This window comes from Bacillus songklensis (assembly GCF_042649685.1).
GTDB classification, from domain to species: Bacteria; Bacillota; Bacilli; order Bacillales; family Bacillaceae_H; genus Bacillus_BA; species Bacillus_BA songklensis.
Genome location: NZ_JBHRZT010000020.1, coordinates 148,033 through 205,703 on the forward strand (window position 1 = coordinate 148,033; position 57,671 = coordinate 205,703).

Below are 57,671 nucleotides of genomic sequence, written 5' to 3' on the forward strand. Positions count from 1 at the left end.
TTTTTTATCGTAAATGAATTAGTTAGCGTAATGGTTTTTTACGACGTCTGCACAGCGAGGGCATAATGTCGGGTGGTCTTTGTCTTGACCAACTGTCGGAGTCACTACCCAGCAGCGTTCACATGTTTCACCCTCAGCTTTTTCAACGACAATCGCCGTACGTCCAAATTTTTGTGCGTCTTCTGGTGCTTCTGCTGCATTTCCTGCAATTTCAAGGTCTGAAACGATAAACAATTGTTTCACGTTTTCTTGAATAGAGTCAAGCAGCGCTTTTGTTTCTGCATTTGGATATAGAACAAGTTTCGCCGTTAACGATTTACCGATTACTTTTTCGTTACGGGCTGTTTCAAGAGCTTTTAATACATCATCACGAAGCTCCATGAATGCATCCCATTTTTTCTCAAGCTGTTCTGCATTCTCCAGTTCCCGAGCTTCCGGCATATCGACCAGCTGAACACTCTCTTCTTTTACATTCGGAATGTGGCTCCATACCTCATCTGCTGTATGCGATAAAATGGGCGACACAAGTTTTGTTAACGAAACGAGCGTTTCGTAAAGAACAGTTTGGATGCTTCGGCGTTCTTCATTGTTTGCTGATTCGATATAAAGCACGTCTTTCGCAAAATCTAAATAAAACGCACTTAAATCGATGGTACAGAAGTTATTTACCGCATGATAAATCGCTGCAAAATCATACGTATCATATGACTTTCTCACCTTAGCGATCAATTTATTTAATTTGACAAGCATATACCGATCGACGTCACGAAGCTCGGTGTAAGCAACTGCATCTGTTTCAGGATTGAAGTCAGACAAGTTGCCGAGCAAGAAACGAAACGTATTGCGGATTTTACGGTATACTTCCGCTACTTGTTTTAAAATGTTATCAGATACACGTACATCGGCTTGATAGTCAACTGAAGCTACCCATAAGCGCAAAATGTCGGCACCGAGTTGATCCATGACTTTTGCAGGAACGACAACGTTTCCTAACGATTTACTCATTTTGCGGCCTTCTCCATCTAAAGCGAAACCGTGACTTAACACCCCTTTATACGGAGCTTTACCCGTTACTGCGACGCTTGTTGATAAAGAAGAGTTGAACCAGCCGCGGTATTGGTCAGATCCTTCCAGGTAAAGGTCAGCAGGACGCTGCAGGTCGTCACGCTCTTCTAGAACGGCTTGATGTGAAGAACCGGAATCGAACCAAACATCCATGATATCTGTTTCTTTTGTAAAGAGGCCGTTTGGACTTGAAGGGTGTGTAAATCCTTCAGGCAATAATTCTTTTGCTTCACGTTCGAACCATACATTTGAACCATGTTCTCTAAATAAGTTCGATACGTGTTCAATCGTTTCATCCGTAATGATCGCTTCACCGTCTTCGCCATAAAATACAGGAATTGGTACACCCCATGCACGCTGACGGGAAATACACCAATCACCGCGGTCACGAACCATGTTATAAAGCCGTGTTTCACCCCATGCAGGCACCCACTCTGTTTCTTGTACCGCTTTTAATAAATCATCGCGGAAGTCTTTGATAGAGGCAAACCATTGAGCTGTTGCACGGAAAATAGTTGGCTTCTTCGTACGCCAGTCATGTGGATAAGAGTGTGTAATGAATGTAAGTTTTAATAGGGCACCCGCTTCTTCCAGCTTTTGTGTGATCGGCTTATTCGCTTCATCATAAAATAGACCAGCAAACTCTCCCGCTTCCTTGGTCATGTATCCTTTTTCATCAACCGGACATAATACGTCCAATCCGTATTTTTGACCGACGATAAAGTCGTCTTCCCCATGACCTGGTGCTGTATGAACACAGCCTGTACCGGCATCTGTTGTGACATGCTCTCCAAGCATGACAAGTGAATCACGGTCGTATAAAGGGTGTTTGGCTACTACACGATCTAATTCAGCACCTTTTACCGTACGAATGACTTCATATGTTTCCCACTCTACCGCTTTTGCAACTGACTCTAATAATTCAGAGGCAATTACATATTTTCCGTTATTTGCAGCAACCACACTGTATTCAAGGTCTGGATGTACGGAAATACCAAGGTTGGCAGGCATTGTCCAAGGTGTTGTTGTCCAGATGACGATTTGTTCATCACTGTTTAATACGCCTTTTCCGTCTTTTACAGGAAATGCCACATAAATAGAAGGAGACTTCTTATCATAATATTCAATCTCTGCTTCTGCTAATGCTGATTCACTTGAAGGTGACCAATAAACAGGCTTTAACCCTTTATAAATATAGCCTTTCTTAGCCATTTCACCGAATACTTTAATTTGTTGTGCTTCATATTCCGGCTTTAATGTAACATAAGGATTATCCCAGTCACCGCGCACGCCAAGACGCTTAAATTGCTCACGCTGGCGATCAATTTGTTCCCATGCGTACTCTTCACAGAGCTTACGGAATTCCGCCACGCTCATTTCCTTGCGATTGACCTTTTTATTTTTTGTTAATGCCGTTTCGATTGGCAATCCGTGTGTATCCCAACCCGGCACATACGGTGAACAAAATCCTGCCATTGATTTATAGCGAACAATAAAATCCTTTAAAATTTTATTAAGGGCATGCCCCATATGGATATCACCATTTGCATACGGAGGGCCGTCATGCAGAATAAAGAAAGGACGTCCTTTTGTCCGTTCTTGTACTTTTTGATAGATGTTCATTTCTTCCCATTTTTGCTGCATATCCGGCTCACGTTTCGGCAAGTTTCCACGCATTGGAAAATCCGTTTTCGGCATAAGTAACGTATCTTTGTATTCCATCTTTAAACCTCCTGCATCTATAGAAAAAATAAAAAGAGACCTTCTTCATCCCCAAAAGGGACGAGAAGGTCTCCCGCGGTACCACCCTTATAGACTGTACCTGTATGTATCAAAATAAGGTAAAGTCCTCTTTACATTCTTAACGCGAATGAAACGCCGTTGTCTACTCCTAGTTCGACAAGGAACTCCAGGGTGATATTCATTCCTTCGTCTTATCTCGAGCTCCCACCATCCTCGATTCGCTTATGATAAAACACCTGAAGAAATTACTGTCCCTTTCCTCGTTACGATGATCAATATTGAAAGAAATCGTGATAAAATTATATGACATTTTTTATAAAGAAGTCAAGAAAGCTTTCTTAATCTTCAATTCTCGGATCTAGTGCAGATACCTCGTATTCCATTAAATGATCCCAATCGTCATTATCAAGCATTTCAAGCTGCGCTTCAATAAGCATTTTGAATCTCGTGCGGAAAACTTTCGATTGCTTTTTGAGCTCTTCAATGTCAATGGCGATTTTTCGAGATTTCGATAATGCTTCATTGATGATGCGATCCGCATTTTTTTCCGCTTCTTTAATAATCAGCTTCGCTTCCTTTTGTGCGTTTCGCTTTACTTCTTCTCCAGCTTCTTGCGCAATCAAAATCGACTTGTTCAATGTTTCCTCAATGCTTGTAAAATGCCCGATTTTTTCTGTTAATTCTTGAACTCTGTTTTCTAATTCTTTCTTTTCACGGATGACCTGCTCGTAGTCTTTAATGACTTGATCAAGAAACTCGTTTACTTCATCTTCATCATATCCGCGAAATCCTTTATTGAATTCCTTATTATGAATATCTAAAGGGGTTAAAGGCATTTCAGCCACCTCCAAGTTGTCTCATTCTCCCATTCTGAACTTTAATTTTCGACGTTTTTTTCTTTTTTCCTGCTTTTTACGTAGTTTATTTTTGAATTCCGACGACAATTCGCCATTTTTCTTTTTTTGTTTTTCCTTCAATCATTAAAATCCGGCTTCTTCCATGTCCCCGCAGTGAAAGAATATCGCCTTCCTTACATTCGAAAGACGGCTGGTCTACCACTTTCCAATTCACTTTTGCATTTCCTTGCTCAATAAAGGGCTGCACTTTTTGCCTTGATAAGCGGTAAATATTGGAAAGAACAACGTCCAATCGTAACGATGAAACAGTTAAAGACTGTTCGACCCATTCTTCTTTTGATTGGATCAAATCTTGCTCTGTAATGGATTTTAATGTCACTTTCGCTTTTCCAACTGATTGCATATTCATTTCCACATAAGGGGCAATTTCCGAAGCAAGGATAAGCTGGATTCGGCCTTCATTGATTAAAATATCCCCGTATTTGGATCGGCGCAGCCCAAGGGACATTAAGGTTCCCAATATTTGAGGATGTTCCACCGTCACAAATTTTGATGGGTACACAAGATCATAAAAAGTAAGCTGAAAATCTTCGGCGGAAGGTTCATAATAGTCCGGATATAAGAGCGCTCTCTTTCTTTCCGCCCCATCCGCTCCTCCAGAAAACTGCACCTTTACTTCTCCATCATGTCCTACAATACTTTCTACAATTTGCTGTTCACGCGGATCGAGAAAGTCGGTCAGCTTCGGAGCATATTGTGTCAATACATCTTCTTTCCACTCAAGGACAGCATCAATAAAATCATGCTCTTCCCTGCGAAAATGCTGGTAAATCGTCATAAACTCTCTCCGTTGTACGTAATTAAGAAAAGCGGAAGCGGCTCGTTTAGGGACGAAACAAGCCGGAAGCTTCTTCACCAGAAGCGCTCTTTGCTTCTGAGGAAGAAGGTGAAGCGACGCGAGTCCCTAGCCGCTGCCGCTAGACATTTAACAAAAGTAGAGCAAGCCAAATTACAGCTAAAAACGCTCACGTCCTGTGAGCAACGCTGTAACCCTCGCCATCCATGGCTCTCCTCCATAGGCCATTGGAACTTCTTCCTGCGGAGTCGCTCTTTGACTCCGCAGGAAGAAGTGAAATGACCGTAGGATGTAGCTTGCGCAGCTGGACAATTTTAACAATCAACGCATACTTTCTTAATAGCTAAAAAAGGAACCGGCTCAGATTCCTTTAGGCTAAATGAGATTTAGCATGTTGAATAATGCATACACACCTGTTGAAGCGAAGCGCAGCACAAAAATAGCCACGATAGGCGAAAAATCGATCATTGCAACAGGAGGAATGATTTTTCGGAAAGGCTCTAAATAAGGTTCACAAATATTGGCAAGGATTTGTCCAAATCTCGATTCTCTTACATTCGGAACCCATGACATTAAAATATAAATAATGAGGGCCCATGAATAAATTTCAATAAGTTTAACTAAAAAAGCCGCTACTACTGCCATATAAGGTTACCACCTCTTTACTATCTGTTCACTTTCAGGAATCATATCTGAAATATTTCCTGCCACATCCACTGTATCTGGTGTACACAAGAAAATGTTTGGACCAATTTTTTGAATGTCTCCACCCAATGCATACACAGTCCCACTTAAGAAATCAACGATTCGAACGGCCTGGTCGTGAGATACCCGATGCAAATTGACCACAACTGCTTTTTTCGATTTCAGGTGATCGGTAATTTCCTGTGCTTCAGCATACATTCTCGGTTCACATAACACCATTTTCGCTGATTTTTGAACACTTTGCAAACTAATCACATTTTGCCCCTTTGATGGTTTAAATTGTTTAACTGGTTCGATTTCTTCTTCAATCTCTGGTTGTTCTTCTTCTACGTACTCATGGTCATCCTCGAGGGCAAAGAAATTTTTGAATTTATTTTTCAAACCCATAATAAGATGCCTCCTTAAAATTCTTTTCCAACAAGAGTTGTCCCTAATCGAATAAAAGTTGCGCCTTCTTCAACCGCAATCTCGTAATCATTTGACATGCCCATGGATAATTCCGTGCAAGGTGCATACGCAAGATTTAAAGCTTGTACATCCTGTTGAAGCTGTTTAAGGCTTCTGAAGCAATTCCGAATAAGCTCTCGATCTTCCGTGAACGGTGCCATTGTCATTAAGCCTACTACTTCGATATTTGTATACGGCTCAAGAGATCGGATGAAAGAAACCGCTTCTTCGGTGTGTAAGCCATGCTTGGAGTCCTCTTCTGACACATTTACTTGAACGAAACATTTTACTTTTTGATGGGCACGAATATGTATTTCTTTTGCCAATGAAAGGCGATCCAACGAATGGATGTAGTCGACTTTATCAATAATGTTTTTTACTTTTCGAGATTGGAGTGTTCCAATAAAGTGCCACTGTACATCGTTGCCTAGTATCTCATATTTTGCCAATAACCCTTCATCCCGGTTTTCTCCTATATGAATGACGCCTGCTTCTACTGCTTCTTTTGCCCGTTCGATCGACACATATTTTGTTACCGCTACAATGTGAATATCTTGAGGATTGCGATCTGTTCGTAAGCAGGCTTCTGTGATCTGCTTTTTAATTTGTTCTAGGTTGTCTTGAACTGTCACTTTGTGCTCAATCCTCCTTATAACCAATAAAACTTAACATTCGTCCCGTTTTTCCTTGATCTCGGCGATGCGAGAAAAATACATCTTTCTCACAGCTTGTACATAAGGTTGACATGAGGATGTTTTCTCTGGAAACTCCTGCTTTTAGGAGAAGCTGCTTATTCACTTCTTTCAAATCCAGTGCGTACTGTCCTTCACTTACAAGACTATAAAAGCTGGTTTCTTGATCATCTAATACATTTTTAACTAAATCGATCACTTTGTCATCAACGATATAACAGCAAGCCTCGATGGCCGGACCTATTGCTGCATAAATATCATGAAGAGGAATCCCTTCCTCTTGCATCCACTTTTCAATCATTTTCCCTCCAATATTTTCAACCGTTCCCCTCCAGCCGGCGTGAGCCAAACCAATCATGTTATACTTGGGAGCAAAAAAATACAGCGGAACACAATCAGCAAAGCATAAAGTAAGCAATATATTCGTTTGATTCGTATAGATGCCGTCCGTTTGCGGAATTCCCTCTTTATAATCGTAAACCCCTTTTTCGGAATCTGCCTTTGTTACTTTGGCAATGCGGCTTTGATGCACCTGCTCAGCACATACCCATTTGGAAAGGGGCATCTCAAGCTGCTTGGCTACGACTTCTCGGTTTGCAACAACAGTTGATGGCACATCTTGAACATGTAAGCCCAAATTAAGCGTTTGATAGCCTTCGATGCTGAATCCTCCATTTTTTGTCGTAAAGCCTACGACAAGTTTGTCGCTTTCCTTCATCCAAGGTTGTAAAAAAAGTAGGGATTCGACATTTTCACATTGAAACGGCTCCAAATTCCTCAAATTGCGCACTTCCCTTTTTTATTCTCGGTTACTTGCATTTATTGTACCATAGATTTATAAAAACTGTTTGCAAAAAATGAATTATTCGTTCTCATATTCGAACGTTTCTTTATATCTGACCAAAATGACATCTGTTCCAATTTTAACGATATTTCGCCAAGGAATGACAATATCATCATCTTTTCCGAAAAAACCGAGCATTTTGCCTGTATGTTGAATCACAACCGCCTCGATTTTTCCTGTATTCAAATTAATATCAATATCGGCAACATTTCCTAATTTTTTGCCATCTGCCACATTTACGACATCTTTCGTCTGAAAATCTGAAATCTTAATCATTATCTTATCTCCTCTCCATTCTTCCTCCCTACTATATATATTTTTCTTTTACCTGCTTCATGAAAGGTTTGCTCTTTTATTATTGCCCTTTTTTTAGCGCATACGAAAATATAAATCGGGCGTTGAAATTGTCTGGCTTCGCTTTTCTGCTGAGGTGAATACTCTTCTCACCTCAGTAAAAAATCTCTTCCCCTTTTGGGGAAGAGATTTTTTAACTTTGGATATTTTTATTCATCTGTTTAATCGCTGCCTTCTCAAGCCTTGATACTTGCGCTTGGGAAATCCCGATTTCTTCTGCCACTTCCATTTGTGTCTTCCCTTGGAAAAAGCGCTTACGTAAAATGAGTTTTTCACGTTCATTTAAACGTCTCATTCCTTCTTTCAACGCGATTTCCTCAATCCAATTTGAATCGCGATTGCGCTCATCGCTCAATTGGTCCATTACATAAATCGGGTCGCCTCCGTCATTATATATCGGTTCAAATAGTGAAACGGGATCCTGGATGGCATCTAACGCAAATACAATTTCTTCATGTGGAACCTCTAAGACTTTTGAAATTTCTTCAGCCGTTGGTTCTTTTGATGTTTCACTCATTAATTTCTCACGCACTTGTAACGCTTTGTAAGCTATATCACGAAGAGAACGAGATACACGGATTGGATTATTATCACGTAAATATCGTCTAATCTCTCCAATAATCATGGGTACTGCATAAGTAGAGAACTTTACGTTTTGACTTAAATCAAAATTATCAATAGATTTCATTAGTCCGATACAACCAACTTGAAATAGATCATCCACAAATTCTCCTCGGTTGTTAAAGCGTTGAATTACACTTAAGACAAGTCGTAGATTCCCGTTGACAAGCTTTTCTCTTGCTGTGGAATCCCCACTTTGCATTTGTCTAAATAATAGACGCATTTCATCATTCTTTAGTACAGGAAGTTTTGAAGTATCTACGCCACAAATTTCTACTTTGTTTCTTGTCAATTCTTTCCCTCCTAACAGGAGATGATGTTCAGAGTTCAGTATCTCCCTGGGAGGAAAAAATATGCACTTCAACAATTCTGACTATTAGCGGTCTCAAAGAAATCCCATAAGTTAATTGCCATTAACCGAATTTAACATTAAACCTTTCTTTACTGAAAAGCGACGTCCGCTTATTAGCTCTCCTTTCATCCTTGGGGAATATTTAAGAACATTCCCCAAGGATGAAAAATTCCGAAGTGGGAAGAACCCACTTCGGAATTTTATACCATTTTATTGAATTCTTTTCTCAAACGCTTGATAATGCGTTTTTCAAGCCGAGAAATATAAGATTGGGAAATCCCCAGCATATCGGCTACATCTTTTTGGGTTTTCTCTTCGCCTCCTTGCAAACCGAAACGAAGCTCCATGATTTGTTTTTCCCGATCATTGAGCTGGTGTAGTGCCTTCAGCAATAACTTTCGGTCTACATTGGCTTCTAAATCTTTCGTGATGATATCGTCTTCTGTTCCCAATACATCTGATAACAACAGTTCGTTTCCATCCCAATCAATATTTAGCGGTTCATCAAACGAGACTTCAGAACGTATTTTATTATTGCGGCGTAAATACATTAAAATTTCATTTTCGATACAGCGGGATGCGTAAGTGGCCAGTTTGATTTTCTTTTCAGGATTAAACGTATTAACGGCTTTAATGAGCCCGATTGTCCCAATACTAATCAAGTCTTCAATATTGATACCTGTGTTCTCAAATTTGCGGGCAATATAAACCACTAGCCGCAAGTTTCTTTCAATCAATAATGAACGGGCAGCCTGATCGCCTGTCGGCAGTCTTTGCAGCAGTACTTCTTCTTCTTCTTTTGTCAAAGGAGGCGGCAGCGCTTCACTTCCACCGATGTAATGTACTTCATCTATCTTAAGACCCAACTTCATCAACAGTTTATACCATAACAATTTCAAGCGAATTACATATGTAGACATTACATATCTCCCTTCTATTTATCAATTTTACGAGTATGATAATATTAAGAACTTCTCAGCTAAGACCTCTCGCACCATGTAAGCGGTGTCACATCCTTACGTGCTCTGAAAGATTGCCTTTGTACATTTGTGTATTTTCTAAGCCTTAGCCGGCATAAGTTGTGCATCGAAGGGTTTTCATGAAGCGGGCGAGATAGTACCGATTGCCAGTAATTTTGGGTGTACAATACATTGATAAGCATTCTCCGGAGATAAGTTGGTATGACTAATTCCAATTAATACTTTATGAACATTAATGAGTTCATTACAATGTTGGATCGTAACGGAATCCGGCTTGATAGCAAGCATGAACTGATTGGATTGCCCGACCGTTCGAAACGGAATAATCCTTAACCTGGATTGCCATTCTTCTGACAAATGTTCATAAAACATCATGTCGTCCACATTTTTAGTCGCTTCAATCAGCTCCGCAGGTACCATTTCCTTGATTGCTTCTGAATACACAATCATGACAGGTGTTTGACTAAGCGGATCGTACAGCTGATTTCCACTATCAATGAGTCCTTTTACAGGAAGCTCTTGTTGCTGGATAATAATAGAGACAGGAACAAGCTGGTCAAAGGTGATATTTTTCATCTTTAAATCTTCAATTCTCGTTTTAGAAAAATAAAATAAGATCGGAAAAGCAATGATAATAAACAACCAGCTAACCGGATCTCCGTATTGATAACCGATGGTTTGGGACGTACTTTCAAAGAGTAAATACTGCCCGTCAAACATAAAATGGAGCCCTGTTAGCCCTCCGCCTACTACGAAGGTTGCAAAATAAAAGGTAAGGATGTTTTCCAGGAAGAAACGGAATCTCTTCAACCCAAAAGTAACCCATACCATCGCAACAGAAAAAAGCAACTTGGTAACAGGATGCAGCATAACCGTTGACCATGGTGTAAACATGAGAAGAACAATAAGCGAACCAATTAACCCTCCAAGCAGCAATCTCCACCATTTCACATTTCTCTTTAGCAATACACTGCATAATAGTAAAAGCATTGTATCCAATCCAGCATTCAAAAGCCAAATAAGATCTAAGTAAATGGACAAGCTCTAAGTCCACTCCAATCCTAAAAGAAATACTTTGTTAAAACCTAGTATATAGTACATCCTATTTTAAAGTCTGTCAGTTCATGCTGATAAACGAGAAGAAGTTTTGCAAAATTTATTCGAGTTTTGTCATTTTCCGCTTTTCTTTTTCATCGCTCATAGTAAAAACGACAAAAAAAGCTGCCTATGATAAGGCAGCTTTTTCAAACATTAGAATCTTCTATTTCGATTACGCAAGAACGTTGGAATATCTAACGCTTCCTCTGGTTGTTGCGATGGCCGGCCATAATCTTGAGCTGGTTCTTCACGCTTTATCTGCTCGCGCTTAGGCTGTGGCTGTGACTGTGGTTGCGGCTTTGACATCCCCGTCATAGACGGGCGGCCAGACGGTTTTAATGATGGAACATCCTGATCGTTGAAGCCTGTGGCAATAACCGTTACCACAATTTCATCTTTTAAGTTTTCGTTGATGACGGAACCGAAAATCATGTTAACTTCCTGATCCGAAGCAGAGGCGACAATATCCGCCGCTTCTTGTACTTCATATAAGCTTAAGTTTGTCCCGCCTGTGATGTTCATTAACACACCTTGAGCTCCATCAATCGAAGTTTCAAGTAACGGACTTGAAATGGCCTTTTTCGCCGCCTCAGCAGCCCGGTTTTCACCTGTTGCAATCCCAATTCCCATTAAGGCAGATCCTTTGTTAGACATGATGGTTTTCACATCTGCAAAGTCAAGGTTGATTAAACCTGGTACCGCAATTAAATCAGAAATACCTTGCACACCTTGGCGAAGAACGTTATCCGCTTCACGGAACGCTTCAAGCATTGGTGTGTTTTTATCTACGATTTCCAATAAGCGATCGTTTGGAATGACAATTAATGTGTCAACCGCTTCTTTCATGGATGCAATCCCGCCTGCTGCTTGTGTTGCACGTTTTCGACCTTCAAATGTGAAAGGGCGTGTCACTACACCAACTGTTAATGCACCAAGCTCACGGGCAATTTGGGCGATAACTGGAGCAGCCCCTGTTCCTGTACCGCCGCCCATGCCAGCCGTAACGAATACCATGTCTGCGCCTTTTAACGCTTCTTGAATTTGCTCTTTGCTTTCTTCTGCAGCTTTTTTACCTACTTCCGGATTTGCACCTGCTCCTAAACCTCTTGTCAATTTAGCACCGATTTGCATTTTAATCTCGGCTTTTGATAAATTAAGAGCTTGTGCATCTGTATTGACAGCGATAAATTCTACGCCTTGAACTCCGTGCTCGATCATGCGATTAACGGCGTTGTTTCCGCCACCGCCGACACCGATAACTTTAATCGTCGCTAATTGGTCTACACTTGTATCAAACTCCAACATTATGGTTCCTCCTAATTCATCGAAATTACCTTGTTTGTTTCACACTATTCAAAGAAATATCCGAAGAACTTCTTCATCTTATTCGAAAAATTTTCATCTTTTTTCTTTTGCTTTGGTTTGGCAGGTTGTTGAGGAATCGGTTCTTTCTCAACAACTACTTCTTCTACAGGCTGGTGAACCGGAGCACTTATGTTTCGTCCCTGGATCTTTGCGTTCTTATAAGCAAATTTAATCAGACCTACACCGGTTGTATATTGAGGCTCTCTGACACCAATATAATCTGGAATTGCAATTCTTACGTTATTTTTCAATATGTGTTGTGCTAGGTCCAGCACTCCTGTCATTGTGACTACACCGCCGGTTAACACATAACCGCCAGGCAGCTCTTTCATGCCTGATCGTTGTGTTTCCTGTGCAACCAGCTCTAAAATCTCTTGCAATCTAGCTTCAATAATTTCTGAGACTTCCAACTGGTTGAACTGCTGATGTTGATCACTGCCGATAATCGGCACACTGAACACTTCTTCTTCAGATGCATAATCATAGAAGGCATGTCCATGTTGGATTTTCACCTTCTCCGCATCATCTGTCGATGTGCGCAATACAATCGATAAATCTTTTGTAATATGATCCCCGCCAACCGGCAGTACAACTGTACTTTGCAAACTGCCTTGGTCAAATATGGCCACTGTTGTAGAACCGCCGCCAATATCGACTAATGCAACGCCCAGGTTTTTTTCATCCTTTGACAAGGCAATGGAGCCTGCTGCAAGAGGCTGCAAACAAATGTCTGTAATCTCTAAGCCAGCACGCTCTACACAGCGTAATAAATTATGTAGAATTGTCCGTGAACCTGTAATTAGAGTACCTTCCATTTCCAAGCGAACACCAAGCATGCCTCTTGGATCGGTAATACCTTCAAGACCATCTACGATAAATTGGGTTGGGATCACATCAATCACTTCACGATCCGGTGGAATCGACATAACTTGTGCCGCATCAATAACACGCATAACATCTTCGTTTTTAATTTCACGATTCTCACTTGATACTGCCACTACGCCATGGCATTTTTGCAATTGAACGTGATTGCCGCTAACTCCAACTACTACGCGTTGAATTTCAATACCGACCATTCTCTCGGCTTGCTCTACCGCTTTCTTAATCGATTGAACGGTTTCATCTATGTCAACAATCGAGCCTTTCTTCAAACCTTGTGACTTTACATTTCCAACTCCAATTATATTCAATGAGTCATTATTCATCTCACCAATGATTACTTTTACACTGGATGTACCGATGTCAAGACTTACATATATTTCATTGCTGTTCATTCTTTGGCACCTCCTTTGACATCAATCAAATACTTTTGAATAGAAGAACAACAATCATTTTCTTTATTACATGAAAATATTCAACAAATACAGCGGTTTCCCCTTTTGTAAAATCAATTTTTTTCGTTTTTTTCTTTTGCTTCTGACCATTTTGTCAATAAAATTCTTCTAATTACTGCAATATTTTGAAATAAGCGAACACCAAAAGCAAAAACGGCTGCTAAATATAAGTCTACACCAATCTGTACACCGAGAAAAGCTAAACTTGCAGCTAAAATGATATTAAAGAAAAAACCGGAGATAAATACCTTTTCATCGTATATATTTTGTAAATGAGCCCTAATTCCGCCAAAAAGCGTGTCAAGAGCAGCAAGAACCGCAATCGATAAATAGTTCGTATATTCATCTGGTATGCGAATTTCCGAAAGCAAGCCAAGCGCGATGCCGAGTATTAAACCTAACAAAGGAAGCCACATACCGTCTGGTTCTCCTTTCTATTTCGAATTTACAGGGGAAATGTTCTTCAAGCGAATCGCATCGTTATAAGCCGGTACTGTCACTTGATCTAAAGGCTGGGAAATCGTTAACTTCAAGTTCTCCACTGCAAACTCATCAGGTGCATTCGAAACTTGCATACGGTTATATAGCTTCTCAGCATCTTTTGCGATGACTTTTATCTTAAATGGAACTTGTGTCAACCAATAATCATTCACTTTCGTACGACCGTTTATATCCCTTATAACAGAAGTGGCGACAATGCGCTGGTCTGCGATTGCAATGTCTTGCGCTTCATAAGAGTTAAGTTCGTTTATGAGACGCTTCAGTAATTCCGGGGAAACATTTTTCACTTCTTGTCCAATGAGAGATTCATCAAAGAGGGGCTCTACGGTCAACACAATGCCGGGCCCTTCCATTTCCGTCAATCCTGCTTCTTTTTTTAATTCGAACAGCGTTTCTTGAAGAGCCACTTTTTTGCTGTTGTTTTGTTCTACTTCATAATTTCGCAGCTGCTCTTCATATGTCCGAATTTCTTTTAAAATGACTGCTTGTGATTGCTGCTCCTTTTTCAAATCTTCTCGAAGCTCCCACATATCCCTTGTGTCACGGACAACAGGCTGTTTCGTCGTTTGAAACTGAACAGCAATCATAAAACCGATGACTACCGTTATAAATGCGAATTGAAGTTTTTTTTTGCTCGTCAATCGTAAACCCCTTCCTTCTTATAAACCCTGCAGGACTTAAAGGAAAGAATCGCTATGCATTTTGTTCTGAGTGAATGATTGGGTCTAAAACGATTTCATCCTTTTTAGCCATTTTAACAACAATATTATCTTCTATCAGCTGGTCTCTTACCCCACCGGCAATATTCAACGCAGGATACAATACGTCGGGATTACCGATAGCCGTAATCACAAAAGGTGCGGGAAACTGATTGCCGTCGACCGTAATAACAGGTCCATTACACGAGATGTACGAATCCTTTGATAATCTCTGTCCATTAATCGCCACAGCGGAGGCTCCGGATATCAATAACTCATTGACCACTTTAAACACATGGCTTTCATGAACAATGTAATTATTCGCATTCTCTTCTGTCGGAACATAAGAAGCATCAGCCAATGTGACTTCTACTCCTTTTCCTTTTACAGCAATTTTCCCTGTATACATACGCAGTTTTTCAACGTCTTCAACAAGGTTAAACAAGATTTGCTCTTCATTCGCAAACTTTTCCTCAATCTTCCGGACTTTCTTTTGTTTTTCAAATAGTTCTTTTTGGAGGTCCCGATTTAACTGTTCCTGTTCAATGAGCATTCGTCGGTATTGATATTCGTTCGTCCATTGACGATTTGAAATATGATTGGCTGAGTGCCATTTTGTAAACTGATACGAATAGGAAATCATAAAGCCCAGGACAAGAAAAACGAGGGATAAAATAACATATTTACCTCTCTTCCTCATTTTTCTCATCTCCCTTTTTTACTCCCTCGTATGCTTCAAAATAATATCCTACCTCTAGATGAATAACTCCTTGTTGATCCGGCCCCAGCTGATTTGCAATCCCCGGATAAGCCATCATTTTTTTTGAGAAATTTCGGATGGTTGCACTGACCTCTCTTCCATCATTCATATAAAGACTAATATGAAGTGGATCTCCCTCTTCCGGTGTATGGTGAATCTCAGAGATAGCAGATACAATGCTTTTCGGGAGATGGTTCAACTCTTCTATCATTTCTTGAATTTCATCGGGCTTGTCCCAGTTAATAAGAAGCGGTGCATCAGAAGATAATGGCTTTCCTTCTACTGCTTTGAGCACTTTCCCCTTTTCATTGATTGGTAAGTATTTCCCTTTTTTCACGACATAAGCGATTCGCTTGTATTCCCTAATGTGGATTTCTACTGTGTTAGGAAACTTCGTTTCTAAGATGGCCTCTTTTACTTCAGGATGACGCTCTAAGCGATGTTCCACTTCTTCCTTGTCAAGCTTCCAATAACTTTCTTTAGTTGAAAGCTTACTTAGGGAAATCAGCTCTTTTTCGGGTACATGACGATTTCCCATTACTCTAACATGAGCAATGTTGCTGAGGGAAGATTGGGTGTAAATAATGCATAAAATAAGGATGAAAAATAGTGAAATATAAAAGATAAGCCTTCTGTTTATTTTTTGTTTTCTCTGCTCTTTCAGCTTCGGCACGCGGTCTTCTAATGAAATTACTTTTCCTTTTTCCATAAATCCTTTCACCCTTGTCAGTTAGACGAACAAACGGCATCCCTTGTGCCGTTTGTTCGTCAGCGACCATATATTAGATATGACCATTATATCATAGAAGCAACCTGGTAAAAACAGTCAAGAAGCATCATATGAATGCCTCCAGCTGCTTATTTTGCTGTTAGATGATATTCTAGCGGCCAACAATCTCTACTTCAGTTTGCATTTTTACACCGAACTTTTCATTGATTGTTGCTTTTACGTGCTCAATCAGATTCAACACATCTTCTGCGGTCGCATTGCCGGTGTTGACAATAAAGTTGGCGTGTTGGTCGCTGATTTTGGCCCCGCCGACCGAATATCCCTTCAATCCTGCCTTTTCGATAAGATTACCCGCATAATTAGGAAGCGGATTTCGGAAAATACTTCCTGCACATGGGTAGTTCCAAGGCTGTGTTTCTCGGCGGTAATCTTTGTTTTTCTGCATGGCTGCCACAATTTCGTCTCTGGATCCTGCTTTAAGCTTTAACACCGCTGCCACACAAATTCCCGGGCGTTTTGTTTGTAAAATGGAATGGCGGTATGAAAACTCCAGCTCCTCATTTGTCAACCATTCTATTGTGCCGTCTTCAAATAAAATAAGCGCCTTTTCTAAAATGGAGGACATATCAGATCCATGAGCCCCTGCATTCATATAAACAGCTCCGCCGACAGAGCCTGGAATGCCTCCCGCAAATTCCAAGCCGGATAATCCTTGCTTGCTGATTACTGTGGCAAGTTTAATCAAAGAATACCCTCCGCCTGCTGTAACTGTTTCACCTTCTACTTCTAAGTGATCAAGACCGCTGCCCAGCTTTACAACGACTCCTTGAATTCCCTTATCCGATACAAGCAAGTTGGAACCGCGGCCGATTGCACGCCATTTCACGCTATGCTTCGTAATAAGTTGCATCGTTTTCTTTAAATTGTCAAAGCTGCTTGGCTCAACCAGTAAATCAGCCGGTCCGCCAATTTTCATCGTTGTATGGTTCGCAAGCGGTTCATCTTTTAAAACTTTACCGACACCCGCCTCTAACAATTCCTTTTCTAATACTTCCATGACATCCTCCTACATTCTTGTACGTTATTCATGATGTTGTTTCTTTATCATATGAGCCGAAGCCCAGCTTAGGTGCTTACTTCATTTCACTAAATCAATCATTACTTTGTATAAGCGATTCGCCGCATCCGATATTCCAAGTCGTTTCGATGCTTGCTTCATCTCCTGCAGTAACTTGGAATCTGTCAAGATGTTATCAATGTTATGTAGTAGTTGTTCTCCGCTTAATTGCTGTTCCAAACAAAGGACAGCGGCACCTTTGTCACTAAGTGCCCTGGCGTTTTTCTCCTGATGATTATTCGTTACATAAGGGCTCGGAATTAAAATGCTCGGGAGACCAAGTGCTGTAATTTCTGCAAGAGTCGTTGCTCCAGCCCTAGCCACAATTAAGTCAACACCTGCGAGCACTTCCGGCATATTGTGGACGAAAGGTTTGATGATGACATTACTCGGGTTGCCAACCTTTCGGACCTCATCCAACACTTTATCATAATGTACATCCCCTGTGATATACAAAATCTCATAATCTTTGCTGCCAACTTTGTCCAGTATCTGCAAAAAGGCATCATTAATAGGCCTTGCCCCGCGGCTTCCTCCTACAATAAGAACGGCTTTTTTCCCCTGAGTCAGTCCGACCGATTCTTTTCCTTTGCCACCGTCTTGGTGAAGAACTTCCGATGCACGGGGATTACCTGTTAACACCACTTTTTCTTCTGGAAAATAAGCAGCGGCCTGTTCGAAACAGATAGCGACTTTGTCTACATATTTACTTAAAAACTTATTCGTTAAACCCGGTACGCTATTTTGTTCATGAATAATGGTCGGTACTCCCGATTTGTGGGCTGCATATACAACCGGGCCACATACATATCCTCCCGTACCGATCACCACATCCGGCTTGAATTCCCGTATGTATTGTTTACTCATCTGAACGGCTTTTAAAAATCGCATAATGGTTTTCACATTATCAAATGATATCTTTCGTTTAAATCCCGAAATTTCGACCGACTTAAACGGGACTCCAGCTCTCTTTACAATCGTGCTTTCCAGCCCCTTTTCAGTACCGACATATAAAAATTCTACATCCCGGTGATACTTCTTAATTTCGTTAATAAGCGCGAGTGCCGGATAAATATGTCCTCCCGTACCGCCGCCACTTACTAAAACTCTCATCATAAATCCACCTCGTTCAATTCAACTTCTCACATCATATCACAAATCCATGTTCATTTAACTATCTTAAAGTTACATTTTGTTTACATTTAAAGAGGATGTCCCGAAAGTCTAAAAGCAGACTTTCGGGACATCCTCCTGAAAAGGGCCTTTTGTATTGATTTATACAGATCATGAAATTTTAATAGAAAGGCCTTTCCAGACAATTTTATTTGATTACTTATTTAAACGGCCGAACCAGCTTCTGATCACCCTTCTTATTATACATATATCACTGTCTAATAGCGAGCATATCTGCTAACATTTAATAAAACTCCCACCCCTGCTAACATGAGTGTTAAGGAAGACCCGCCATAACTTAAAAACGGAAGGGTGATCCCCGTAACAGGCATAAGACCCGTTACAACCCCAATATTAATCGTCACTTGAATGGCAATCATGGAAATAATTCCAATGGCCAAGAAACTTCCGTATAAATCAGGAGCACCGAGGGCAATCCGAACCCCTCTCCATAGCAATAAAGCGAATAATAAAAGAACAAGCGAACCTCCGATAAAACCAAGTTCTTCCGCTAAAATAGCGAAAATAAAATCCGTCTGCGGCTCTGGCAAATAAAAGAACTTTTGCCGGCTTTGCCCAAGCCCAAGCCCCAATAATCCTCCCGGTCCTATCGCATACAGGGATTGAATAATTTGAAACCCGCTGCCTAATGGATCTTCCCACGGATTTAAAAAAGAGGTAATCCGTTTAATCCGATAAGGAGCCGATAAAACAAGTGCCACAAATCCTCCTGCCCCCAATAATCCCAGCCACATAAAATGGCTGACACGGGCACCTGACACAAAAATCATGACAACGCACGTTCCTACCATTACCGTACCCGTCCCTAAATCCGGCTGCATCATAATAATCCCGAACGCCAAAAAAACAAGTGATAATGACGGCATTAAACCTTGTTTAAATGAGGTAATCTTTTTTTGGTTCTCAGACAAATACTTGGCAAGAAAGGCAATCATAGCGAACTTCATAAACTCCGAAGGTTGAATGGAAAAAGCCCCCACACCGATCCAGCTTTGCGACCCGTTACGAACAAGTCCTACACCTGGAATTAAAACGAGAACAAGCAATACAAAGCAAACAATTAAAATAACTTTTGCCCACGTTCTCCATGTCCAATAATCAATATTCATAATAACAAACATAGCGATAACCCCAAGCCCTGCAAATAGCATTTGTCTTTTTGCGAAGAAAAAAGAATCATCAAACTTATATGTAGCCCATACCGCACTTGCACTGTAAACCATCACAAGGCCTATTGCCAGCAAGGAAAGTGTGAGAAATACAAGGATAAAATCGGGAGCAGACCTTTTCGTCGACAATGTGACCCACCTCTAGCTTCCATAAATTAGGGCGTTTGAAAAAAGAGTTAGAAAAAGAATGCAACACATGATGAAAAGAAAATGTGCAAACTCTTTATCTAACCCTTTTTCCATCTCAAACAGACAAGCCCTTACTTAAGCTTATGCACCGATTGAATAAACATGTCACCACGTTCTTCAAAAGTTTTAAATTGGTCCCAGCTCGCACAAGCCGGTGATAATAGAATGATATCACCATTTTCAGATAACTCATACGCTGCAGGAACTGCCTGTTCAACATTATCGACACGTTTAATGAATTGTATTCCAGCCTCACTCGCTACCCGCTCAATTTTCTCTGCAGTTTGTCCGAAGGTAATAATCGCTTTTACCCCTTCAAGAGACGGCTTTAAATCATCAAACTCATTGCCGCGATCCAATCCGCCCGCAAGTAAAATGATTGGCTGAGAAAAGGCGGAAAGCGCCACCTTTGTAGCGAGAATGTTTGTTGCTTTGGAGTCATTGTAAAATTTCCGTCCATTTATTTCACCAACAAACTGGACGCGATGCTTCACACCAGTAAAGGTAGTTAAAACCTTGTGAATGGCTTCATTTGAGCCGCCATATAATTTCACCATCGCTACAGCCGCTAAAATATTTTCTAAATTATGCTGTCCTGGAAGGACAATATCACTCACTTTCATTACTTGCTCGTCATTAAAACAAACGTAGCCGTCCCTTACATAAGCACCCGTTTTTAGCTGTTTAGTCGCTGAAAAAGGAACAATTTTGCCTTTGTATTGCTCTGCAATCCCCATTACAAATGCATCATCCGCATTAACGACCGCATAATCGCCTTCTGACTGGTTTTTAAAGATATTGGCCTTTGCTTTCGCATATTCTTCTTTTGTCCCATGGTAATCTAAATGCGCTTCAAACAGATTCAGCAATGCTGCAATTTTAGGCTGAAACGTGTCAATTCCCATTAATTGAAAGGAAGAAAGCTCTGTGACGATCACTTCATCCGCTTTTGCCGATTGGGCGACTTCACAAGCGACGGTTCCGATATTCCCTGCAATAAGGGGTTTCTTATTGCTTTCTTCTAACATCTTAAACACAAGAGTCGTCGTTGTCGTCTTGCCGTTACTTCCTGTAATGCCGATAAACGGCGCTTCACTGATTTGGGCTGCAAGTTCTACTTCCGTCACAATCGGTATGCTTCTCTTTGCAGCCTCCACTAATAAAGGATTGGAATACGGAATACCCGGATTTTTCACGATCATATGGATTCCTTCCAGCAATTCCAACGGGTGGGCTCCACACACCACTTTAATTCCGCATTTTTCTAACTGTCTGGCCGCTTCGTTTTCTTCATATGGCTTTTTGTCGTTCACCACTACGCTTGCACCCAATTGTTGAACAAGCTTGGCGGCAGCCGAACCGCTTTTGGCCAATCCCAAAATTAATATATGTTTATCTTGATAAAAGTTAGTTGTTTTCAATTAGATCCACACCTCGACATAGATTCCAAGCATCGCAAATAATAAACCTACCGCCCAAAAAGTAACTACCACTCGCCATTCTGACCAACCGCTCAGCTCGTAATGGTGATGAAGCGGACTCATCTTAAAGACACGTTTTCCAGTTGCTTTAAAAGAAATAACTTGAATAATAACAGATAATGTCTCAATAACAAAAATACCGCCGATTAAAATAAGCAGAATTTCAAGCTTCATCAAAACGGCTATCGTTGCAATTGCCCCACCTAAAGCAAGAGAACCTGTATCCCCCATAAAAACCTTTGCGGGATGAGCGTTAAACACTAAAAACCCAAGCACTGCACCCACGACCCCGACAGAAAAAATGGCCACATCAAACTGTGAGTAGTTCCATGCAAGCACAGCGAATGCTCCAAAAGCCACTGCGCCCGTACCTGAAACAAGGCCGTCCAGTCCATCTGTCAGATTGACTGCATTAGAGAATCCGACCAGCCAAATGATGAGAAAGACAACATAAAACCAACCTAAATCAAAGGAATAATCCGTTCCTGGAATAGAAACAGCCGTAGAAAACTCATTTTGTTTTGCTACCAGGTAAAAGATAATGGCAATCAATACTTGCCCAAGGAACTTTTGTTTGGACGTCAATCCCAAGTTTCGTTTTAGTACAACTTTAATGAAATCATCCAAAAAGCCCAATAAACCGAATCCTACAGTTACCAACAATAACAGGTACGTTTTAAAAGTCGGTTCCAAATACTTATTCGTCATTACCAATGTGGTAACGATGATGGAGAGAAGAATCATGATCCCTCCCATTGTAGGAGTCCCTGATTTCTTTTGATGGGATTTTGGGCCCTCTTCCCTTATGCTTTGACCAAATTTCAGTCTCCTTAGGAAGGGAATAAAAATGGGAGAAAGTAAAACTGAAATTAGGAAGGCTACTGCCATTGTAAATAATATTACTTGCTCTAACATCTTATTCGCTCCCTCGGTTCTTTGTTATGAATGTCCATCATGCGAAGATGGGTAAAAAACTGACTGTTCGTGTGCATTATGAATTACGCTCCCTAATTAAATTACGTGCTATTTCGCGATCATCGAAATCCAATACTTGATTTCCGATAATTTGATACGTTTCATGGCCTTTTCCTGCAATTAAAATGACATCATCCGTGTTTGCCTCATTAATCGCATAAGCAATGGCTTCTTTTCGATCCACAATTGAGACGTAATTGGTGGCTTCAAGATCTCTCGTCATATCTTCTAAAATCTGTTCCGGGTCTTCACTGCGCGGGTTGTCAGATGTAAAAATCGCTTTCGTACTGTATTGGACAGCAATTTGGGCCATGATTGGTCTCTTCGTACGGTCACGATCACCGCCGCATCCAACAATAACATATATATTTCTTTTTGCAAATTGTTTAACCGTCTTTAATACATTTTCTAGACTATCCGGCGTATGGGCGTAGTCAACAACCACTGTGAAATCCTGTTTTTCATCCACTACTTCAAAGCGGCCCGGCACCCCTTCAATTTGTTCCAGTTCTTTTACGATAAGGGAAAGGGGAATGTCTGAAACTAGACATGCAGCAGTGGCAGCTAGTACATTATATACACTAAATTTTCCAATTAGTTTCATTCTTACGTTAAACGTCTCCAATGGCGTTACAAGATCAAAAGATGTACCCGAACTTGTCATCATAATATTCTTCGCCATTATGTCGCTTTTTTGGTCAATTCCATATGTAATGACCGTTGCTGCTGTATTTTTTATGAATTCGGTTGTTGCAGCGTCGTCTGCATTCAACACAGCAAACTTCGGTTTTTGATGGTCGTAACTGTTGCCTAACTGCGCAAACAATAACCCTTTTGCCCGCCGATAATCTTCCATTGTGTGATGATAGTCTAGATGGTCCTGCGTCAAATTCGTAAAAACAGCCACATCGAAATCACAGCCATGTACCCTGCCTAAATCAAGAGCATGTGATGACACTTCCATTACAGTTGTATCGACTTTTTCTTCAACCATTTGGTGAAACGTTTTTTGCAATGTTAATGACTCCGGCGTTGTATTTTTGACATCAAACACCTTGTCGCCGATGCGAATTTCGATAGTCCCGATTAAGCCCGTTTTTTGCCCGGCCGCTTGAAATACTTTTTCCATTAAATGTGTTGTCGTTGTCTTGCCGTTTGTTCCGGTTACACCGATTACATGCATCTTATGAGTAGGTTGGCCATAAAAAGCGTCGGCTAATACTGCCATAGCTCTTTTTGTATTTTTTACAAGAATGACCGGGACATCCAATTGAAGCGGTTTTTCTGCGAGAACAGCAACCGCTCCCTTTTCAACCGCCATTTTGGCAAAATCGTGTCCGTCCACTGTGTATCCCTCAACGCAAATAAAAAGAGATCCTGGCTTCACTTCACGGGAATCCATTTCAATCGATCTGATAGATATGTTTTCTGCTGGTATTACCGTAAAATCATGCAAATAAGATAATAATGTTTGTAAATCCATGTTTTAATCGATCCTCTCTAATTCACAATATATAAAGGAAACTTCCATCAGGGGGTTCCTTCCCCCCACTGATGGTTAGTTGACCTTATCGGGCTTTTACGGGCAGTGTTCCCCACTTAACCTTCTCCGATTACGCTAAATTTTGAAGCGGGGATTTTACTGCCCGTTAATGCAGGACAAACTCCATTTTACAGAAAAAGAAGCCACGGGGGAATTCCCCCAAGGCTTTCATTAAGAATCCCCCATATATACCCTTATGGTGGAGCCTTGTTTTACTTTTGTACCAGGAGATGGTGATTGATTTATGACTTTTTCACCATTTCCGCTGACATCCAGCCGTAAATTTAATAATTGCTGTTGAAGCTCTTTGCTTGAAAGCCCTTCTAAATCAGGTACTTTTATGACCGGTGTATCGTTCCATGCCATCTCTTTTTCAAGTTGTTCTTTTCTTGGCTTTACTCCAATAAGAGGCAAGGTATCCTCCATGATTTTCCCAACGATCGGAGCTGCGACGACACCACCGAATTGTACCGTTCCTTTCGGATTATCCACTGCAATATACACAACGATTTCAGGTTTATCCGCAGGGGCAAAGCCGATAAAAGATACGATATGGTTGTTTTCTAAATACCTTCCATCTTTAGCCTTTTGAGCGGTTCCTGTTTTCCCTCCGACCCGATACCCGTCCACAAACGCTCCTTTACCTGATCCTTGTGCCACAACGCTTTCTAAGGCAAAGCGAACTTGCTTGGAGGTTTCTTCAGAAATGACCTTTCTCTTCGCTATAGGCGTTTGTTGACTTACCACATCCCCTGTTATGGGATCTACCCACTCCTTTGCGATATAGGGCTGATACAATGTTCCCCCATTCACAGCCGCCGCGACGGCTGCAACTTGCTGAATAGGCGTAACGGAAACCCCTTGGCCGAATGCTGTTGTTGCCTGTTCAACAGGACCCACACGATCTAAAGGAAACAGGATTCCTTTTCCTTCACCTTGCAAATCGATTCCCGTTTTTTCCCCAAACCCGAAATTATGAATATATTTAAATAGTTTTTCTTTCCCTAACCTTTCCCCAAGTTCGACAAATCCCGGGTTACAGGAGTTTTGGACCACTTCTAAAAAGCTTTGATGTCCATGTCCTCCCCTTTTCCAGCAACGCAGCCTCGCTCCGGCCACTTCGGCTGCTCCATCATCATAAAATTGATTTTTTAATAAATCAACCTTTTTTTCTTCCAAAGCAGCAGCAAGCGTAATAATCTTGAACGTGGAACCTGGCTCATAGGCGCTCCAAACAGGCAGATTACGGTTGTACACATCAGGGTCTACATTTTTATAATCGGAAGGATGGAAATTTGGACGACTTGACATGGCCAAAATTTCTCCATTATTCGGGTTCATCGCAATCGCAATGATGCCATCGGGGTTATATGTTGCCTGGGCGATGTCCAGTTCGCGTTCCACAATAGTTTGAACTCGGGAATCGATCGTCAATTTTAAGTTCAATCCATCAACAGGTGCCGTATAGTCATCGGCAATATCAGGCATTTTTTTCCCTTTTGCATCGGAATACAATTTTACGAATCCCCGCTCGCCGCTTAATTGTTTATCATAGTATGCTTCCAGGCCCATTAGACCTTGATTATCAATGCCCGTAAAGCCTAAAACATGGGATAAATAGCTTCCGAACGGATAATACCTTCTTGAATCTTCCCCAATGTAAACTCCTTTTAAACCAAGATCGTGGATTTCATTTGCTTTTTCATTCGTAATCTTGCGCCCCTCTGGAATACGCTCGATCGATACTTTCTTCGTTATATGCTTATACGCTTTTTCTTTCGGCATATTCAAAGCAGCCGCCAGCTTTTCAGCGGTCTTAACGGGGTCTTCAATCTGTCTTGGCATAACCCAGACTGTAGGGGCACTTTTATTTGTCGCAAGCGCCACGCCGTTACGATCCAAAATCTCTCCCCGTTCCGGCTCAAACGGCAAATTACGGCTCCACGAACCTTTTGCCTTGTCTGTTAACATGTCACCCAGAACAAATTGAACGTACCCAAGTCGAACATCTATGATCGAAAAAATCAAGATACCAGCAAGCAAGACGAATGTAAGACGCTTGCGAACGGTAACAGTCGAGACACGCATCCTATTGGAACCTCCTTTACTACGGCTCGTTCCAATATATGCTTGTACCGATTAAGATAGAACTCACTGATCGAGAGGGAACCCTTTGTCCTTATCGTCCTCTTTTTTCACTTTACCTTTGTCTTTTTCCTCTTCTTGTTTACTTTTTATCATTTCCTCGGGCGATTGCAGCTTAACAATCAAATAATCTCCTTTTTTAACAGGCGCTCCCGGCGTAATATTCTGGGAATCTTTAACAACATATCCACTTCCCATGGCACTTGGTTCAAGCGATAAGAATTCACTTAAACGGATCACATCGCGATATGACCAGTCTGCTAAATCCGGAATGGTGGGTTCTCCATCTGTCTTTAAGAAAACACGCTCGCCTTTCATACTTCGCTCTTGCGCCTTGGGAGATTGTGCTTCGATCTTGTTTCCTTTTCCGATTACAATAGGCGCAAACCCTTTTTCTTTCAAGTTGGCCACAGCTGATTCTGTTGACTCCCCGATGTATGAATCCATGTTAACGCCATATTTTGTTTTCTTCACTGCCGTGGCCTTCTCTTCTTCAGGCTCAATCTTCAAGTATTGCAAACTGTTTTTCATAACAGAGTTAAAAATGAGGGATACAGGTGCAGAGCCTGCCTCCATGGCTTTCAGCTTAGGCTGCTTCACCGCCACATAAACGATTAGGGACGGGTCATCTTTAGGGGCCATTCCTAAAAATGAGAACGTATTTTTACCAACCCCATGTAAATAGCCGCCGCCATTCGGGTTTGGAATTTGAGCCGTCCCCGTTTTTCCCGCCACTTGATAACCTTCAATCGCATACGGCTTGCCTGTCCCATTCGGAGACGTTACAACCGTTTCTAAAATGTCGAGTACTTTTTCCGCTGTTTCAGGGGAAATAGGTTTCCCGGCCACTTCAGGTTTTTTCTCTACTATCACTTTATTCGTCGTAGAATCAACCACTTTTTTGATGACGTAAGGCTTCATCATTTTGCCTTTGTTCGCGATGGCTGTAGCTGCCTGCACTTGTTGAATCGGTGTGACGGTTGATCCTTGTCCAAAAGCAGTTGTTATTTTTTCTAAAGGCCATTGATATAAGATTTTACTTGTTGCTTCCCCTGGTATATCGATACCCGTCCGACGATCGAAGCCAAAACGGTTTAAATATTGGAGCACGCGGTCTGGACCAAGCTTTTCATTGGCTAAAATGGCAAATGCCACATTAGACGAACGCTGGACCCCCTCATTAAAGGTAATCGTTCCCCAGCCGGATTTATTATGGTCACGAATTTGCTGATCCCCTACCTTATAAGAACCAGATTTATAATACTCGTTCCCGTTATAGACTCCTTCCTCGATGGCAGCCGCTAATGTAAAGATCTTCATCGTTGATCCCGGTTCAAAGCTATCACCGATGGCGTAGTTGAGGAAATTGTCGATATCCCGAATATTAGGATTGAAGCTTGGACGGTTTGCCATCGCCAGGATTTCTCCTGTCTTAGGATTGGCTACAATCCCTATCACTCTCTCAGGATCATACTCCTTCACTGCTCTATTCATGGCATCTTCCAAGAACGTTTGAATTTTCTCATCGATGGTTAAATAAATGTCATCTCCATCTTTGGGAGGAACAATAGACTCTTTTGGATCCGGAAGCTTTAATCCGTTTCTTGCACTTTGGTACCTCATATAGCCGTCTGTTTCCGTCAGCTCTTTGTTGAAACTCTTCTCGATCCCCATTTTACCAACCGTTTTTCCCTCCTCATTCTTTTGGGCATATCCAATAATATGAGAAGCAAAGACGCCGTTTGGATAAAATCGTTTTGAGTCTTGAATGAAAGTGATTCCCGGAAGCTCCAAATCTTCAATTTTATTTTTAAGCGTATTGCTGATGTCCCGGCCTCCTGGCCCTAATTCTACTTGAACACGCCCTTTTTTAGACATCAGCTTTTCCAGTTTCTCTTCACTCATATCAAGCAAAGGAGCCAGCTTTTTCGCCGTTTTTTCGGGATTTGTTACATGCATTGGTTTTTTAGGGTCTTTTGTTTGAGACGGGTCTAAAATGGCAACAACCGTATATGCTCCCGTATCATGGGCAACAGGCAGGCCTTTACGGTCATAGATCGTTCCGCGCTTCCCTTCAATTACGGTCTGGCGTGTATGGTTTTTTTGGGCAATGGCAGCCAATGCTTGGCCTTCCGCTTTTCCAGTTGCTTGGATGTAAAAAAATCGAGCTATTAATACAAAAAAGAGGGTAGCAAATATTAAAATTAATATTGCTGCTCCTCTGCTTGTATTTTTCTTATTATTCAGCATAATCCTCAATCCCGAACAACTTTAACGTTATTTTCATTTAAGTCTAATCCAAGTTCTTTCGCCTTTGCCCAAATACGCTCATATGTGCTTAATTCTACTACTTGCAGTTTCAATTCGTTGTTCACTCGTTCTTGAGTGTTAATTTTCGACTCGAGTGCTTGAATGTCCGAATTCACATCATACAAACTAACATGATTTGAAACGATTTGCACCGAACCGAAAAGCATAGCAGCAAAAAATCCGCTGTATAAAATCTTTTCTCCGACGGAAAAGCGGAATTTTTTCTTTTTAAGTACCTTTTGAACTTGTTTTTGCTGTTCGTTTTTTTTCTCTTTTACTTGATAAGCTAAATTCCCCAATACAGTTCCCCTCCTTTTTGATCGTTTATCCTTACAATTTCTCTATAATGCGCAGCTTTGCCGACCGTGCCCGGTTGTTCTCTTGTAATTCTTCCTCAGAAGGCAAGATTGGTTTTCTTGTAATGATTTTAAACCTCGGTTTAAATTCATCTGGAATGACAGGTATGCCGGGAGGAAGCGGCGGAGGCGTGCTTGCATTTTTAAATGCAACTTTGCAGATACGATCTTCCAGTGAGTGAAATGTTATGACACTAACTCTCCCACCAGGCTTAATCACATCCATCGCTTGTTCCAATGCATCTTCAAACACTTGCAGTTCATCATTTACCGCAATTCGTATAGCCTGAAATACTCGTTTGGCAGGGTGACCGCCCGCTCTTCTGGCAGGTGCAGGAATTCCCTCTTTAATTAAATCCACTAATTCAAACGTTGTTTCAATCGGCTTTTGTTCCCGATAAGCTTCAATTTTGCGGGCTATTTGTTTCGAAAATTTTTCCTCGCCATACTGAAAGAAAATCTTCACTAATTTTTCATAAGGCCAGTGATTTACTATATCGTACGCTGTTAAAGGAGCATGAGTATCCATCCTCATATCAAGAGGTGCATCATGATGGTAGCTGAACCCTCTCTCTGGTGTATCCAGTTGCGGAGAGGAGACCCCTAAATCAAATAAAACCCCGTCCACATGGACGATTCCATGCTCTTCCAACTTTTCACGCAGATGGCGAAAGTTACTCTTGATGATCGTCACTCGATCCATATAAGGGGCGAGCTTTACCTTCGCATTTTCAATTGCTGTTTCGTCCTGGTCAAATGCGATTAATCTTCCGTTTGAGGAGAGCTTCTGCACAATATATTCACTATGCCCCGCTCCGCCCAACGTACAATCAACATAAGTTCCATCTGGCTGGATATGTAGTCCTTCTGCAGCTTCTTTTAAAAGCACTGTTGTATGCTTGAACATGATGACACCTACTTCTTTCTCCTATGCAAACCAACATGGTTCGCTTTTATACTAACGATCATTTTTTCCGTAATCGTTGACCAAAATAGACTGCCTTTTTATTATATATCAAACTTCAACATTTTTTCAGCAATTTCTACAAAGATTCTCGACTTTTTGTCATAAATTGTTCCAAAAGGCTTATGCCTTCTTCCAGGCGTCTATTTTCGCCTCCCATTTCTCAACTAATTAAAATGGAAAACTGTTTGAACGAGAACGGAAAACTTTCATGGACCGTTTCACTAAAAAGAAAGAAGCAAATACAGTACTCAGCTTACATCCATAGCATCGTCCATTACTTTTTCTATTTTCTTCCTATTCTCCTTTTATAAAAAAAGTCCTGCCTAACAGCAGGACTTCCCTATGGGTAAATGACCTTTATATTATGATTGAATTCGACGTCGAGATTCGATAACCGGGTAACAAAATCCAACCCGTATTTATTCAGAAAATAAAAAATATTCCATACTCTTTCCTGAGGAGAGCCCATCGGCATTAAAGCATGCTCAATGTCGGCAAATTTTTTAATTGTCACTTTATGTTTCGTTAGCTGTTTCGATTCGACGATTTTTCTAACGATATCCAGTTGGCCTTGTAAGATATTGCGATTTTTTTCTAGCACTTTTTTAAACGTTTCATCTTCCCGCAAGATATTATTTCGTAATCTTTGATGAACAGCTTCCATCTCTTCTTTAGCCTTTTCAAAATAATCATCGTACGGGTATTTTACATTCTCTTTGATCCATTTCTCCTTATCCTGATGAATCCCCCTTTGCAATACATGTTCTACCGTTAAGTGCAGTTCCTCTATCTTTCGCTTAATGCTTCGTTCGACAACTGCATAGGAGAGACGCGGCACGATAGGAGGCATTTTTAACCCGAACAACTCAAATGCCTTTTTCAACTCTGCCCAGTAAGCTACTTCTCCCGGTCCTGCAATGAAGGCTAAAGTCGGGAGTAGAAACTCCTGCATCAACGGTCTCGTAACAACGTTATTGCTTAATAGCTCAGGATTTGTTCTTGCAATCTTTAATAATTCCTCTGTTGTTAATGAAACTTCATTGTTTTTACCTGCAAATCGATTATCCGGATGCCTTTCAAGTAAAACTCGTTCATTCTCATAATAAAATAGATGGGCCGTTTGCTCGTCAACTTGAATTGAACGGGCAAATTGCCGTTCCACAAGCTCCTGCTGTTGCATTACCGCTTTAGAAAGCTGCCTATTTCCCTCAATCAAGTGAACAAAAAACGAGGATTCTATTTTACGAAGCTCCGGTGAAGCTGAATCCATTATAACAAGACCTGTGCCGGCAAAAAGCTTGGTTGTTAAACTTGCGAAAAAGTCCGTATATGTATGAGATGTTTCAAGAGATTGCAAAGCAAATTCCATTACCCTTCTAGAATGGTTCGTTTCTCCAAAGGCCTGAAATATTTCTTGAATCCACTTTTGACAAACTTCTTTGTCTATCGGTAAATCTGAAGCTGCTTTCTTTCCCAACACTTTTTGAGGAATCGCTCGTTTCGTCAGCACCCCGTCTTGTTCGACAAACACATGATTAATCTCCGCAAAATCATGATCTTCCCCGGCTATCCAAAACACTGGAACAACAGGTACCTTTAATTGCTCCTCTTGTTGTTTAGCAAATTTTAAAATCGATAACACTTTATTGACCGTATACATCGGTCCTGTTAAAAGACCTGCCTGTTGGCCTCCCACTACCACTACAGAACGGCGATCTTTTAACTTTAAAATGTTTTTCATCGTTTTCTCATCAGCGCCGTATTTTTCATTATAAGCAAATAAATATGCTACAAGTTCCTCACGAGGATGAGTGGCTTGAGCTAAATCGCTTCTTCGCTGTTCATATACATTTTTATCGTGGAGGTTGTAATGGAAGAAAGATGCAACAACATCCTCTCCTCGCTTGTATCCTTCAAGCAACTGATTTGCGGATGAAAAAGAGATGTCATTAATCTCCATGAAAGAACTCCCTTTCTTAAACTCTATTTATAGGAAAAACGGATCTTTCCCTAAATCTCCTTTAGGGAAAGGAATTCGTTTTTCCCATGAGTCAAAACATATAGCTTCATTATCCATAATGATTGGCCTGTCGTCTAGTAACAAGACTTACAAGGAATAAATTCGAAAAATCAAGCCATAAACCGTAAGCCCTACGTGCCCTACAAAGAACAAAAAGAAGCTTAGACGCCAAAAACCTTTTATCACCTTTTTCAATTGAACATCTTGTTTAATTTTCCACTGCATAAAAACGGCAACCATCGCAATCATAAGTAAAATAAGGGCAATCAACCATAAAAATGATTCTTTCCAAATGGTTAGGATTAAATAATTGACGGACAAAATCAAAAATAACGTCATAATGTCTGTTGAAATATGCAATGATTTTCTTTTATTTTTTGTTGCCTTGCGTAAAATCATGTAACTGATTAGAAACGAAAGAACAGGTATCGTCACAAAAGTGGCCAAAACACTTGCTAACACATTACCCATATAACTTATCCCCCTCCCCTTTTCTCCATACCTTTTATCGACTTATACAAAAAGTTCAAAGAAGGCGTGGACACATCGCGTGAACGCGCCTCTTGCAGCACATAACCTAAGATTGCCTCAATTTCTGTTTCTCTTCTTTCCTCTATATCCCGAAGCATGGAAGAGCGGTTCAAAGCTGTTTGACGGCATATATTTATCACTTTTGTCCAATAGCTTGAAGCATCGATCAGATTCAATGCTTCTGCAACTTCCTTGAAAACGACTTGCAAGTTTTGTTGGTAAAAGGAGTTCTCAACCAATTGACCGTTCGTCACTCTATAAAGAGCGGTTAACGGATTAATACAAGCATTGACGACCAATTTGGTCACTAACATGCCGTACCAATTTTCCTCTTGTATAAAAGGAAAAAAATCTATTTGTCTCTCTAACAATTCTTCTATGTATCGGTCGTCTCCTCTGTAGCAGGCAATTTTTGTCGCACCTATCCCCTTATGATGAATCTCATTTTCACCGTTTTTTAAAGCACCATGTTCCACAATTCCTAAAAGCACATGCTTATATTTGGATTCTTTTATTTTATGTATATGTCCCATACCATTTTGGACGAAAAGGAGGGGAACATCCTTCTTTAATTGTGGATCAACCGCAGATAACACATCCTCCATGTGATACTGCTTCACAGCTATAACGACAAGATCGGCATCGAATATCCCTTCCGATAAAGGATGGGCCTGCACTTCTATCCTCTGCACAGCTCCTTTATTCACAAGGCTGAGGCCTTCCCTTCTTATGGCTTGCGCCTGTTCTTTTGTTCTTGTATACAACATGACATCAAACTTCTTGGATAAATAAGCGGTAAACAGCAGCCCGACGGAGCCGCCGCCGATAATTGCAATTTTTTTCATTCAACATCCCTCTACCCTGAACTTCTTCTCATATTTTAGCAAAAAATAAGGAGCTTAGAAACAAGAGGCTTGTTCCTAAAAAAAGAACCGTCACGGAAAACTCAGCAAAATCCGAAGTTTTCTTGACGGCTCTTTTCGTTTTCTTCAGTTTAAAAACAGGATTTCTGTCTATTGGGGTCTCCCGGGGCAGCCCCTTCCCAAATTATACAGGATAGACGGGATGTTTACGAACACTGAATACCAGTTCTTTTGTATCGTAATAATGCAGGCGATCTATCAACGTTTCCCTCAGCTCATTTGCTGGAACAATATCATCCACAATGAGTTCCGAAGCTAATTTATAAATATCAATATGTTCTTTGTATTCCTTTTGTTTTTCTTGAACAAAAGCAATCCGTTCTTTTGGATCTTCAATTGCATTGATTTTATTTGAATACACTGCGTTCACCGCAGCTTCCGGCCCCATTACAGCAATTTGAGCTGTCGGAAGAGCAATACAGCAATCCGGTTCAAACGCAGGACCTGCCATCGCATAGAGTCCGGCACCATATGCTTTTCTAACAATGACGGAAATTTTAGGAACCGTTGCGGAACTCATCGCCGCAATTAGCTTTGCTCCATGACGAATGATACCGGCTCGTTCTACTTTTGTTCCGATCATGAAGCCCGGGACATCCGAAAGGAAAAGAAGAGGAATATGAAATGCATCGCAAAGTTGGATAAACTTTGCTCCTTTATCCGCTGAATCAACAAATAAAACGCCGCCTTTAGCTTTTGGCTGATTGGCGATAATTCCCGCCACTTTTCCGTCTATCCTTGCTAAACCTGTAATTAATTCCGGTGCAAATAATTTTTTGATTTCAAAAAAGCTTCCTGCATCGATTAGGGCATCAATAGCTTCATACATATCGAACGGAACATTTTGATTTTCCGGAATAATATCGGCCAATTTTCTTCCTTCTTTAGGTGAGACGGGCTCACATACCTTTGAACGCTGCGTGAAATTTTGCGGGAAATACCTCAGGTAACGACGGGCTTCTGCAATAGCCTCTTCTTCCGTTCGAACAAGTACATCTCCACAACCGCTGACTGTACAATGCATTCTCGCGCCGCCCATTTCTTCAAGCGTTACTTTCTCCCCAATTACTTTTTCCGCCATGCGAGGTGATCCCAAGTACATGGACGCGTTTCCTTCCACCATTACGACAATGTCACAAAATGCCGGTATATAAGCCCCCCCGGCTGCTGAAGGGCCAAAAAGAAGGCAGATTTGCGGAATCATACCCGATAATTTTACTTGATTGTAAAAGATTCTCCCTGCACCGCGGCGATTCGGGAACATCTCGATTTGGTCGGTAATGCGTGCCCCGGCTGAATCGACTAAATAGAGAAGAGGCACTTTTAATTTTTCTGCGGTTTCTTGAATGCGGATAATTTTCTCAACTGTTCTTGCCCCCCAGGAACCTGCCTTAATCGTCGAGTCATTAGCCATCACGCAAACCGTTTCCCCGTTGATTTTTCCAATAGCCGTCACAACTCCATCAGCCGGCAAATCCCCCGCCATGTTGTTGGCAAATTTTCCGTCTTCGATATATTCGCCATTATCAAATAAAAGAGCTAATCGATTGCGGACAAACAATTTATTTTGTTCTTTCAGTTTTTGATGATATTTCTCTTGTCCCCCCGCCTCAATCTCTTTTCGCTTTTGCTCATATTTTTCTTGCATTGCGTTTGTATGTACCATGTCCATCCCCCTTGTTCAACAGAAATGATTATTCAACCGTAATCAATACATCCCCTTCGTTGACAAAATCCCCAATTGAAGCTTTTACCTCTGCCACTTTTCCTGAAACGGAACTTTCTACCGGTATTTCCATTTTCATTGACTCAAGTACAATCACTACTTGACCTGCAGCAATATCTTCTCCCGCATTAACAAGGACATTCAACACCATACCTGCCATGCTTGCTGTAATTTCTTTCATCGTTCCCTCTCCTCACTTATATTTTATGTATCTGCAATGAGCGGTAAGTCCTCCGCTGATGTAAGCTTCACTTGATTGGAATGTTAGATAGATAGGATGTTGTATACTTGCCTTTTTTAAATTCCTCTTCCTCCAAAATTCGCCGGAATAGCGGCAGATTTGTTTTGATCCCTTCAATAAAAGATTGATTAAAAAATTGCCTTGCTGTTTCAATAGCCGCGGCTCTGCTTTCCCCGCTCACAATAACCTTGGCAATCATCGGATCATAATATGGGGTCACAGTTGTCTGTTCGCTATAGCCGCTATCGATACGGACGGAATAAGTTTGGCTTAAATTCATAGACGTAATGGTGCCCGGCGATGGCAGAAACGTTGCCGGATCTTCTGCATAAACCCGAAATTCAATTGCGTGCTTTTGACGCCGGATTTCTTGTTGCTTCAATGGCAATGATGCACCTTCAGCAACAAGAAGCTGCCACTTTACCAAATCAATCCCTGTCATTTCCTCTGTAACAGGATGTTCCACCTGCAGTCTTGTGTTCATTTCTAAGAAATAAAATTGTTCATGTTCATCTACAATAAATTCAACGGTTCCCGCATTATAGTAACCAACTGCCTTTGCAGCCTCTACCGCAGTCTGGCAAATCTTCTCACGCGCTTCCTGTGATAAGAATGGAGACGGTGATTCTTCAATGACCTTTTGATTTCTCCTTTGTATGGAGCAGTCACGCTCGAACAAATGGACGATATTTCCTTTTGTATCACCAAAAATTTGGACTTCGATATGTCTTGCGTTCGGAATATATTTCTCAATGAATAATTCATCATTTCCAAAATAGGCTTTCGCACGAGATTTCGTGGAGACATAGGCCTTTTTCAACTCTTCCTCATTGACGCAGAGCTGCATACCTATTCCTCCGCCTCCACCGCTTGCTTTCAGCATAATAGGGTAACCGATGGCCGCGGCAAATTCACATGCTTCCTCTAGTGTTTGAACACCGCTTTCACTGCCCGGAACAACCGGAACATCCGCTTTTTTCATCGCTTCTCGAGCAGCTACCTTATCTCCCATCAGTGCAATAACCTCATGTGACGGCCCGATAAAAACAATTCCATTTTCTTCCGCCGTTTTAGCAAAAGCGCTGTTTTCTGATAAAAACCCATAGCCGGGATGGATGGCATCTACATTTTCCGATTTGGCAACCGCTAAAATCTCATCACTTTTTAAATATGATTTTTGTACAGGTGGCTCTCCAATTCGTACAGCGGTTGTTGCCTCTTTTACATAAGGCATATTTGCATCTGCATCAGAATAAACCGCGACAGTTTCAATCCCTAACGCTTGGCACGTTTTAATGATGCGCAAGGCAATTTCGCCCCGATTGGCAATTAATATTTTTTGCAAAACGGCATCCCCTTTCACACTATTCTCCTATCCCCCGGTATATTTTCTACATTTTTTCACAAAATTCCTCCTTTTTTGTAATCGCTTACGATATTCATTGCAGAATTTTCCGTATTTTTATTATATAATGAAATTATATTTGAATGTGAGTTCATCAAAGAATCCAAGGGGGTAAATATATGGTCACTACAGAAGTAAAACGCCTGAAAATCAACTATAAAACATTGGAAGAGTTCAAAAAATTTAAAGAGTATGGTCTGCAAGAATTGTCCATGCTTGAAGAACTGCAGGCAAATTTATCCGAAAATGAAATCAATTCTCCTTTCTACGGTATATATTACGGTGATATCCTAGTAGCACGAATGAGCTTATATAAGCGCGACAAAAAATACGATCAATATTTTGAGCCTTCTCAAGATTATTTAGAGCTTTGGAAACTAGAAGTGTTGAATGATTATCAACGAAAAGGATTTGGCCGCGCATTGGTAGATTTCGCCAAATCATTCAACTTGCCGATCAAAACGAATCCACGTGTAAAATCGAGTGAGTTCTGGAATAAAATGGGCTTTACGCCTGTCAAATATGACATGGATCGCGATTTAGGCGAAAATCCGCTCATCTGGCACCCAAAGGGCCTTTCAGGAGAAAAAACAAACAGCTGATGGACTACATCAGCTGTTTGTTTTATTTCTCTATTCTTTCCAGGTCCCCATTTTTATCCATTTGGAACCTTGCCTTTTTTTCTTTTTCCTCTTCATTTAGTACAACCATTTTTCTAGCACGCTCCATAATTTCTATGAGTGCTTTATAATCATCTTCTACAATAAGTAAATTATTTTGCAATATATGTTTTTCTTTCTCTAACCGTTCTAATTGATTCTCCAGTGACTGCACTCTTTTTTGCAAGTCTTGGTTTCTCTCTAGCAGGTTCCCGGAGTCTTGTTGATTTCTCTCCACTTTTTGCAAAAACCGGATAACATCCCTCAGTGTCATATTCTCATGAAGAGCTGGATCTTCATTGTATGTTACAATCTGATCAGGCTCTTTAAAATGATCTTTTACCGTAAGCTGGGATTTTAATTCTTTTCGCTGTTTTTTAGCAAGCTCAATTCCGGTTTTATATTGTTTTCGAACATATGAATTCCACCGAAAGCCGCAGGCAGCTGCTGTACGGGATAATTTTTTTCCTACCTCTTCAAAAGCCGCGAGCTGCGTTCCTCCTTCACGGATATGGCGTAATACCACTTCCGCTAACAACAAATCCTCATCTTGTGTCCATGCATCTTGACGAGAAGAAGTCATTCCTCTATCCCTCCTACAATGGTTTACTACATAAATATGCAACTGATAGAAAAGATAGACTATCTTAAATTCACATAAATAATGTCACATGGGCAAAAAAAACGCCCATGTGACATTATTTATGCATAAGCGTTTGCCAAACAACCTCGCGGTCTCTTGGCAAACGCTTATACGAAGGTCTTTTCAAGCCTATTCAAGATGTGAAAACAGAAGGGCCATAAATAGATAGAACAAAATAACTTAATAACTTACGCAAATAATTAATTTAGATTCATCTATTCACATTGAACAGCCTATGTATACTAAAACAGCAATTGAATGATTTTAAGATTTACGGTTCATAAAGGAATCGACCCTCTTATGATGTTCATCCGTTTCCCATAATTTTGCACATTGCTTAATTTCCTCCTGAATCTGAGCAAACAAGTTTTGAGATGTCCATTTTCGAATCATCGCTTCCTTATAAGCAGTTAACACACTGTAAGGTTTTTTTAATATTTCCCCGCAATGGTTTATCGCTTGCTCTTGTAAATGATGACTCGAAAACACTTTTTGTACATAGCCAATCTGTCTCGCCTCTTCAGCTGTGAACAATTTGCCTGTATAAAGCATAAATAAAGCATCTTGGGGCAGAAGTTTTTCCATTAAAATCGAAGCGCCTCCCCATCCCGTTGTAATCCCTAAATTACCTTGTACAAAGCCCATTTTACTATACTCGCTCGCTAAGCGGAGATCACAGGCAATCGCAACTTCACACCCCCCGCCTACGGCTGCTCCATTTAACAGGGCCACAGTTGGTTTCGGCAATGTCAGTAAATCATAAAGAATCATTCCCATTTTATTTAACATTTCATATGCTTCTTTTTCTGTTTTTAATTTGTGAAAAACTTCAAGGTCTCCCCCACTGCAAAAGGCTTTTTCTCCTTCTCCTGTAATCATCAACATCTTGATGCGGCTGCTTGCCTTCACCTGTATAAGTGCCGTACGCAAATCTTCCATTACATCATAATCAATGGCGTTTCGGCGTTCCGGCCGCAAAAAGGTAAAAATGGCAAGTCCATCCTGATTCACTATAAAACTTGTTTTACTCAACCTTTTCCTCCCCTTTCCCCCACTATTTCTCTGCCTTATTCCCGGAATCCTTTCAAGGGAGAATGGTTTTAAATCAAAAATAAAAAAGCACAGGCCATTTCAGCCTGTGCTTCCAGAAGGTTAACAAATATTATTTGCTAGCTACTTCTTTTCCTTTATAAGTTCCGCATGCTTTACATACGCGGTGTGATAGTTTCATTTCACCACAATTTGGGCATTCTACCATACCAGGAACTTGTAATTTGAAGTGCGTACGACGCAATCTTTTTCTTGTTTTAGATGTTCTTCTAAAAGGTACAGCCATTATTCCCACCTCCTTAACAGGATTTAATCATATTGAAGGCCGGATAATGCCGGTTCTTCGCTATTTTTTCACTTTTTGTCATCTTTTTTAAAGAAGTTCTGCAACGCCGCTAAACGGGGATCAATTTGGTCGATCTTTTCTTGTTCCGTGACGACTTCCCAATCTTTTCCTGATTGCGGTGCAGCTCCCTCAGCATTAGGATTCTCACAGAATACTTGCATTGGGACTTCAAGAAGTATGTGTTCCTTTATAATGGGATCAAGATCCACTACTTCTCCTTTGACATAATGTACATCTTCTTCAAGCTCAAACTCAACGGGCTTTAACATAAATGTTTCTGTTGTTTCTACCTGAAACGGATATGGAACATCCACAAGCGTTCGCGAACAAGGAAGTGTCATCTCACCGGAAATATTCAAATGAAACGTAACCTTCGTCGTGCTGATGTCAGCTCTTCCCGTTACATGAACAGGCTTGATTGCGCGAATTTGAGGTTCAACCTCTTTCGCTTCGCTCATATCCACATATTCATCTAGTTTTAAGCCTTTTTGCTGTAACTTATATAATTGATGTACAGACCATTTCAATTTCATCACCTCAAGGCAACAAAGGTAATTATAGCTTTGGCAGGATTATTTGTCAATATTTTTTCTTTACACTATAATTAACTTGTATTAAGCATTACATACTACTTTACCACGTTTTTTGGCAATTTACCAAAAACAGTTACTTTCATTCGGCCGTCTGGAGCTACTCAAAAGGTCTTCCTCTATATTATAACATTTTTTAATCAAATGAATCGTCACGGAAACTCTTGATTTTACTAAATCCTCCACGGTGATTCACTTGATGAGGTGTCCCAAAAGAACATGATTAGTGTCACTTTATTCCGCTTCAATGGGCGGCAAACTCTGTGCGTCGGAAGTTTCATTTTATTATACAAAGAGGGGAAAATGATGAAGGCTGTTGGAATCATTGTAGAATATAATCCTTTTCACAACGGACATTTTTATCATGTCCAGGAATCTAGAAAACAAACGGAAGCCGATTGTGTTGTCGCTGTTATGAGCGGCCATTTTTTACAGCGCGGTGAACCTGCTCTTGTCTCGAAATGGGCACGAACGAAAATGGCACTTGAAGGCGGGGTCGATATTGTCATTGAACTCCCTTACGCCTTTTCCACCCAGCACGCAGATTTATTTGCAAGCGGCGCCATGTCTATTTTATCTGCTTTGAACGTTGATAGCTTTTGTTTTGGAAGTGAAAACGGAGATATCCAATCCTTTCTTCACGCAGAACGCTTCTACCACAGGCATCACGAAAAAGTATCCCTATACGTTCAAAGAGCCATGGAAGAGGGGTTTAGCTACCCAAGAGCCCTGTCACTTGCTCTAAAAACAGTTGGTGCTTTAGAAAATCTTCTTGATCTATCCCAGCCTAACAATATTTTAGGTTATGCATATATTAAAACTTTGGTCCAAAAAAATTACCCGATAAAACCATATACGATTACACGAATTCAATCTCACTATCATGATGAAGAGCTTTCATCTTCTACTGTAACAAGTGCCACTAGCATCCGCAAAGCTCTTTTTGCCAAAAAATCCAACCTTCAAACGGTGGATCGATATATACCTGAAAGTACAGGGAAGTATTTGCATGAATATTTATTAACCTACGGACTTTACCATGAGTGGGAAAACTATTTTTCCTATTTGAAATATAAATTGTTGACCATGACACCTCAGCAATTGCAAGAGATATATGAAATAGAAGAAGGAATTGAGTATCGACTTTTGCATTATATTAAACAGAGCAAAACTTTTTCTGAGTTTATTCGGTCGGTAAAGAACAAGCGCTATACATGGACAAGATTGCAACGGATGTGTGTCCATATTTTAAATCATACGACAAAAGAACAAATGGAGACAGCGCTTAAAGAACAAACCGCCTCGTATATCCGTCTATTGGGAATGACAAAAAAGGGACAAGCTTATTTAAAGCTCCAAAAGAAAAAACTGGGTCTCCCATTCATTTCCACGTTATCGAAATTTCAACACCCCCAACTAGAGCAAGACATAAAAGCAACGAGCATATACGGGCTGGCACTGCCGGAACCGATACGGTCTAAATTTTTATTTAACGAATATCGAATCCCGCCTATTTTAGTTGATTGAAACCATTTTATATAAAGTGAAACTTCACTTGGCAGGGGCTTTCTGTCTCTCCCCAAGGATTAGATGAACTGATAGGGCAGGTCAAAAGCATATTCTTTATGCTCTTGACCTGCCCTCTTCTTTTATTTCTTTTCTTTTAAAGATTTCAAGTAGTTCACAGCTTCTTCAAATGTATCTACCGGCACGATTTTCATATCCGTATCGATTTTTTTGGCTGTCGCCAAAGCTTCACGATAATTTGAACCCTTGGCTCCATTTTCATTCGGGGCGAAAAAGATTTCTGCCCCCGAGTTGGCAGCCGCTGCAATTTTTTGAGATATGCCGCCAATTGGACCGACACGCCCTTCATCATCAATCGTCCCCGTTCCTGCAATTTCGTATCCTCTCGTTAAGTCCTCTTTCGTAAGCTGGTTGTAAATCTCCAGTGAAAACATCAATCCGGCGGATGGTCCGCCAATTTTCTCTGTATCTATTTTGATATCAGGCTTCACCTTCACTTCTCGATCTGTGACTAATGTGATGCCCAGTCCAACTTTGTTCTTGAATTGCGGGAATGGTGCAACCTTCAGTTCTGCTGCTTGATTGCTTCCGTCCCGCTGGAATTCGATCTTCACCTTATCCCCAAGCTTCTTGTTTGTCACATATTCGACAAATTCTTCGCTCGTCTCAATATTTTTCCCATCAACTTTATATACACGATCTCCTACCTGCAACCTTTCTTCTGCAGGCATGTTAGGAATAATTCCCAGGATATATACACCATGATTTTTAATCTCCACTTTCTTGCCTGCATGCTTATAGGCAATTAATATGGCAGATTCTTTAGAGGTTTCCATCATGTTTAATTGTCTATATGTATATTCCTCGTCATTTTCCCCCTCTTGCCGAATGTCCTGAACAGGGTAAATTTCTTGAAAATCCTGCACACGAGCGAGGGCATAGGCTAAAGGAGTTGCTTTTGCCATGCTGACAGTTGTCAGCATTAAATTTCCCTCTTCTTCGTACCCCCCTTCCACTTTAATAATCGGAGATAAGTCTTGCGCCATGCCGGGCTTTGTTATGTAATATGGCAGAGGATAAAAAGAAAGAATAAAGGCAAGAATCACCCCGCACGTCACAGCGGCTATATTTCTTCTAGATTTCATCTTGTTGTTTCTCCTTCCACTTATCAATCAACACCTGAATTTTCGGTAATTGTTTACGAGCTTCCTCCTCACCGATTGCAATAATTTCTTGGATGTTGGTAAACGCCCTGGAACTGAACATTTCAACATGAGGCCTAATCATAATATTAGAGGCAACCTCTCTGTGTTTCACTAATTCATCCTGCAAAATATCGAGGCTTTGTAAAATCACATCAAATATAGAACTAATTTCCGCGTTGATCTTAACACGGGAAACATCAACACCTATAATAAAATCAGCTCCCATCTCCTTGACTACAGACACCGGTATACGATCCACCACACCACCATCTACTAACAAGCGCCCGTTGATTTTCTCCGGAACAAAAATTCCCGGAATGGAAATGCTGGCCCTCACAGCATCCGCAACAGGTCCCTCACGAAACACCACTTTCTCCCCCGTTTTTAAATCTGTTGTCACAATCGCGATCGGCAAATTTAATTCCTCTATCCGCTTTCCATGAGTAAACACACGCACCAATTCTTTAATCCGATTCCCTGCAATAAACCCCATTTTAGGCACCGTAAAGTCTAAATAATATTTCCGCTTAAATGCTTGAGCAATTTTATATAATCGTTCAACATCCAAACCCGTTCCATAAAATGCAGCAATCAATGCTCCCATACTACTTCCAGCGATATAATCAATCGGAATGGAAGCCTCCGTCAACACTTTAATGACTCCAAGATGAGCAAATCCTCTTGCTCCACCTGACCCAAGCGCCAATCCAATTTTCGGGCCGCTCAATCCACATGCCTCCTTCCGTTGTCCTCTATATTATTCTTATGGTCTAAATCAATCCCCTAAACTCGTATAGTAATATATGTACAAACTTTCCATTGAAGCGCAAAGTGCCCTTAGATGTGATTTTATCACTTTTCTATATACAATGCATGATGGAAGAAAGGATAGGAGGAGTCGTGGTTGAATAAATCGTTTGTTAAAACACTTGCTCTCGCGGTTTCAGCCTCCATATTAGCAAGTGCACTCATTATTTATCCAAAAGAAGCTTTTGATGCATCTATTCGTGGCTTGAACATGTGGTGGACTGTTGTGTTCCCCTCTTTGCTTCCTTTTTTTATTTTCTCAGAAATGCTCATCGGCTTTGGAGTCGTCCGATTTATAGGTGTTTTATTAGAACCCTTTATGCGGCCGTTATTCCGCGTCCCCGGGGTCGGAGGATTCGTCCTGGCTATGGGAATGGCTTCAGGCTTTCCTGCAGGGGCAAAACTAACAGCAAGACTTCGTCAGGAAGGACAGATTACTTCTTCAGAAGCGGAGAGGTTAGTATCATTTACAAACTCGTCAAATCCTTTGTTCATTTTCGGGGCCATTGCGGTCGGTTTTTTCAAAAACCCTAACGTCGGCATCATATTAGCTTTATCTCACTATCTGGGAAACCTTTGTGTCGGTTTCGTAATGAGATTTCACGGGATTAAAAATAAAACAGATGAACGGGAAAAAAGGGCATGCTCTATTAAAAACGCTCTGCTCGAAATGCATGAGACCCGATTGAAAGATAAAAGACCAATTGGCAAACTATTGGGAGATGCCGTTACTTCCTCTATTCAAACTTTACTCATGATTGGCGGATTCATTATTTTGTTCTCTGTGCTAAATCGCTTACTTTCTATCATGAGCATAACCACTATGATAAGCAGCTTCTTCTCTTATCTTTTAACGCTTTTTGGGGTATCAAAAGATTTGAGCCTTCCGCTCATTTCCGGAATATTTGAAATCACCCTTGGCAGCCAGATGACAAGCCAGGTAAACGAGGCCGCATTATGGCAGCAAATCGTGATTGTCAGTTTCATTTTGGCTTTTAGCGGTTTTTCCGTGCAAGCGCAGGTAGCAAGCATTTTATCCGAGACTGACATTCGATTTTCACCTTTTTTTATAGCCCGCCTCTTTCACGGCCTGTTTTCGGTGATATTTTCTCTCTTGCTATGGAAGCCGCTTAGTCCCTATATACTGTCAGCACAGCCGACTGTAAGACCAGCGGAGCCCGATTTCCTGAGTCATACATACTCGTTTGACTTTTTGAATGAATACGTACAAACATGCATTCAGTACGGTCCGTTGCTAACCATTTTTTCTCTTTGCCTCTACATTCACCTGCGTGTAAATAGATGGAAAACAAATTAACTCCCATATGAAAAAGCTTGCCATAGAAATTAGGCAAGCTTTTTCATATACAAACTGGGTTGTGAAAGAACAATGTTAATTTACACTATTTTGATTCATTCGTTCGAAATGAAAACGTTGAGAAAATACTTTTTCTCCGTATGGGCCAAAAATTAACACTAAAATTCAGTACAGCCTACAAATTAAATTTTTTAAGCAACGCTTCTTCTACAATCGGAGGAACCAGTTCGGAAACATCTCCCCCATATTTAGCAACTTCCTTTACGATACTCGAGCTCAAAAAGGAATATTGGTTGTTTGTCATCATAAACAGCGTTTCAATATTCTTTTCGATGACACGGTTAACAGACGTAATTTGCATTTCATATTCAAAATCAGAGACAGCACGCAATCCACGCAAAATGGTATTTGCTTGTTTATTCTTGGCGTATTCCATGAGCAAACCGCTGTGGGATTCCACTTTTACATTGGGAATGGAACTTGTGACTTCTTTTAACAATTCCACACGCTCTTCCACAGTAAATAAAGGATTTTTGCCTGCATTATTTAAGACTGCCACATAGACTGTATCAAATACTTTTGCCCCTCTTTTAATAATATCCAGATGACCGTTTGTAACCGGATCAAAACTCCCCGGACAAATTGCAATACTCCCCATTCTGCTTCCCCCTTATTATGACAAAGCCTTTCGTTTCTCAATCGCTATACTGATAAATAGAAATGGCCGTAATTCCATATACCTCAAACTTCACTTTTGAAAAGCGTCCGATTTGATCAGGAAGGCCAACATCATTGTCATGCTCCGCAACAATTACTCCTTCTTTTGATAATAATCGCTGCCCATCAATCATTTCGATAAGCGTTTTCAATTTTTGGGCTTTATATGGCGGATCCAGTAAAATTAAATCAAACATCATTTCTCGCTTTTGGACGGCCTTCAATGCTCTTTCAGCATCATTTCGATACACTTCAGCTCGATCTTCGAAGCCGCATACCGCTAAATTTGCCTTAATCGTTTGAATCGCTTTCCCATCCCGATCAACAAAAATCATTTTATCAAAACCGCGGCTCAATGCTTCAATGCCTAGTCCCCCGCTGCCACCAAACAAGTCAAGACCGATTCCTCCGGTAAAATAAGGACCAATCATATTAAAAATGGCTTCTTTTACTTTATCTGTTGTTGGGCGTGTTGTCATGCCAGGTACGGCTTTTAATGGCCGTCCTTTGCAGTTTCCTGATACTACTCTCATTCTTATCACTACCTCATATGTTTACTATATAAATCCAAATTAATTTTTTTAACATTTGCTATCGATCCTTCCCCTATTCACGCCTTCTTGTTCTTACATCTTGAATACGTGAAAAAGGTTCTCGTAAAGCCTTCGACCAAGATCCGTAAGGGAAATGGGCGAAGGCTCATACCTAAAGAATGTAACATGGATGGTTTTTATCCCTGTTCTATTCTTTAGGTGGATTTATATACATATTCTTTCCTATCCTAACATAAAAACCCTTCATACGCCTAGTAAAAATCGTCCTTATATGCATCGATGACAAAAAATTTTATTGTTATGTATAGGCCTACATGAAATGGTCATACTTAATAGTAACAACATCTCGATGGGATGTTGTTGCCAACCGCGGAGAAGACTTACGTTTCCCCATAAGTTCTTCCTCCGGTTTCTCCTCTCCCTTTGCCTTCTTAATTTGATTGACAACTCATATGTGTTGTTGATTAACGTTGGAAGGGCCCTGCAGCGTAAGTTGCAGGGTTTTTTTCTGTTTACTCTCCCCTTTTTCAATGGTACATTTATCATAAAGGAAACTTCCATCAGTGGGGATCTTGCTGGCCGTTAATGCGGGATAACTGTTTTTGGATTGAAGGAGGTCTTTTATGATACAGCGTTTTATTGAACTCGGAGAAGGATATTCAGATATATATGAGCTTTTTGAACTTGCAAAAAGCAATCAGCATCGTTTAGCCCACCTGATGATGTTACAAACTACAAAAGGGGACAAGTCAGCGGCTTCGTTTGTCGTGGTGCTTCATCCAACTGCTGAAGGAGATTTCCAGCCATTATATATATGCCGTGAAGGAATCACGTACACACCTGGAAAATCGAGCAAACGAATCCGGTTATTTGAGCAATTAGCAGAAGAACTGAACAAAAACATCATTACTTTAGATGTTAAGCCTTCTACAATATTTGCTGAGAAGGAGCTTTACTATCAACATTTAATAGGTATTCTACGCATGAACCGCTACATTCCGTTCATGCAATAAACATAAAGGGATGGCGAGCAGTTTCGCCATCCCTTTATGTTTAGATCCCTAATTTATAATCATATTCTTTTGCTTTATCGGGTTTAGAGTTCTCAAACTCGGTTTTCAAATACGGCTTGTAAGAAGGTTGGACATTTTTCACAAACGGAAGGGATTGCAGTTTTTTCATTACCGCCTCTGCCTCATCCATATTCACGTACAATACAACATACTTTAAATCCTTTGATACGTAGTGAACATTTCCATATCTCCTCAATGCCTTTGCCTGTTTTACAGAATGTATATAAACAATTAAGCCTTGTCGTTCCACAAACATAGCCAATCCCCTTTAACCTAACTTTATATCAGTCTAGCATATCGTTTTTATGTATGGCAATAACCATTCATCATTTCAATTATTCTGCATATGTATGATAAAACGTTAGTTTCATTTCATCCTGCGTAAAAGGTGAGAACAAAATGTTAGAAGAAGTATGGAATACTTTCCTGATCCAATTGCAGCGGCATCCTCATGTCAGAACTTGTACAAAAAAAGTGATTGCCGGTATTCCCTTTATCTATATTGAATTTGCTCTTCCCGATACACCACAATTAAAAATAGATGAGGCGATTGCCGCCTCATCCAAACAAGCTATTCAAGGAAAGTCCATCACATTCGACACCGTTTTCGTTCGTTCAGAAAAAAACCTTTTAATTTACAGGCATCGTTTTTATGTTCCGCAGCAAAAAATGTTTTGCTGCGGAAATGTATGCAGTGATTGCACCCGTTTTAAACAATGAATGCTTTCGTAAACATTTTTTCTTGCTTAACGGTCCAAAAACCTTATAAATAACATGGCCTTTAGAAAAGGGCCTCAACAATAAATGGCAGTCTTACTTCGAGCTGCAGCCACAGCTGCCGCCCGCTCCACAACCGCCTCCACAACTGGAAAGCGAATCGAAAAATGGATTTCCAGTTGGCACTTTTATATATTCGGAAACAGATTTACCGAGCAATACACTCACTTCATCCAGCAGCTTTTGCACTTCATTTTCTGCTTTCTTAAATGCAGCCACTTTTTCATTTAAGTCTACCGCACGCTTTAAATAGCGAATCTCTTTTGTCACCATCTCGTAGTCCGGGTGGTATTTACCAAACCTTTGGACTTCATCATATCGTTCCTTCATCTGTACAAACTGCGAAATTAAACGCTGTGCTTCCTTGTCTTGCTTTAATTTATTTAAACTGTGACGATATTGCACTCCAATTTCAGAGTGAACGATCATCTGGGCAATCGCTTCAGATTCTTCAAGTATGTCAACTAATTCTAATGTTGCGAGCATGTTGCATGCTTCACCTCCTTTTTCATTTTACCATGAAATAAACCTAGATGAAAAATAAAAGAAAGAGGAAGCTTCCGCCTGCATAAAGAACATGCAGGAAAAGACCTCCTCCAAAAAAAGAACCGTCATGAAAGATCGAGAAAAATCAAGGGTTTCATTTCAATTTAAAATAGGAAAACATCTTTTAAAGCTTATACAGCAAATCTTGGGTAACATTTTAACTGCTAGATGACCACTTCAAATGTTTTACTTAAACCATAGCTTTTCTTACTGCTTTTCATTAATTCCAATTGGATTGTATGTTTTCCAGGCGCAAGATTTTTAATAATGAAAGCGGCTTGGGAGATGGGCTCCATTCTCTTGCCATCTACATAAAGCTGCAAATAACCTTTTCCATCTTGAGTGTTTTGTCCCGTTTCTGCAAATGAAAAATTGTTTACAATACACTCTACATATACATTGTTTCCTCTTACATGCTGATGAACGATCATGGATCGATTGGAAGAAGATTTTAAGGTTTCCACCGCTTCTTCTTTTGTTTGGACAACGTTCATAGGAACCACTTCCATACGTGTTTCAGGCTTTGGCTTATCATTGCTGCATGCTCCGAGCAATAAAGCAGCTAAACAAATCGAAACAGGAATACGCAAACACCATCACTCCTTTGAGCATAGTGTTTGCCAGTTTGTTGATTTTTATCAATAGGAGATTGATTATGAGCTAGCCCTGTTGTCTCATTGCTTGGTACATATGAAGCATCATATTGGCCATTTCAACGGAAGAGGTAAACTTTTGAACTTTATCTGGAATGGTTTGTTTAAAATAATTCATAGAAGCCAGTTCAAACTGCTCCAATTCATTTGGATTTCTTGTTAACCTACGATACCAGATCGGCTGTTCCCTTAAAAACTGAATCAGTTTTGGTTTCGACCGCAAGTATTCGTACACGTTTTTTCGCATATCTTATCCATCCTAATCTTTTCGAAAACCAAATGGGTGTTGGGGAGCTGATGAACCGGAACCGCCAGAAGGTTTATTCGGCTGGAATTGTTGGATTACTTGCTGAATATTTGCAATGGCTGAATTGACATTTGCAATATGATGCTGCATCTGATTGACATCCATGTTTTTTAACGATTGAAAAACTTTCCCCAAAAAGTCATTTTTTTCTTCATTTTTTTCTTCACTTTTCTCTTCTTTTACTGCTCGCTCATCCCGATACTGTTTCCATGTTGGATCATCTTCACCAAACAAATACCAGTCTTCATATAATTCTTGCCAAGTTTTCCGTTCGGCTCGCACTTCTTTTACAAGTTTTGGGTATCTTTTGACAAACTCTTTAAATTGGGCAATGGACGGATGGAGCTCTTTTGTTGTTTTACTCATTCCAACTCACCTCGTATGTCATTAGCCTACTATATTGTAGGCAATTAAACAGAAAAGGTGCGCCCATTTTTATGAATGCATAAAAAATAGGTAAGAAGAATTGAAATGATACTAAGCCAAAATGTAAAATAGCCAATTTGCGCTATATATTCATCCAGCATGCTATAGCGGGGCATCATGAAAAATACATAATCAATGACATCATTATGTAAGGTCCAGATGGCCGTCACAGCGAGATGAATCGGCTTGATGCGGTAAAATGGGGCGTAAAGCAATCCCTGAACAGCCATTCCTAAATGGGAAAGGATAAGCATCAATCCAACAATACCCAATGAACCTGTTACAGCATAGACTAATAAGTTCATGACAACAGCCCAAATACCGTATTTAAATAAAGTAACGATGGCCAGTGCTTCAAACAACGGAAAATTTCGTTTCAATAAAAACCCCACGAGAACAATGACAAAAAATAAGCTTGCCGTCGGGCTGTCAGGCACAAATGCCAAAAATTTTGGAGGAGTATCCGCCAGTTGACTCCCATACCAAATATAGCCGTATACCGTACCTAAAACATTGATGAGCAGCATTAACGATAAAAAGCGTTTATCCTTTAATATGTATGTAATCCAGTACATGCGCATCCCTCTCTTTTATCAGTTCTTTTCGATTATGTATGGATTTGTTGAAGAAACAAGTTGATTTTTACATTTTTGACAGAAATGGATGGAGAAACAACATATCTCAATATAGCTTTTATAATAAGCTAAACCCCCTGCTAATAAAAGCAGAGGGTTTGTATGCGCTTTATTCTTGCTTTCCGATACTTGCAATAAATTCTGATAATGTTTTCAACTCTTCGTCCGTTCCTTTAAAGACACCAGGAGGCATATTGCCTTTACCATTCTTCGCTACATTAGCGATTTCTTCCGGAGAAAGTTTAACTTCGGTTAAAGCCGGTGCTGCAGGACCACCTTGAAGGTTTTCACCATGACATGTTAAACATGTTTGTTTTTCCATGATTTTATATCCATCAGCCTCTTTGTCAATGGCTACTTCTTTTACAATTTTACCCTGGGCTTTTGCCGCTTCCCAATCATGGGTGACAACAGATTCCCAGGTTAAGTAGAAGATAGAAGCCAGAGCTAAAAGCATGAATCCTGTCGCAAGCGGACGCTTGGAAGGACGACGCTCAGGACCGCGATCAATGAACGGAGCCAGTAGTAATGCACCAAATGCGATTCCCGGCATGATGAATGCACCGATTACGTTATATGGACCAGATGCATATGAATACTTTAATAATTGGTACAAGAATAAGAAATACCAGTCTGGTAGCGGAATATATCCTGTATCCGTAGGGTCAGCGATACGCTCCAGCGGTGATGGGTGGGCTACTGTTAAACATAAGTAACCAATCAAGAATACTGCACCTACCATCCATTCTTTTAACAAGAAGTTTGGCCAGAAAGCTTCTGTTTTTCCTGGATATTCAGAGTAATCTTTCGGAATATTCGGTTTTCTTACGGCTGGAACACGCGAATCTCCGACAAATTTCATCCCTTTGCCTCGATGCATTTCTTTTTCTCCCTCCTTTTGTTGTAGGGTGATACGTTTGTACTTTCATATTTTCCATAACTGCTGAATTTTATAGTGGACCAGAAATACCTTGCTTACGAATCATTAAGAAGTGGGCTCCCATTAAACCAAGTAAGGCTCCCGGTAAGAAGAATACGTGAATCGCGAAGAAACGTGTCAATGTTTGAGCCCCGACGATTTCAGGGTGACCCGCCAGCAGCGTTTTCACTTGCACACCAATGAGCGGCGTAGATTCCGCAATCTGTAAACCTACCTTTGTCGCGAAGAGCGCTTTCATATCCCAAGGTAAAAGATAACCCGTGAAACCTAAACCTAACATTACGAAGAAAATAAGAACACCGACAATCCAGTTTAATTCACGTGGTTTTTTGTATGCCCCTTGGAAGAAGACGCGAAGTGTATGTAAAAACATCATAACGATAACTAAACTTGCTCCCCAGTGATGCATCCCACGTACAATTTGTCCGAAAGCGACTTCATTTTGTAAGTAATAGACAGACTCCCAGGCGTTTTTAATATCTGGTACATAGTACATTGTCAAAAACATGCCTGACAGGATTTGAATGACTGTCACGAAAAAGGTTAAACCGCCGAAACAGTAGACAAATGCTGAAAAATGGTGAGCCGGGTTAACATGTTCTGGTACTTCATGATCTGCAATATCGCGCCACAAAGGCGTAATATCCAGACGTTCATCAACCCAGTCATAAATTTTATTTAACATGTAATTACGCCCCCTCTCTCGGTTTGGCTTTGCCTAAATATAAAGTACCGTCCTTTACCTTTTGCACATAAATATCCAGTCCTTTGACCGGCGGCGTTCCAGGCACGTTTTTGCCATCCTTCGTATAAAGCCCCCCATGACATGGACAATAGAAATGATTTGGCTTTTTCTTGTCGCCGTTCCAGTTTACGGTACAGCCAAGATGCTTACACACTGGTGATAATGCAACAATTTCCCCTTTGTCGTTCTTGTAAACCCAAGCAGATCTAGGCTCGTCTGCTTCATGCCATGCATCGACTACTTTTACTTTAAAGTCGAAACGCTGCGGTTCATTCGTAATGTCTTTGACTTGTGTAACCGCCACCAAATCCTGTCCGGCAGTTGGGCGCAACACAGGGTCTAAGGCAAAACGAACCATCGGCATTAACATACCAGCAGCCATGAATCCACCAACACCAGTTAGGGTATAATTCAAAAATTGTCTTCTTGATACCCGATGCTTTTTCTCGCTCATGCTTTTCCCCCCTCTATAAAAAGTTGAGTCCATCTGGACACACCATGAACATATAAAACTAGGACATTCTCATGATATATCAATATTTATCCAAGGTCAATACAGTCATTTGGTTTAAACTTGGCAAACATGTGACTTTTTCTATTTTTATCATATTTTTACATATTTTCATATGAAAGCAATTACAATTTTAACCTTGCCATTTATCGATAAAAAGTGGAATGAGCTGTTTCACTTGCTCTTGGATTACCTTAAATTTATATTGAGCGTCTAAATTTTCTAAAGGAAGTGCCGGAAGCCATAAAAGCATGCTTTGTAATTCTAGTTCTATTTCTCTCCATTCATTGTCGCTTGTCATGAGAAAAATATGCTGGAATCCTTGTTCTTGTAAATGCTGAACCCACTTTACTATTTCATTTTTATACGTTTGGACATTTTCGCCTTTTAAATAGGTAAAGGAAGGAAGCAGCATTACTCTTCCTTTGAATTGGCGCTCCATTTCCTGTGTAAGTGCGAAAATGTACTCTCCCATCGCTGCAGTAGATTTCACGTTGGTTTTGAAATCAAGAGGAATCATCGGGATTAACACGGTGTCTACGTAATCCCTTTCTTTTAAAAACATATCTACATCTTCTGTTATCCATTTCATACACGGCCACCTCTTTCAAAGTTGTACAGTATGTAACATATCATAAATTCTTTCCAAAAAGAAGAAACAATCACGGTCCCAACACGAGAATATTTCACTATGCAGGACTGCCTCACCTCAGCGAAAAATCGCCTTTCACCTGACTAAAAAGCAAGGTGAAAGGCGATTTTCCGATTGTTCTTCATCTTTATCCGATTTCTATCTTTTTAACCTAAAAGGAGAGACCCGCCCAGGTCTCTCCTTTCTATGAGGAACGATAATGTTTGTTCAAATAATCCGTTAGCCGTTTAAATTCTTCCTCATCGTGGTTATCGAGCGCCTCATCAATAAGCTCCATAATTTTGGAACGCTGGAAAGACAGAATGGATTCCTCCAGGATTTTTTCCACCAGGACCCGATCCTTCTCATTTGCCTGTATATTTTTTGGCATATACGGGTTTTCTTCCAACACAGCGACGTATTGAGGAGATAAAAAAGAAGAACGAAAATTTAATTGAATGTAAATATCTTCATCCCTGTTTAAACGGATGTCATGAAATGATTTCTCTGCATCTGTTGTCATAACATTTTCCTTATAAAAACGGAATGGCGGGTCATCTACACAGTGTGTAGACATAATCATTCCCCTTGGACAAAATTGTGCTTGTTCTACGAAGTGGACTTTCCTCATTAATTGATCGTGACTCATCAAATAATTCAATATCCAGACGCATTCACGACGCTTCAATTGATAATTCGTTAAAAACCAACGAACAAACTCTTTTTTCTCGTTGACAGAAACAGGGGTGGCCATCTCTACTTCCCTCCTCTGTTTTAAATCTTTAGGAATACATATTCCACATGAATGAAAAAAAATCCTTTGAACTATTATTTATTCTTCTAATTGAAAAAGTATGTCTTGAATTTCCACTGACGCTGGATCCAATTCTAAAAGCTTGTTAAATACTTCTTTTGCTTTTTCACGCTGTCCTTCCTCTAACAAAAAATAACCGTAGTCTTCCAAAAAAGCATGTTGATCTTTAAATAAATTATATGCCGTTTCGTAATGTTTTAATGCATCTTCATATTGTTCCGTTTCCTGATATGCTTTTGCCAAATCCCATTCAAAGTGCGGATCATATTCATTATAACTGATGGCTGTTTGAATATTGTCGATTACACTCTCATATCTTTCCTGACTGAAAAACAACTTTGATAAAGTTAAAATCGCTTCAATGTAGCCGGGATCCAGGGCGATGGCCTGTTTAAATGCTTCTTCCGCCTGCTCTTCTTTCCCAAGCTTTAAGGCTATTTTCCCTTTATACATAAACAGCTCTTTATTAAATTCATCTTGAGAAATTCCTTCTGTTATCACTTGGTATGCTTCGTTTAACATGTCCTCATGTTCATACGCTTTAGCTAAATGCAAATAGAGAGAATGGTATTCGGGATCGATTTCTTTCAATTCATTAAATTTTTCGATTGCCGTTTGATAATATTCCCCTTGCAGAGCAGCAAATGCATATTCAAACAATGTATTGATCTCTAATTTGTTTTTTAATGCTTCATCGAAATGAGGCAATGATTCTTCAAATTGCCCCATCGCGCATAAACATTCGGCCAAACGCTGATGCAAGTCGACTCCATTGAAAGAACCCTGATTTTGTTTTAATAAAGAATGGTAGTAAGATACAGCCTTGTTATATTGCCCAATACTTAAATAAAACTCTGCTAGACCGAAATCAATAACAGGTTCATGCGGGAGCAGTTTCTTTGCTTTTAAAAGCTTCGCTTCACTCACTTCGTTCAATCCCTGCATTTGATAAAGATCGGCAAGCAGCAATAAGGACTGTACATAGATAGGGTCATCACTTTCTATGTCATTCAACAGCTCAATTGCCTGCTCTTCATCATCACGGTCAATGAGAATTTCTGCCTTTAAAAGAAGAAGCTCCCCTTCCAGCGGGAAAAACTCCAACAGTTCATCGATGATTTCAAGCGCGTCATTTACTAACCCCCAGCTATATAACTTTTCTGCTATAAGAAACTTTTCTTCCGGCGATGCCTCTTTTTTAATTTGATGAAGCAGATTCAGCCCTTTCTCTACTTCATCGTTTTCAATATAAGAAATTGCCTTTTCTAATTCCGTCATTATTCAATCTCCCTTTAATACCAGACTCTTTATTCTTTCCATAACGATATATATCAGCGAAACTCCCGAGGTCCAAGATGTCATAAAATAGATTGTCTTAAAAGTGAATCCTTTACAGTTTTTCTGATACCCGAAAGGCTTATAGTAAGATTTTGTTAAAAAACAATGTTAGCTTTAACATGTTTGGCTCATTCGTTCAACATGTTCATTTCACATCAAACTTTAACATAGCTTATAGTAAAAGATATGTTTATGATAATGGACAATCGTCATTTATTCAACTATTCTACATAATCGCCAGAAAGCAACCGATTTCCTCCCTTAAAAGAAAAATAACCGTGCGTAAAACACACGGTCATTTTTTCACAACAAGATTTTGCAGATGCTCAAAAAACGGAGGATACGATACAGCAATGGCCTGATCATTTTGAAGTGCCATCTTACCGTCAGCTATACAAGCAGCAATGGCCAGCATCATACCGATACGGTGATCACCATGACTGTCTACAAGATCACCATGAAGCTTTGTTTTGCCTTCAATGATCATGCCGTCCTCAGTCGGTGTGATACGGGCACCGAGTTTTTCCAGTTCAGTCGCTACCGTATCAATCCGATTCGTTTCTTTTACTTTTAATTCTTGGGCATCTTTAATAATCGTTTTTCCATCCGCTTGAGTAGCGAGCAATGCGATGATCGGGATTTCATCAATAAGACGCGGGATGATGTCCCCGCCTATTTCAATTCCTTTTAAATCGGAAGTAGAAATCACAAGATCCCCTACCGGTTCCCCGTTCCTGATTTCTTCATTTCGGATTTCTAGATTGGCTCCCATTTCCTTTAGAACATCAATGATGCCTGTACGTGTCGGATTGAGCCCCACATTATGTAATTCAATACGGCTGTTAGGCACGACAGCACCTGCCACAAGAAAGAAGGCAGCAGAGGAAATATCGCCGGGTACATGAATCGTTGTCGCTTTAAGCGGCTGTCCTCCCTCAACCGATACTGTATTGCCATCTACCTCCACTTGAACGCCAAAAGCTTGCAGCATGCGTTCTGTATGATCACGTGATTTTTCCGGTTCTGTTACACTCGTTTTCCCTTCTGCACTCAAGCCGGCCAATAAGAGAGCAGATTTGACCTGGGCGCTGGCAACAGGTGAATGATAATGGATTCCCTTCAATGTCCCTCCTCGTATAGAAAGAGGTGTAAACTGGCCATTTTCGCGCCCATCGATTTTGGCCCCCATTGAACGGAGAGGAACCGTGACACGTCCCATCGGTCTTTTTGCGATGGAATCATCGCCGATTAAACAGGCGTGAAACGGCAAGCCTGATAAGATCCCTAAAATAAGTCTCGTTGTAGTACCTGAATTTCCGACATTTAAAATTTCTGAAGGCTCTTTAAGACCTGCTATTCCTTTTCCTTCTACTTCCACATAATTGTTTTCTTGAACAATTGAAACACCCATTTTACGAAAACAGTCAATGGTACTTAAACAATCTTCACCCGGAAGAAAGTGATGGATCGTTGTTTTTCCTTCCGCAAGCGCTCCGAACATCACGGCGCGATGAGAAATGGATTTATCTCCTGGAACGGAAATCCTCCCTTGAAGACCATCAATATTTGTAAGCAATGTGCGTTGCTGCATCAATAAACACCGTCCTTCTTCATTTTTTATGACAGTCCATGTTCAGGATGCCGGTCCGAAAGTATGTTTTTTGTACTTTTAAACCAGCATCTTAGAGCTGGATGAATGTTTCATAAGAGTGCAACTGAAGACAATTTTGGGCTTTTTTACGATCTTCCTCTGTCTGGAAGCTCAAACGTAAAACCCCGTAAATGTCCTCCCTCGTCTCCAGAATGCGAATATTGGTAATACTAATCTTTTCTTCAGCAAGATAACCCGTTACCTCTGATATAATACCAGGATAATCGGGAACATCCACATACAAATCGTAAAACGAAGGAATGGCTCCTCTCGCTCTCACAGGCAATCCGTCACGAAATTGCTTCGCTTTAGAGAAATAGTGGTAAATTCGTTCCGCATCTCCTTTTTCAATCATATTACGAACATCGTTCATTTCATCTAACCATTGTTCAAACATGGAAAGAAGCGCTTCTTTATTATGCAATAAAATATCGCGCCACATAGCGGGACTGCTTGAAGCAATGCGCGTAATATCCCTGAATCCTCCTGCTGCGAGTTTTGTCACAAGCTCATGCTGACGCTGATATTTTTCCGTTTGATGAACAAGGCTGGCAGCAATGATATGCGGAAAATGGCTGATGACACCCGCAATCCGATCATGTTCTTCAGGAGACAACGTAATAAAGTTGGCTTTCGTCCCCTTCAATAAGTGAGTTAAAACATGAATATCATCTTTTGACGCTTCTGCAGAAGGTGTCAATATATAAAAAGCATTTTCAAATAAATGAGCTTTAGCAGCCGTTACGCCGCTTTTATGCGAACCAGCCATCGGATGTCCCCCGATAAAGCGAATCCCTTGATTTGCTAACAGCTCACTCTTTTCCACGATTTGCTTTTTTGTACTTCCGACATCCGTCACAATCACGTCTTGTTTTAAAGGTAAAGAAGAAAGTTCAACTAATACATGCTCTGCC

General features: G+C 40.5%; 60 protein-coding genes and 1 other annotated feature (1 of these 61 running past the window's edge). Of the genes, 5 read left to right on the plus strand and 55 right to left on the minus strand.

Features of this window, described 5'->3' with window-relative positions; translation table 11 throughout:
* Positions 1-18: 18 nt before the first annotated feature.
* The 33 genes from ileS to ACFOU2_RS03885 form a co-directional block, all read right to left on the minus strand.
* The gene (gene ileS / locus ACFOU2_RS03725; RefSeq protein WP_377912319.1) at positions 19-2,787 is read right to left on the minus strand and encodes an isoleucine--tRNA ligase; all 2,769 of its coding nucleotides are present in this window, start codon (positions 2,785-2,787) and stop codon (positions 19-21) included.
* A gap of 53 nt (positions 2,788-2,840) precedes the next feature.
* Positions 2,841-3,078, minus strand: a binding site (T-box leader).
* A 68-nt stretch (positions 3,079-3,146) separates the two neighbouring features.
* Positions 3,147-3,644: a DivIVA domain-containing protein gene (locus ACFOU2_RS03730; protein ID WP_377912321.1), complete on the minus strand. Its 498-nt coding sequence runs from the start codon at positions 3,642-3,644 to the stop codon at positions 3,147-3,149.
* Positions 3,645-3,729: 85 nt separating this feature from the next.
* Positions 3,730-4,503 (minus strand): YlmH family RNA-binding protein, encoded by a 774-nt coding sequence (locus ACFOU2_RS03735; protein WP_377912323.1) that lies wholly within the window; start codon positions 4,501-4,503, stop codon positions 3,730-3,732.
* 393 nt (positions 4,504-4,896) lie between these two features.
* The gene (locus ACFOU2_RS03740) at positions 4,897-5,166 is read right to left on the minus strand and encodes a YggT family protein (protein ID WP_377912325.1); all 270 of its coding nucleotides are present in this window, start codon (positions 5,164-5,166) and stop codon (positions 4,897-4,899) included.
* Between the two features lie 6 nt (positions 5,167-5,172).
* The gene (locus ACFOU2_RS03745; protein WP_377912327.1) at positions 5,173-5,613 is read right to left on the minus strand and encodes a cell division protein SepF; all 441 of its coding nucleotides are present in this window, start codon (positions 5,611-5,613) and stop codon (positions 5,173-5,175) included.
* Between the two features lie 14 nt (positions 5,614-5,627).
* Complete coding sequence (locus ACFOU2_RS03750; RefSeq protein ID WP_377912329.1) at positions 5,628-6,305, minus strand: YggS family pyridoxal phosphate-dependent enzyme; 678 nt, start codon at positions 6,303-6,305, stop codon at positions 5,628-5,630.
* A 7-nt stretch (positions 6,306-6,312) separates the two neighbouring features.
* On the minus strand, positions 6,313-7,083 hold the full coding sequence (gene pgeF / locus ACFOU2_RS03755; protein WP_377913566.1) for a peptidoglycan editing factor PgeF: 771 nt from the start codon (positions 7,081-7,083) through the stop codon (positions 6,313-6,315).
* 144 nt (positions 7,084-7,227) lie between these two features.
* On the minus strand, positions 7,228-7,485 hold the full coding sequence (locus tag ACFOU2_RS03760) for a YlmC/YmxH family sporulation protein (protein WP_377912331.1): 258 nt from the start codon (positions 7,483-7,485) through the stop codon (positions 7,228-7,230).
* A gap of 211 nt (positions 7,486-7,696) precedes the next feature.
* A complete protein-coding gene (sigG, locus tag ACFOU2_RS03765; RefSeq protein WP_377912333.1) occupies positions 7,697-8,476 on the minus strand; it encodes an RNA polymerase sporulation sigma factor SigG in 780 nt (259 codons plus the stop codon).
* A 260-nt stretch (positions 8,477-8,736) separates the two neighbouring features.
* Positions 8,737-9,456 (minus strand): RNA polymerase sporulation sigma factor SigE, encoded by a 720-nt coding sequence (gene sigE, locus ACFOU2_RS03770; protein WP_377912335.1) that lies wholly within the window; start codon positions 9,454-9,456, stop codon positions 8,737-8,739.
* A 177-nt stretch (positions 9,457-9,633) separates the two neighbouring features.
* The gene (gene spoIIGA, locus ACFOU2_RS03775) at positions 9,634-10,557 is read right to left on the minus strand and encodes a sigma-E processing peptidase SpoIIGA (RefSeq protein WP_377912337.1); all 924 of its coding nucleotides are present in this window, start codon (positions 10,555-10,557) and stop codon (positions 9,634-9,636) included.
* A gap of 210 nt (positions 10,558-10,767) precedes the next feature.
* The gene (gene ftsZ / locus ACFOU2_RS03780) at positions 10,768-11,919 is read right to left on the minus strand and encodes a cell division protein FtsZ (RefSeq protein WP_377912339.1); all 1,152 of its coding nucleotides are present in this window, start codon (positions 11,917-11,919) and stop codon (positions 10,768-10,770) included.
* 44 nt (positions 11,920-11,963) lie between these two features.
* Positions 11,964-13,253: a cell division protein FtsA gene (gene ftsA / locus ACFOU2_RS03785; RefSeq protein WP_377912341.1), complete on the minus strand. Its 1,290-nt coding sequence runs from the start codon at positions 13,251-13,253 to the stop codon at positions 11,964-11,966.
* A 113-nt stretch (positions 13,254-13,366) separates the two neighbouring features.
* Positions 13,367-13,729, minus strand: a complete 363-nt coding sequence (locus tag ACFOU2_RS03790) for a small basic family protein (RefSeq protein ID WP_377912343.1) — start codon at positions 13,727-13,729, stop codon at positions 13,367-13,369.
* A gap of 18 nt (positions 13,730-13,747) precedes the next feature.
* On the minus strand, positions 13,748-14,455 hold the full coding sequence (locus ACFOU2_RS03795) for a DUF881 domain-containing protein (protein ID WP_377912345.1): 708 nt from the start codon (positions 14,453-14,455) through the stop codon (positions 13,748-13,750).
* A 52-nt stretch (positions 14,456-14,507) separates the two neighbouring features.
* Positions 14,508-15,212: a DUF881 domain-containing protein gene (locus ACFOU2_RS03800; RefSeq protein WP_377912347.1), complete on the minus strand. Its 705-nt coding sequence runs from the start codon at positions 15,210-15,212 to the stop codon at positions 14,508-14,510.
* The gene (locus ACFOU2_RS03805) at positions 15,196-15,981 is read right to left on the minus strand and encodes a cell division protein FtsQ/DivIB (protein WP_377912349.1); all 786 of its coding nucleotides are present in this window, start codon (positions 15,979-15,981) and stop codon (positions 15,196-15,198) included. The genes ACFOU2_RS03800 and ACFOU2_RS03805 overlap by 17 nt, the downstream gene beginning before the upstream one ends.
* 172 nt (positions 15,982-16,153) lie before the next feature.
* The gene (gene murB / locus ACFOU2_RS03810) at positions 16,154-17,059 is read right to left on the minus strand and encodes a UDP-N-acetylmuramate dehydrogenase (protein WP_377912351.1); all 906 of its coding nucleotides are present in this window, start codon (positions 17,057-17,059) and stop codon (positions 16,154-16,156) included.
* 81 nt (positions 17,060-17,140) lie between these two features.
* Positions 17,141-18,232 (minus strand): undecaprenyldiphospho-muramoylpentapeptide beta-N-acetylglucosaminyltransferase, encoded by a 1,092-nt coding sequence (gene murG, locus ACFOU2_RS03815; RefSeq protein WP_377912353.1) that lies wholly within the window; start codon positions 18,230-18,232, stop codon positions 17,141-17,143.
* 278 nt (positions 18,233-18,510) lie between these two features.
* Positions 18,511-19,611 carry a stage V sporulation protein E gene (gene spoVE, locus ACFOU2_RS03820; RefSeq protein ID WP_377912355.1) on the minus strand — a complete coding sequence of 367 codons (1,101 nt, stop codon included), beginning with the start codon at positions 19,609-19,611 and terminating at the stop codon, positions 18,511-18,513.
* 131 nt (positions 19,612-19,742) lie between these two features.
* The gene (gene murD / locus ACFOU2_RS03825) at positions 19,743-21,092 is read right to left on the minus strand and encodes a UDP-N-acetylmuramoyl-L-alanine--D-glutamate ligase (protein ID WP_377912357.1); all 1,350 of its coding nucleotides are present in this window, start codon (positions 21,090-21,092) and stop codon (positions 19,743-19,745) included.
* A complete protein-coding gene (gene mraY / locus ACFOU2_RS03830; protein WP_377912359.1) occupies positions 21,093-22,067 on the minus strand; it encodes a phospho-N-acetylmuramoyl-pentapeptide-transferase in 975 nt (324 codons plus the stop codon).
* Between the two features lie 76 nt (positions 22,068-22,143).
* Positions 22,144-23,610: a UDP-N-acetylmuramoyl-L-alanyl-D-glutamate--2,6-diaminopimelate ligase gene (locus ACFOU2_RS03835; protein WP_377912361.1), complete on the minus strand. Its 1,467-nt coding sequence runs from the start codon at positions 23,608-23,610 to the stop codon at positions 22,144-22,146.
* Positions 23,611-23,841: 231 nt separating this feature from the next.
* Positions 23,842-25,758 (minus strand): stage V sporulation protein D, encoded by a 1,917-nt coding sequence (locus ACFOU2_RS03840; protein ID WP_377912363.1) that lies wholly within the window; start codon positions 25,756-25,758, stop codon positions 23,842-23,844.
* A 63-nt stretch (positions 25,759-25,821) separates the two neighbouring features.
* Positions 25,822-28,065 carry a penicillin-binding protein gene (locus ACFOU2_RS03845; RefSeq protein WP_377912365.1) on the minus strand — a complete coding sequence of 748 codons (2,244 nt, stop codon included), beginning with the start codon at positions 28,063-28,065 and terminating at the stop codon, positions 25,822-25,824.
* Between the two features lie 5 nt (positions 28,066-28,070).
* A complete protein-coding gene (gene ftsL / locus ACFOU2_RS03850; RefSeq protein WP_377912367.1) occupies positions 28,071-28,424 on the minus strand; it encodes a cell division protein FtsL in 354 nt (117 codons plus the stop codon).
* Positions 28,425-28,455: 31 nt separating this feature from the next.
* Positions 28,456-29,388, minus strand: coding sequence for a 16S rRNA (cytosine(1402)-N(4))-methyltransferase RsmH (gene rsmH / locus ACFOU2_RS03855; RefSeq protein ID WP_377912369.1), 933 nt, complete (start codon positions 29,386-29,388; stop codon positions 28,456-28,458).
* Between the two features lie 400 nt (positions 29,389-29,788).
* A complete protein-coding gene (bshC, locus tag ACFOU2_RS03860; RefSeq protein WP_377912371.1) occupies positions 29,789-31,408 on the minus strand; it encodes a bacillithiol biosynthesis cysteine-adding enzyme BshC in 1,620 nt (539 codons plus the stop codon).
* A 147-nt stretch (positions 31,409-31,555) separates the two neighbouring features.
* Positions 31,556-31,939: a DUF3397 domain-containing protein gene (locus ACFOU2_RS03865; protein WP_377912373.1), complete on the minus strand. Its 384-nt coding sequence runs from the start codon at positions 31,937-31,939 to the stop codon at positions 31,556-31,558.
* Positions 31,940-31,944: 5 nt separating this feature from the next.
* Positions 31,945-32,844 carry a 2-dehydropantoate 2-reductase gene (locus tag ACFOU2_RS03870; protein ID WP_377912375.1) on the minus strand — a complete coding sequence of 300 codons (900 nt, stop codon included), beginning with the start codon at positions 32,842-32,844 and terminating at the stop codon, positions 31,945-31,947.
* A 202-nt stretch (positions 32,845-33,046) separates the two neighbouring features.
* Positions 33,047-34,588 carry an acyl-CoA carboxylase subunit beta gene (locus tag ACFOU2_RS03875; protein ID WP_377912377.1) on the minus strand — a complete coding sequence of 514 codons (1,542 nt, stop codon included), beginning with the start codon at positions 34,586-34,588 and terminating at the stop codon, positions 33,047-33,049.
* Between the two features lie 28 nt (positions 34,589-34,616).
* Positions 34,617-34,829: a biotin/lipoyl-containing protein gene (locus ACFOU2_RS03880; RefSeq protein WP_377912379.1), complete on the minus strand. Its 213-nt coding sequence runs from the start codon at positions 34,827-34,829 to the stop codon at positions 34,617-34,619.
* 67 nt (positions 34,830-34,896) lie between these two features.
* Positions 34,897-36,234 (minus strand): acetyl-CoA carboxylase biotin carboxylase subunit, encoded by a 1,338-nt coding sequence (locus ACFOU2_RS03885; RefSeq protein WP_377912381.1) that lies wholly within the window; start codon positions 36,232-36,234, stop codon positions 34,897-34,899.
* Positions 36,235-36,413: 179 nt separating this feature from the next.
* Here ACFOU2_RS03885 and ACFOU2_RS03890 point away from each other — a divergent pair, with 179 nt between their 5' ends.
* Positions 36,414-36,896, plus strand: a complete 483-nt coding sequence (locus ACFOU2_RS03890; protein WP_377912383.1) for an N-acetyltransferase — start codon at positions 36,414-36,416, stop codon at positions 36,894-36,896.
* A gap of 22 nt (positions 36,897-36,918) precedes the next feature.
* On the opposite strand, the gene ACFOU2_RS03895 is transcribed toward ACFOU2_RS03890, so the two are convergent.
* The 4 genes from ACFOU2_RS03895 to ACFOU2_RS03910 form a co-directional block, all read right to left on the minus strand.
* Entirely contained in the window at positions 36,919-37,536 is a 618-nt protein-coding gene (locus ACFOU2_RS03895) for an RsfA family transcriptional regulator (RefSeq protein WP_377912385.1), read from the minus strand.
* Positions 37,537-37,860: 324 nt separating this feature from the next.
* A complete protein-coding gene (locus tag ACFOU2_RS03900; protein WP_377912387.1) occupies positions 37,861-38,628 on the minus strand; it encodes an enoyl-CoA hydratase/isomerase family protein in 768 nt (255 codons plus the stop codon).
* Between the two features lie 130 nt (positions 38,629-38,758).
* Positions 38,759-38,932 (minus strand): 50S ribosomal protein L32, encoded by a 174-nt coding sequence (rpmF, locus tag ACFOU2_RS03905; protein WP_377912389.1) that lies wholly within the window; start codon positions 38,930-38,932, stop codon positions 38,759-38,761.
* A 68-nt stretch (positions 38,933-39,000) separates the two neighbouring features.
* Positions 39,001-39,519 (minus strand): YceD family protein, encoded by a 519-nt coding sequence (locus tag ACFOU2_RS03910; protein WP_377912391.1) that lies wholly within the window; start codon positions 39,517-39,519, stop codon positions 39,001-39,003.
* 369 nt (positions 39,520-39,888) lie between these two features.
* Between ACFOU2_RS03910 and ACFOU2_RS03915 the strand changes: the two genes are divergently transcribed.
* Positions 39,889-41,109 carry a nucleotidyltransferase gene (locus tag ACFOU2_RS03915; protein ID WP_377913568.1) on the plus strand — a complete coding sequence of 407 codons (1,221 nt, stop codon included), beginning with the start codon at positions 39,889-39,891 and terminating at the stop codon, positions 41,107-41,109.
* A 122-nt stretch (positions 41,110-41,231) separates the two neighbouring features.
* Here ACFOU2_RS03915 and ACFOU2_RS03920 read toward each other — a convergent pair whose 3' ends face one another.
* Positions 41,232-42,254: a SepM family pheromone-processing serine protease gene (locus ACFOU2_RS03920; protein ID WP_377912393.1), complete on the minus strand. Its 1,023-nt coding sequence runs from the start codon at positions 42,252-42,254 to the stop codon at positions 41,232-41,234.
* The gene (locus tag ACFOU2_RS03925) at positions 42,244-43,041 is read right to left on the minus strand and encodes a patatin-like phospholipase family protein (protein ID WP_377912395.1); all 798 of its coding nucleotides are present in this window, start codon (positions 43,039-43,041) and stop codon (positions 42,244-42,246) included. The genes ACFOU2_RS03920 and ACFOU2_RS03925 overlap by 11 nt, the downstream gene beginning before the upstream one ends.
* Positions 43,042-43,218: 177 nt before the next feature.
* Here ACFOU2_RS03925 and ylbJ point away from each other — a divergent pair, with 177 nt between their 5' ends.
* A complete protein-coding gene (gene ylbJ, locus ACFOU2_RS03930; protein WP_377912397.1) occupies positions 43,219-44,439 on the plus strand; it encodes a sporulation integral membrane protein YlbJ in 1,221 nt (406 codons plus the stop codon).
* A gap of 175 nt (positions 44,440-44,614) precedes the next feature.
* Here ylbJ and coaD read toward each other — a convergent pair whose 3' ends face one another.
* Together coaD and rsmD are read right to left on the minus strand one after the other, a co-directional pair.
* The gene (gene coaD / locus ACFOU2_RS03935; protein ID WP_377912399.1) at positions 44,615-45,097 is read right to left on the minus strand and encodes a pantetheine-phosphate adenylyltransferase; all 483 of its coding nucleotides are present in this window, start codon (positions 45,095-45,097) and stop codon (positions 44,615-44,617) included.
* Positions 45,098-45,134: 37 nt separating this feature from the next.
* The gene (gene rsmD / locus ACFOU2_RS03940) at positions 45,135-45,689 is read right to left on the minus strand and encodes a 16S rRNA (guanine(966)-N(2))-methyltransferase RsmD (RefSeq protein ID WP_377912401.1); all 555 of its coding nucleotides are present in this window, start codon (positions 45,687-45,689) and stop codon (positions 45,135-45,137) included.
* 644 nt (positions 45,690-46,333) lie between these two features.
* Between rsmD and ACFOU2_RS03945 the strand changes: the two genes are divergently transcribed.
* Entirely contained in the window at positions 46,334-46,723 is a 390-nt protein-coding gene (locus tag ACFOU2_RS03945; RefSeq protein ID WP_377912403.1) for a DUF7147 family protein, read from the plus strand.
* Positions 46,724-46,763: 40 nt separating this feature from the next.
* Here the strand turns inward: ACFOU2_RS03945 and ACFOU2_RS03950 are convergent, their stop codons facing one another.
* Positions 46,764-47,039 (minus strand): YlbG family protein, encoded by a 276-nt coding sequence (locus tag ACFOU2_RS03950; RefSeq protein WP_377912405.1) that lies wholly within the window; start codon positions 47,037-47,039, stop codon positions 46,764-46,766.
* Between the two features lie 143 nt (positions 47,040-47,182).
* Here ACFOU2_RS03950 and ACFOU2_RS03955 point away from each other — a divergent pair, with 143 nt between their 5' ends.
* Complete coding sequence (locus ACFOU2_RS03955) at positions 47,183-47,503, plus strand: hypothetical protein (protein WP_377912407.1); 321 nt, start codon at positions 47,183-47,185, stop codon at positions 47,501-47,503.
* Positions 47,504-47,596: 93 nt separating this feature from the next.
* Here the strand turns inward: ACFOU2_RS03955 and ACFOU2_RS03960 are convergent, their stop codons facing one another.
* The 13 genes from ACFOU2_RS03960 to ACFOU2_RS04020 form a co-directional block, all read right to left on the minus strand.
* Positions 47,597-48,046, minus strand: a complete 450-nt coding sequence (locus tag ACFOU2_RS03960) for a YlbF family regulator (RefSeq protein ID WP_377912409.1) — start codon at positions 48,044-48,046, stop codon at positions 47,597-47,599.
* A gap of 224 nt (positions 48,047-48,270) precedes the next feature.
* Positions 48,271-48,696 carry a hypothetical protein gene (locus tag ACFOU2_RS03965; protein ID WP_377912411.1) on the minus strand — a complete coding sequence of 142 codons (426 nt, stop codon included), beginning with the start codon at positions 48,694-48,696 and terminating at the stop codon, positions 48,271-48,273.
* Positions 48,697-48,766: 70 nt separating this feature from the next.
* Positions 48,767-49,006, minus strand: a complete 240-nt coding sequence (locus tag ACFOU2_RS03970; RefSeq protein ID WP_377912413.1) for a YlbE-like family protein — start codon at positions 49,004-49,006, stop codon at positions 48,767-48,769.
* 12 nt (positions 49,007-49,018) lie between these two features.
* Positions 49,019-49,432 carry a YlbD family protein gene (gene ylbD, locus ACFOU2_RS03975; RefSeq protein ID WP_377912415.1) on the minus strand — a complete coding sequence of 138 codons (414 nt, stop codon included), beginning with the start codon at positions 49,430-49,432 and terminating at the stop codon, positions 49,019-49,021.
* 44 nt (positions 49,433-49,476) lie between these two features.
* Positions 49,477-50,067 carry a DUF1405 domain-containing protein gene (locus tag ACFOU2_RS03980; protein WP_377912417.1) on the minus strand — a complete coding sequence of 197 codons (591 nt, stop codon included), beginning with the start codon at positions 50,065-50,067 and terminating at the stop codon, positions 49,477-49,479.
* 169 nt (positions 50,068-50,236) lie between these two features.
* Complete coding sequence (locus tag ACFOU2_RS03985; protein ID WP_377912419.1) at positions 50,237-51,007, minus strand: menaquinol-cytochrome c reductase cytochrome b/c subunit; 771 nt, start codon at positions 51,005-51,007, stop codon at positions 50,237-50,239.
* 70 nt (positions 51,008-51,077) lie between these two features.
* Positions 51,078-51,752: a menaquinol-cytochrome c reductase cytochrome b subunit gene (qcrB, locus tag ACFOU2_RS03990; protein ID WP_377912421.1), complete on the minus strand. Its 675-nt coding sequence runs from the start codon at positions 51,750-51,752 to the stop codon at positions 51,078-51,080.
* 4 nt (positions 51,753-51,756) lie between these two features.
* Positions 51,757-52,266, minus strand: coding sequence for a QcrA and Rieske domain-containing protein (locus tag ACFOU2_RS03995; protein ID WP_377913570.1), 510 nt, complete (start codon positions 52,264-52,266; stop codon positions 51,757-51,759).
* Positions 52,267-52,456: 190 nt separating this feature from the next.
* The gene (locus ACFOU2_RS04000) at positions 52,457-52,915 is read right to left on the minus strand and encodes a YpiF family protein (RefSeq protein WP_377912423.1); all 459 of its coding nucleotides are present in this window, start codon (positions 52,913-52,915) and stop codon (positions 52,457-52,459) included.
* 244 nt (positions 52,916-53,159) lie between these two features.
* A complete protein-coding gene (locus tag ACFOU2_RS04005) occupies positions 53,160-53,708 on the minus strand; it encodes a ReoY family proteolytic degradation factor (protein WP_377912425.1) in 549 nt (182 codons plus the stop codon).
* Between the two features lie 78 nt (positions 53,709-53,786).
* Complete coding sequence (locus ACFOU2_RS04010; protein ID WP_377912427.1) at positions 53,787-55,046, minus strand: tetratricopeptide repeat protein; 1,260 nt, start codon at positions 55,044-55,046, stop codon at positions 53,787-53,789.
* A 355-nt stretch (positions 55,047-55,401) separates the two neighbouring features.
* On the minus strand, positions 55,402-56,697 hold the full coding sequence (gene aroA, locus ACFOU2_RS04015; protein WP_377912429.1) for a 3-phosphoshikimate 1-carboxyvinyltransferase: 1,296 nt from the start codon (positions 56,695-56,697) through the stop codon (positions 55,402-55,404).
* A 91-nt stretch (positions 56,698-56,788) separates the two neighbouring features.
* Positions 56,789-57,671: the 3' portion of a prephenate dehydrogenase gene (locus ACFOU2_RS04020; protein ID WP_377912431.1), read on the minus strand. Its footprint extends 221 nt past the window's final position; 883 of the gene's 1,104 nt are visible here — the last part of the coding sequence; the start codon falls outside the window, past its right edge; its stop codon occupies positions 56,789-56,791.

What these genes read in the sequence shown, in the direction of transcription:
- ileS (WP_377912319.1), bottom strand. Translation starts at nt 2,787, where the DNA reads ATGGAATACAAAGATACGTTACTTATGCCGAAAACGGATTTTCCAATG.
- ACFOU2_RS03730 (WP_377912321.1), bottom strand. Translation starts at nt 3,644, where the DNA reads ATGCCTTTAACCCCTTTAGATATTCATAATAAGGAATTCAATAAAGGA.
- ACFOU2_RS03735 (WP_377912323.1), bottom strand. Translation starts at nt 4,503, where the DNA reads ATGACGATTTACCAGCATTTTCGCAGGGAAGAGCATGATTTTATTGAT.
- ACFOU2_RS03740 (WP_377912325.1), bottom strand. Translation starts at nt 5,166, where the DNA reads ATGGCAGTAGTAGCGGCTTTTTTAGTTAAACTTATTGAAATTTATTCA.
- ACFOU2_RS03745 (WP_377912327.1), bottom strand. Translation starts at nt 5,613, where the DNA reads ATGGGTTTGAAAAATAAATTCAAAAATTTCTTTGCCCTCGAGGATGAC.
- pgeF (WP_377913566.1), bottom strand. Translation starts at nt 7,083, where the DNA reads ATGAAGGAAAGCGACAAACTTGTCGTAGGCTTTACGACAAAAAATGGA.
- ACFOU2_RS03760 (WP_377912331.1), bottom strand. Translation starts at nt 7,485, where the DNA reads ATGATTAAGATTTCAGATTTTCAGACGAAAGATGTCGTAAATGTGGCA.
- sigE (WP_377912335.1), bottom strand. Translation starts at nt 9,456, where the DNA reads ATGTCTACATATGTAATTCGCTTGAAATTGTTATGGTATAAACTGTTG.
- ftsZ (WP_377912339.1), bottom strand. Translation starts at nt 11,919, where the DNA reads ATGTTGGAGTTTGATACAAGTGTAGACCAATTAGCGACGATTAAAGTT.
- ftsA (WP_377912341.1), bottom strand. Translation starts at nt 13,253, where the DNA reads ATGAACAGCAATGAAATATATGTAAGTCTTGACATCGGTACATCCAGT.
- ACFOU2_RS03790 (WP_377912343.1), bottom strand. Translation starts at nt 13,729, where the DNA reads ATGTGGCTTCCTTTGTTAGGTTTAATACTCGGCATCGCGCTTGGCTTG.
- ACFOU2_RS03800 (WP_377912347.1), bottom strand. Translation starts at nt 15,212, where the DNA reads ATGAGGAAGAGAGGTAAATATGTTATTTTATCCCTCGTTTTTCTTGTC.
- ACFOU2_RS03805 (WP_377912349.1), bottom strand. Translation starts at nt 15,981, where the DNA reads ATGGAAAAAGGAAAAGTAATTTCATTAGAAGACCGCGTGCCGAAGCTG.
- murB (WP_377912351.1), bottom strand. Translation starts at nt 17,059, where the DNA reads ATGGAAGTATTAGAAAAGGAATTGTTAGAGGCGGGTGTCGGTAAAGTT.
- murG (WP_377912353.1), bottom strand. Translation starts at nt 18,232, where the DNA reads ATGAGAGTTTTAGTAAGTGGCGGCGGTACGGGAGGACATATTTATCCG.
- mraY (WP_377912359.1), bottom strand. Translation starts at nt 22,067, where the DNA reads ATGTTAGAGCAAGTAATATTATTTACAATGGCAGTAGCCTTCCTAATT.
- ACFOU2_RS03835 (WP_377912361.1), bottom strand. Translation starts at nt 23,610, where the DNA reads ATGGATTTACAAACATTATTATCTTATTTGCATGATTTTACGGTAATA.
- ACFOU2_RS03840 (WP_377912363.1), bottom strand. Translation starts at nt 25,758, where the DNA reads ATGCGTGTCTCGACTGTTACCGTTCGCAAGCGTCTTACATTCGTCTTG.
- ACFOU2_RS03845 (WP_377912365.1), bottom strand. Translation starts at nt 28,065, where the DNA reads ATGCTGAATAATAAGAAAAATACAAGCAGAGGAGCAGCAATATTAATT.
- rsmH (WP_377912369.1), bottom strand. Translation starts at nt 29,388, where the DNA reads ATGTTCAAGCATACAACAGTGCTTTTAAAAGAAGCTGCAGAAGGACTA.
- bshC (WP_377912371.1), bottom strand. Translation starts at nt 31,408, where the DNA reads ATGGAGATTAATGACATCTCTTTTTCATCCGCAAATCAGTTGCTTGAA.
- ACFOU2_RS03865 (WP_377912373.1), bottom strand. Translation starts at nt 31,939, where the DNA reads ATGGGTAATGTGTTAGCAAGTGTTTTGGCCACTTTTGTGACGATACCT.
- ACFOU2_RS03870 (WP_377912375.1), bottom strand. Translation starts at nt 32,844, where the DNA reads ATGAAAAAAATTGCAATTATCGGCGGCGGCTCCGTCGGGCTGCTGTTT.
- ACFOU2_RS03875 (WP_377912377.1), bottom strand. Translation starts at nt 34,588, where the DNA reads ATGGTACATACAAACGCAATGCAAGAAAAATATGAGCAAAAGCGAAAA.
- ACFOU2_RS03880 (WP_377912379.1), bottom strand. Translation starts at nt 34,829, where the DNA reads ATGAAAGAAATTACAGCAAGCATGGCAGGTATGGTGTTGAATGTCCTT.
- ACFOU2_RS03890 (WP_377912383.1), top strand. Translation starts at nt 36,414, where the DNA reads ATGGTCACTACAGAAGTAAAACGCCTGAAAATCAACTATAAAACATTG.
- ACFOU2_RS03895 (WP_377912385.1), bottom strand. Translation starts at nt 37,536, where the DNA reads ATGACTTCTTCTCGTCAAGATGCATGGACACAAGATGAGGATTTGTTG.
- rpmF (WP_377912389.1), bottom strand. Translation starts at nt 38,932, where the DNA reads ATGGCTGTACCTTTTAGAAGAACATCTAAAACAAGAAAAAGATTGCGT.
- ACFOU2_RS03915 (WP_377913568.1), top strand. Translation starts at nt 39,889, where the DNA reads ATGAAGGCTGTTGGAATCATTGTAGAATATAATCCTTTTCACAACGGA.
- ACFOU2_RS03920 (WP_377912393.1), bottom strand. Translation starts at nt 42,254, where the DNA reads ATGAAATCTAGAAGAAATATAGCCGCTGTGACGTGCGGGGTGATTCTT.
- coaD (WP_377912399.1), bottom strand. Translation starts at nt 45,097, where the DNA reads ATGGGGAGTATTGCAATTTGTCCGGGGAGTTTTGATCCGGTTACAAAC.
- rsmD (WP_377912401.1), bottom strand. Translation starts at nt 45,689, where the DNA reads ATGAGAGTAGTATCAGGAAACTGCAAAGGACGGCCATTAAAAGCCGTA.
- ACFOU2_RS03945 (WP_377912403.1), top strand. Translation starts at nt 46,334, where the DNA reads ATGATACAGCGTTTTATTGAACTCGGAGAAGGATATTCAGATATATAT.
- ACFOU2_RS03950 (WP_377912405.1), bottom strand. Translation starts at nt 47,039, where the DNA reads ATGTTTGTGGAACGACAAGGCTTAATTGTTTATATACATTCTGTAAAA.
- ACFOU2_RS03955 (WP_377912407.1), top strand. Translation starts at nt 47,183, where the DNA reads ATGTTAGAAGAAGTATGGAATACTTTCCTGATCCAATTGCAGCGGCAT.
- ACFOU2_RS03960 (WP_377912409.1), bottom strand. Translation starts at nt 48,046, where the DNA reads ATGCTCGCAACATTAGAATTAGTTGACATACTTGAAGAATCTGAAGCG.
- ACFOU2_RS03970 (WP_377912413.1), bottom strand. Translation starts at nt 49,006, where the DNA reads ATGCGAAAAAACGTGTACGAATACTTGCGGTCGAAACCAAAACTGATT.
- ylbD (WP_377912415.1), bottom strand. Translation starts at nt 49,432, where the DNA reads ATGAGTAAAACAACAAAAGAGCTCCATCCGTCCATTGCCCAATTTAAA.
- ACFOU2_RS03980 (WP_377912417.1), bottom strand. Translation starts at nt 50,067, where the DNA reads ATGTACTGGATTACATACATATTAAAGGATAAACGCTTTTTATCGTTA.
- ACFOU2_RS03985 (WP_377912419.1), bottom strand. Translation starts at nt 51,007, where the DNA reads ATGCATCGAGGCAAAGGGATGAAATTTGTCGGAGATTCGCGTGTTCCA.
- qcrB (WP_377912421.1), bottom strand. Translation starts at nt 51,752, where the DNA reads ATGTTAAATAAAATTTATGACTGGGTTGATGAACGTCTGGATATTACG.
- ACFOU2_RS03995 (WP_377913570.1), bottom strand. Translation starts at nt 52,266, where the DNA reads ATGAGCGAGAAAAAGCATCGGGTATCAAGAAGACAATTTTTGAATTAT.
- ACFOU2_RS04000 (WP_377912423.1), bottom strand. Translation starts at nt 52,915, where the DNA reads ATGAAATGGATAACAGAAGATGTAGATATGTTTTTAAAAGAAAGGGAT.
- ACFOU2_RS04005 (WP_377912425.1), bottom strand. Translation starts at nt 53,708, where the DNA reads ATGGCCACCCCTGTTTCTGTCAACGAGAAAAAAGAGTTTGTTCGTTGG.
- ACFOU2_RS04010 (WP_377912427.1), bottom strand. Translation starts at nt 55,046, where the DNA reads ATGACGGAATTAGAAAAGGCAATTTCTTATATTGAAAACGATGAAGTA.
- aroA (WP_377912429.1), bottom strand. Translation starts at nt 56,697, where the DNA reads ATGCAGCAACGCACATTGCTTACAAATATTGATGGTCTTCAAGGGAGG.